This window comes from Cellulomonas sp. NPDC058312 (assembly GCF_042880135.1).
Taxonomy (GTDB): domain Bacteria; phylum Actinomycetota; class Actinomycetes; order Actinomycetales; family Cellulomonadaceae; genus Cellulomonas.
Genome location: NZ_JBHVZE010000003.1, coordinates 111,979 through 169,373, shown reverse-complemented (window position 1 = coordinate 169,373; position 57,395 = coordinate 111,979). Strand labels below are relative to the sequence as shown.

53 protein-coding genes (2 of these 53 only partly in view) are annotated in these 57,395 nt (G+C 74.3%); 42 read left to right on the top strand and 11 right to left on the bottom strand.

The features are described 5' to 3' along the window. Window positions 1-614, top strand: partial view of a 4-hydroxy-3-methylbut-2-enyl diphosphate reductase gene (locus tag ACFVXN_RS09715; protein ID WP_389231009.1) — the 3' portion only. Its footprint begins 427 nt before the window's first position; only the last 614 of its 1,041 coding nucleotides appear in the window; its start codon lies off the left edge, out of view; it ends in the stop codon at window positions 612-614. A 42-nt stretch (window positions 615-656) separates the two neighbouring features. Here the strand turns inward: ACFVXN_RS09715 and ACFVXN_RS09710 are convergent, their stop codons facing one another. Then, window positions 657-2,021, bottom strand: coding sequence for a DNA recombination protein RmuC (locus ACFVXN_RS09710; RefSeq protein ID WP_389231006.1), 1,365 nt, complete (start codon window positions 2,019-2,021; stop codon window positions 657-659). A 51-nt stretch (window positions 2,022-2,072) separates the two neighbouring features. Here ACFVXN_RS09710 and ACFVXN_RS09705 point away from each other — a divergent pair, with 51 nt between their 5' ends. From ACFVXN_RS09705 to ACFVXN_RS09685, 5 genes are read left to right on the top strand one after another with little or no spacing between them, the layout of a single operon-like run. Continuing rightward, window positions 2,073-2,840 (top strand): ABC transporter ATP-binding protein, encoded by a 768-nt coding sequence (locus ACFVXN_RS09705; protein WP_389231003.1) that lies wholly within the window; start codon window positions 2,073-2,075, stop codon window positions 2,838-2,840. Then, window positions 2,816-4,378 (top strand): hypothetical protein, encoded by a 1,563-nt coding sequence (locus ACFVXN_RS09700; protein WP_389231000.1) that lies wholly within the window; start codon window positions 2,816-2,818, stop codon window positions 4,376-4,378. Before ACFVXN_RS09705 ends, ACFVXN_RS09700 begins: the two co-directional genes overlap by 25 nt. A 28-nt stretch (window positions 4,379-4,406) precedes the next feature. Next, window positions 4,407-5,492, top strand: coding sequence for a redox-regulated ATPase YchF (gene ychF, locus ACFVXN_RS09695; RefSeq protein ID WP_389230997.1), 1,086 nt, complete (start codon window positions 4,407-4,409; stop codon window positions 5,490-5,492). A 43-nt stretch (window positions 5,493-5,535) separates the two neighbouring features. After that, window positions 5,536-6,666, top strand: a complete 1,131-nt coding sequence (locus ACFVXN_RS09690; RefSeq protein ID WP_389230994.1) for a class I SAM-dependent methyltransferase — start codon at window positions 5,536-5,538, stop codon at window positions 6,664-6,666. A 56-nt stretch (window positions 6,667-6,722) separates the two neighbouring features. Beyond that, window positions 6,723-7,106, top strand: a complete 384-nt coding sequence (locus tag ACFVXN_RS09685; RefSeq protein ID WP_389230992.1) for a DUF2510 domain-containing protein — start codon at window positions 6,723-6,725, stop codon at window positions 7,104-7,106. Window positions 7,107-7,116: 10 nt separating this feature from the next. On the opposite strand, the gene ACFVXN_RS09680 is transcribed toward ACFVXN_RS09685, so the two are convergent. After that, window positions 7,117-7,569: an iron chaperone gene (locus ACFVXN_RS09680; protein ID WP_389230990.1), complete on the bottom strand. Its 453-nt coding sequence runs from the start codon at window positions 7,567-7,569 to the stop codon at window positions 7,117-7,119. A 446-nt stretch (window positions 7,570-8,015) separates the two neighbouring features. On the opposite strand from ACFVXN_RS09680, the gene ACFVXN_RS09675 reads away from it, so the two are divergent. The 3 genes from ACFVXN_RS09675 (at window position 8,016) to ACFVXN_RS09665 (ending at window position 12,728) form a co-directional block, all read left to right on the top strand. Beyond that, a complete protein-coding gene (locus tag ACFVXN_RS09675) occupies window positions 8,016-9,866 on the top strand; it encodes an ABC transporter family substrate-binding protein (RefSeq protein WP_389230988.1) in 1,851 nt (616 codons plus the stop codon). A gap of 190 nt (window positions 9,867-10,056) precedes the next feature. Continuing rightward, entirely contained in the window at window positions 10,057-11,673 is a 1,617-nt protein-coding gene (locus ACFVXN_RS09670; RefSeq protein WP_389230985.1) for an ABC transporter permease, read from the top strand. Further along, a complete protein-coding gene (locus ACFVXN_RS09665; protein WP_389230982.1) occupies window positions 11,670-12,728 on the top strand; it encodes an ABC transporter permease in 1,059 nt (352 codons plus the stop codon). The genes ACFVXN_RS09670 and ACFVXN_RS09665 overlap by 4 nt, the downstream gene beginning before the upstream one ends. A 4-nt stretch (window positions 12,729-12,732) precedes the next feature. Here the strand turns inward: ACFVXN_RS09665 and ACFVXN_RS09660 are convergent, their stop codons facing one another. Continuing rightward, window positions 12,733-13,347: a PH domain-containing protein gene (locus ACFVXN_RS09660; RefSeq protein WP_389230979.1), complete on the bottom strand. Its 615-nt coding sequence runs from the start codon at window positions 13,345-13,347 to the stop codon at window positions 12,733-12,735. A gap of 94 nt (window positions 13,348-13,441) precedes the next feature. Between ACFVXN_RS09660 and ACFVXN_RS09655 the strand changes: the two genes are divergently transcribed. From ACFVXN_RS09655 to ACFVXN_RS09630, 6 genes are all read left to right on the top strand, one after another. Further along, window positions 13,442-15,343, top strand: coding sequence for a dipeptide ABC transporter ATP-binding protein (locus ACFVXN_RS09655; RefSeq protein ID WP_389230976.1), 1,902 nt, complete (start codon window positions 13,442-13,444; stop codon window positions 15,341-15,343). Between the two features lie 134 nt (window positions 15,344-15,477). Next, window positions 15,478-17,415 (top strand): translational GTPase TypA, encoded by a 1,938-nt coding sequence (gene typA / locus ACFVXN_RS09650; RefSeq protein WP_389230973.1) that lies wholly within the window; start codon window positions 15,478-15,480, stop codon window positions 17,413-17,415. 21 nt (window positions 17,416-17,436) lie between these two features. Next, on the top strand, window positions 17,437-18,498 hold the full coding sequence (locus ACFVXN_RS09645; RefSeq protein ID WP_389230970.1) for a PIG-L family deacetylase: 1,062 nt from the start codon (window positions 17,437-17,439) through the stop codon (window positions 18,496-18,498). Between the two features lie 5 nt (window positions 18,499-18,503). Then, window positions 18,504-18,914, top strand: coding sequence for a hypothetical protein (locus ACFVXN_RS09640; protein ID WP_389230967.1), 411 nt, complete (start codon window positions 18,504-18,506; stop codon window positions 18,912-18,914). Beyond that, complete coding sequence (locus tag ACFVXN_RS09635; protein ID WP_389230964.1) at window positions 18,911-19,405, top strand: flavin reductase family protein; 495 nt, start codon at window positions 18,911-18,913, stop codon at window positions 19,403-19,405. The genes ACFVXN_RS09640 and ACFVXN_RS09635 overlap by 4 nt, the downstream gene beginning before the upstream one ends. Before the next feature lie 212 nt (window positions 19,406-19,617). After that, window positions 19,618-22,923, top strand: a complete 3,306-nt coding sequence (locus tag ACFVXN_RS09630; RefSeq protein WP_389230961.1) for a VanW family protein — start codon at window positions 19,618-19,620, stop codon at window positions 22,921-22,923. Between the two features lie 23 nt (window positions 22,924-22,946). Here the strand turns inward: ACFVXN_RS09630 and ACFVXN_RS09625 are convergent, their stop codons facing one another. Beyond that, complete coding sequence (locus ACFVXN_RS09625) at window positions 22,947-23,204, bottom strand: hypothetical protein (protein ID WP_389230958.1); 258 nt, start codon at window positions 23,202-23,204, stop codon at window positions 22,947-22,949. 122 nt (window positions 23,205-23,326) lie between these two features. Here ACFVXN_RS09625 and fdxA point away from each other — a divergent pair, with 122 nt between their 5' ends. The 5 genes from fdxA (at window position 23,327) to ACFVXN_RS09600 (ending at window position 27,953) form a co-directional block, all read left to right on the top strand. Further along, complete coding sequence (gene fdxA / locus ACFVXN_RS09620; RefSeq protein WP_179688157.1) at window positions 23,327-23,653, top strand: ferredoxin; 327 nt, start codon at window positions 23,327-23,329, stop codon at window positions 23,651-23,653. Window positions 23,654-23,657: 4 nt separating this feature from the next. After that, window positions 23,658-24,815: a succinyldiaminopimelate transaminase gene (dapC, locus tag ACFVXN_RS09615; protein ID WP_389230954.1), complete on the top strand. Its 1,158-nt coding sequence runs from the start codon at window positions 23,658-23,660 to the stop codon at window positions 24,813-24,815. A gap of 210 nt (window positions 24,816-25,025) precedes the next feature. After that, window positions 25,026-26,324, top strand: coding sequence for a citrate synthase (locus ACFVXN_RS09610; protein ID WP_389230951.1), 1,299 nt, complete (start codon window positions 25,026-25,028; stop codon window positions 26,322-26,324). A 91-nt stretch (window positions 26,325-26,415) separates the two neighbouring features. Beyond that, the gene (locus ACFVXN_RS09605) at window positions 26,416-27,054 is read left to right on the top strand and encodes a PAS domain-containing protein (RefSeq protein WP_389230948.1); all 639 of its coding nucleotides are present in this window, start codon (window positions 26,416-26,418) and stop codon (window positions 27,052-27,054) included. A 14-nt stretch (window positions 27,055-27,068) separates the two neighbouring features. Continuing rightward, complete coding sequence (locus ACFVXN_RS09600) at window positions 27,069-27,953, top strand: methyl-accepting chemotaxis protein (protein ID WP_389230946.1); 885 nt, start codon at window positions 27,069-27,071, stop codon at window positions 27,951-27,953. Between the two features lie 190 nt (window positions 27,954-28,143). Here the strand turns inward: ACFVXN_RS09600 and ACFVXN_RS09595 are convergent, their stop codons facing one another. Together ACFVXN_RS09595 and dapD are read right to left on the bottom strand one after the other, a co-directional pair. Next, complete coding sequence (locus ACFVXN_RS09595; protein WP_389230943.1) at window positions 28,144-29,043, bottom strand: hypothetical protein; 900 nt, start codon at window positions 29,041-29,043, stop codon at window positions 28,144-28,146. A 5-nt stretch (window positions 29,044-29,048) separates the two neighbouring features. Then, the gene (dapD, locus tag ACFVXN_RS09590; protein ID WP_389230940.1) at window positions 29,049-30,002 is read right to left on the bottom strand and encodes a 2,3,4,5-tetrahydropyridine-2,6-dicarboxylate N-succinyltransferase; all 954 of its coding nucleotides are present in this window, start codon (window positions 30,000-30,002) and stop codon (window positions 29,049-29,051) included. Between the two features lie 59 nt (window positions 30,003-30,061). Here dapD and dapE point away from each other — a divergent pair, with 59 nt between their 5' ends. The 6 genes from dapE (at window position 30,062) to ACFVXN_RS09560 (ending at window position 36,204) form a co-directional block, all read left to right on the top strand. Continuing rightward, window positions 30,062-31,156: a succinyl-diaminopimelate desuccinylase gene (dapE, locus tag ACFVXN_RS09585; RefSeq protein ID WP_389230937.1), complete on the top strand. Its 1,095-nt coding sequence runs from the start codon at window positions 30,062-30,064 to the stop codon at window positions 31,154-31,156. Between the two features lie 61 nt (window positions 31,157-31,217). Beyond that, window positions 31,218-32,075 (top strand): TIGR00730 family Rossman fold protein, encoded by an 858-nt coding sequence (locus tag ACFVXN_RS09580; protein ID WP_389230934.1) that lies wholly within the window; start codon window positions 31,218-31,220, stop codon window positions 32,073-32,075. Beyond that, window positions 32,065-33,024: a dihydropteroate synthase gene (gene folP / locus ACFVXN_RS09575; protein WP_389230931.1), complete on the top strand. Its 960-nt coding sequence runs from the start codon at window positions 32,065-32,067 to the stop codon at window positions 33,022-33,024. The genes ACFVXN_RS09580 and folP overlap by 11 nt, the downstream gene beginning before the upstream one ends. Next, window positions 33,021-34,229 carry a hypothetical protein gene (locus ACFVXN_RS09570; protein ID WP_389230928.1) on the top strand — a complete coding sequence of 403 codons (1,209 nt, stop codon included), beginning with the start codon at window positions 33,021-33,023 and terminating at the stop codon, window positions 34,227-34,229. Before folP ends, ACFVXN_RS09570 begins: the two co-directional genes overlap by 4 nt. A gap of 179 nt (window positions 34,230-34,408) precedes the next feature. Continuing rightward, a complete protein-coding gene (locus ACFVXN_RS09565; RefSeq protein WP_082812748.1) occupies window positions 34,409-34,576 on the top strand; it encodes a DUF3117 domain-containing protein in 168 nt (55 codons plus the stop codon). Between the two features lie 20 nt (window positions 34,577-34,596). After that, window positions 34,597-36,204 carry a leucyl aminopeptidase family protein gene (locus tag ACFVXN_RS09560; protein ID WP_389230924.1) on the top strand — a complete coding sequence of 536 codons (1,608 nt, stop codon included), beginning with the start codon at window positions 34,597-34,599 and terminating at the stop codon, window positions 36,202-36,204. A 112-nt stretch (window positions 36,205-36,316) separates the two neighbouring features. Here ACFVXN_RS09560 and ACFVXN_RS09555 read toward each other — a convergent pair whose 3' ends face one another. Then, on the bottom strand, window positions 36,317-36,949 hold the full coding sequence (locus ACFVXN_RS09555; RefSeq protein WP_389232565.1) for an O-methyltransferase: 633 nt from the start codon (window positions 36,947-36,949) through the stop codon (window positions 36,317-36,319). 223 nt (window positions 36,950-37,172) lie between these two features. Between ACFVXN_RS09555 and sigE the strand changes: the two genes are divergently transcribed. The 8 genes from sigE to ACFVXN_RS09515 all read left to right on the top strand — a co-directional run bounded on the left by sigE (window position 37,173) and on the right by ACFVXN_RS09515 (window position 44,752). Beyond that, a complete protein-coding gene (sigE, locus tag ACFVXN_RS09550) occupies window positions 37,173-37,781 on the top strand; it encodes an RNA polymerase sigma factor SigE (protein ID WP_389230921.1) in 609 nt (202 codons plus the stop codon). After that, window positions 37,778-38,863: a zf-HC2 domain-containing protein gene (locus tag ACFVXN_RS09545; RefSeq protein WP_389230918.1), complete on the top strand. Its 1,086-nt coding sequence runs from the start codon at window positions 37,778-37,780 to the stop codon at window positions 38,861-38,863. Before sigE ends, ACFVXN_RS09545 begins: the two co-directional genes overlap by 4 nt. Continuing rightward, window positions 38,860-40,302, top strand: a complete 1,443-nt coding sequence (locus ACFVXN_RS09540) for a S1C family serine protease (RefSeq protein WP_389230915.1) — start codon at window positions 38,860-38,862, stop codon at window positions 40,300-40,302. Before ACFVXN_RS09545 ends, ACFVXN_RS09540 begins: the two co-directional genes overlap by 4 nt. 44 nt (window positions 40,303-40,346) lie before the next feature. Next, entirely contained in the window at window positions 40,347-40,751 is a 405-nt protein-coding gene (locus tag ACFVXN_RS09535; RefSeq protein ID WP_389230911.1) for a Sec-independent protein translocase TatB, read from the top strand. A 59-nt stretch (window positions 40,752-40,810) separates the two neighbouring features. Beyond that, window positions 40,811-41,833 (top strand): tryptophan--tRNA ligase, encoded by a 1,023-nt coding sequence (gene trpS, locus ACFVXN_RS09530; RefSeq protein WP_389230908.1) that lies wholly within the window; start codon window positions 40,811-40,813, stop codon window positions 41,831-41,833. Beyond that, on the top strand, window positions 41,830-42,372 hold the full coding sequence (locus ACFVXN_RS09525; protein WP_389230905.1) for a 2'-5' RNA ligase family protein: 543 nt from the start codon (window positions 41,830-41,832) through the stop codon (window positions 42,370-42,372). The genes trpS and ACFVXN_RS09525 overlap by 4 nt, the downstream gene beginning before the upstream one ends. A 62-nt stretch (window positions 42,373-42,434) precedes the next feature. Next, on the top strand, window positions 42,435-43,445 hold the full coding sequence (locus ACFVXN_RS09520; RefSeq protein WP_389230902.1) for a YihY/virulence factor BrkB family protein: 1,011 nt from the start codon (window positions 42,435-42,437) through the stop codon (window positions 43,443-43,445). 599 nt (window positions 43,446-44,044) lie between these two features. Next, the gene (locus ACFVXN_RS09515) at window positions 44,045-44,752 is read left to right on the top strand and encodes a hypothetical protein (RefSeq protein WP_389230899.1); all 708 of its coding nucleotides are present in this window, start codon (window positions 44,045-44,047) and stop codon (window positions 44,750-44,752) included. A gap of 128 nt (window positions 44,753-44,880) precedes the next feature. Here ACFVXN_RS09515 and ACFVXN_RS09510 read toward each other — a convergent pair whose 3' ends face one another. The 4 genes from ACFVXN_RS09510 to sdhC are packed head-to-tail and all read right to left on the bottom strand — an operon-like array spanning window position 44,881 to window position 48,305. Then, window positions 44,881-45,648 carry a succinate dehydrogenase iron-sulfur subunit gene (locus ACFVXN_RS09510; protein ID WP_389230896.1) on the bottom strand — a complete coding sequence of 256 codons (768 nt, stop codon included), beginning with the start codon at window positions 45,646-45,648 and terminating at the stop codon, window positions 44,881-44,883. After that, the gene (sdhA, locus tag ACFVXN_RS09505) at window positions 45,648-47,486 is read right to left on the bottom strand and encodes a succinate dehydrogenase flavoprotein subunit (protein ID WP_389230893.1); all 1,839 of its coding nucleotides are present in this window, start codon (window positions 47,484-47,486) and stop codon (window positions 45,648-45,650) included. Before sdhA ends, ACFVXN_RS09510 begins: the two co-directional genes overlap by 1 nt. Window positions 47,487-47,520: 34 nt before the next feature. Then, entirely contained in the window at window positions 47,521-47,970 is a 450-nt protein-coding gene (gene sdhD, locus ACFVXN_RS09500; RefSeq protein ID WP_389230890.1) for a succinate dehydrogenase, hydrophobic membrane anchor protein, read from the bottom strand. Continuing rightward, window positions 47,970-48,305, bottom strand: a complete 336-nt coding sequence (sdhC, locus tag ACFVXN_RS09495) for a succinate dehydrogenase, cytochrome b556 subunit (protein WP_389232562.1) — start codon at window positions 48,303-48,305, stop codon at window positions 47,970-47,972. Before sdhC ends, sdhD begins: the two co-directional genes overlap by 1 nt. Window positions 48,306-48,618: 313 nt before the next feature. Here sdhC and ACFVXN_RS09490 point away from each other — a divergent pair, with 313 nt between their 5' ends. The 8 genes from ACFVXN_RS09490 to ACFVXN_RS09455 form a co-directional block, all read left to right on the top strand. After that, window positions 48,619-49,776: a mannose-1-phosphate guanylyltransferase gene (locus ACFVXN_RS09490; protein WP_389230887.1), complete on the top strand. Its 1,158-nt coding sequence runs from the start codon at window positions 48,619-48,621 to the stop codon at window positions 49,774-49,776. Window positions 49,777-49,836: 60 nt separating this feature from the next. Further along, complete coding sequence (locus tag ACFVXN_RS09485; RefSeq protein ID WP_389230884.1) at window positions 49,837-51,039, top strand: amidohydrolase; 1,203 nt, start codon at window positions 49,837-49,839, stop codon at window positions 51,037-51,039. Between the two features lie 262 nt (window positions 51,040-51,301). Beyond that, window positions 51,302-52,372 (top strand): BMP family ABC transporter substrate-binding protein, encoded by a 1,071-nt coding sequence (locus tag ACFVXN_RS09480; RefSeq protein ID WP_389230881.1) that lies wholly within the window; start codon window positions 51,302-51,304, stop codon window positions 52,370-52,372. A gap of 157 nt (window positions 52,373-52,529) precedes the next feature. Then, entirely contained in the window at window positions 52,530-54,113 is a 1,584-nt protein-coding gene (locus tag ACFVXN_RS09475) for an ABC transporter ATP-binding protein (protein WP_389230878.1), read from the top strand. Then, the gene (locus ACFVXN_RS09470) at window positions 54,110-55,396 is read left to right on the top strand and encodes an ABC transporter permease (protein WP_389230875.1); all 1,287 of its coding nucleotides are present in this window, start codon (window positions 54,110-54,112) and stop codon (window positions 55,394-55,396) included. The genes ACFVXN_RS09475 and ACFVXN_RS09470 overlap by 4 nt, the downstream gene beginning before the upstream one ends. Beyond that, entirely contained in the window at window positions 55,393-56,682 is a 1,290-nt protein-coding gene (locus ACFVXN_RS09465) for an ABC transporter permease (RefSeq protein WP_389230872.1), read from the top strand. Before ACFVXN_RS09470 ends, ACFVXN_RS09465 begins: the two co-directional genes overlap by 4 nt. An 85-nt stretch (window positions 56,683-56,767) precedes the next feature. Next, window positions 56,768-57,178 (top strand): cytidine deaminase, encoded by a 411-nt coding sequence (locus ACFVXN_RS09460; protein ID WP_389230868.1) that lies wholly within the window; start codon window positions 56,768-56,770, stop codon window positions 57,176-57,178. Then, window positions 57,175-57,395, top strand: partial view of a thymidine phosphorylase gene (locus tag ACFVXN_RS09455; protein ID WP_389230865.1) — the beginning only. It continues 1,069 nt past the right edge of the window; 221 of the gene's 1,290 nt are visible here — the first part of the coding sequence; its start codon is at window positions 57,175-57,177; the stop codon falls past the right edge of the window. Before ACFVXN_RS09460 ends, ACFVXN_RS09455 begins: the two co-directional genes overlap by 4 nt.

Genomic DNA, 57,395 nt, shown 5'->3' with positions numbered 1-57,395 from the left:
CGCAGGGCGAGGCGCCGGACCACGTGCAGGTCGTCGCGTCCCCGGAGGCGGTCGCGGACGTCGTCGTCCGCGACGAGAGCCGGGTCGTGTGGATCTCGCAGACGACGCTGTCGGTGGACGAGACGATGGAGACCGTGCGCCGCCTGCGCGAGCGGTTCCCCCTGCTGCAGGACCCCCCGAGCGACGACATCTGCTACGCCACCCAGAACCGGCAGGTGGCGGTGAAGAAGCTCGCCCCGGAGTGCGACGTGGTCATCACGGTCGGCTCGGCGAACTCGTCGAACTCCGTGCGGCTGGTCGAGGTGGCCCTGGAGGCCGGTGCCCGCGCGTCGTACCGGGTGGACACCGCCGCGGAGGTCGACCCGGCGTGGCTGGTCGGGGCGCGCACCGTCGGGCTGACGTCCGGCGCGTCGGTGCCGGAGATCCTGGTGCGGGACGTCCTGGACGTGCTGGCGGCGCACGGGTTCGGCGAGGTCGAGGAGGTGCGGACCGCGACGGAGGACCTGATGTTCTCGCTGCCGCGCGAGCTGCGCGCCGACCTCAAGGCCGCCGGCGGGGCCGACCCGCGGCCGAGCCGCGAGCAGCGCCGGGACCTGGCGATCCGCCCGGTCTGAGCCGGCGGGGCGCTTGGACCCGGGCGACCGGCGTCGGGCGCGTCAGCCGTCCGTCCGCGGTTCGCCGAGCACCGCGTCGTCCAGCGCCCCCAGCGCGTCCGCCCGCCGTCGCCCGGTCCCCGGCGCACCGGTCCCGTCGGGGTCCAGCCCGACGACCCGCTCCGACTCCCACGCCACCAGCTCGGGCGCGGTGACCACGGACAGCCGCCGCTCGACCGCGGGCGGCGTCGTGAGGTCCCCGTCGACCACCCGCAGGTCGGCGAACTTCCGGGCGCTCACCAGCACCCGCGACTCGAGCGAGGCCACGGACTGGTTGTAGGCCGTGGCGGCCTGGTCGATGGCCCGGCCGACCTTGGAGAGGTGCCCGCCGAGCGTCGCGATCCGGCCGTGCAGCTCCTTGCCGAGGTCGAGCACCGCCTGGGCGTTGCTGGCCAGCGCGTCCTGCCGCCAGGCGTAGGACACCGTGCGCAGCATCGCGAGCAGCGTCATCGGCGTGGCGATGACGACGTTCTGGTCGAAGGCGCGCTCCACGATGCCCGGGTCCACGTCGAGCGCGGCGTGCAGGAACGCCTCCGCCGGCACGAACAGCACGACGAACTCGGGCGCCGGGCTGAACTGCTCCCAGTACCGCTTGGCGGCGAGCTGGTCGACGTGGGTGCGCAGGTGCCGGGCGTGCGCGGCGAGGCGGCGCTCGCGCTCGGCCGGGTCGGTGGCCTCCGCGGCCTCGAGGAACCCGAGGAACGCGACCTTGGCGTCCACGACCACGCGCTTGCCCCCGGCGAGGCGGATCACCATGTCGGGGCGCTGCACGCCGTCGTCGGTGCGCACCTGCGCCTGCTCGGTGAAGTCGACGTGCGGGATCATCCCCGCGGCCTCGACGACGCGGCGCAGCTGGACCTCGCCCCACCGGCCGCGCACCTGCGACGACCGCAGCGACGTCACCAGCTGGGAGGTCTGCTCGCGGAGCCGACCGGCCTCCTCGCGCATCTGCCGGACCTGCTCCCCGAGCGCGGCGTCGCCCTGCAGCCGGCCCTGCTCGGCGGTGCGGAGCTCGGTGCGCACCGCGTCGAGCGTCCGGGCGAGCGGGTCGACCAGCGCCCGCACGGCCTGCTCGCGCTGCGCGAGGTCGCCGGACTGCTCCTGGTGCCGGGCCGCGAGGCTCTGGTGCGCGAGCGCGAGGAACTGCTCGCTGCTCTGGGCCAGCGCGTCGGCGGCGAGCGCGCGGAACCGGTCGGCCTGCCGGTCCTCGTCCGGCGCCCCGCCGAGCTCCGCGGCGGTCCGCCACCGCGCGGCGTCGACCTCGGCGGCGCGCAGCCGCCCGGCCCCGCGCGCGGACGCCCCGAGCCAGCCGAGCACGACGCCCACGAGCAGCGCACCGGCGAGAGCCACGACCTGTCCGAGTTCCATGACCCGCAGATTGCCAGGCGCCACCGACACGCCCGCGCCTATGCTGGATCGATGGAGCGAATGTCCGCTTTGTCCATCCAGGGACTGTGGAAGCGCTTCGGCACGAAGATCGCCGTCGCGGGCGTCGACCTCGAGGTGCCGAGCGGGTCCTTCTACGGCCTGGTGGGTCCCAACGGGGCGGGCAAGACCACGACGCTGTCGATGGCCACCGGCCTGCTGCGCCCCGACTTCGGGCGGGTGCTCGTCCGCGGGCAGGACCTCTGGTCGGACCCCGCGGCGGTGAAGGCGCACCTCGGCGTGCTGCCCGACGGCGTGCGGATGTTCGACCGGCTCACCGGCGCCCAGCTCGTCACGTACGCGGGCCTGCTGCGCGGGCTCGACCGCGACACGGTGCGGGACCGCACCGCCGACCTGCTGCGCACGTTCGACCTCACCGCCGACGCCGACACCCTGGTGGTCGACTACTCGGCGGGCATGACCAAGAAGATCGCGCTGGCCTGCGCCCTGGTGCACGCCCCCCGGGTGCTGGTGCTGGACGAGCCGTTCGAGGCCGTCGACCCGGTGTCCGCGGCGAACATCCGCGACATCCTCGCGTCGTACGTGGCGAGCGGCGGCACGGTCGTCGTGTCCTCGCACGTGATGGACCTCGTGCAGCGGATGTGCGACCACGTCGCGGTGATCGCCGACGGCCACGTGCTCGCGCAGGGCACCGTGGACGACGTCCGCGGGTCGGCGACGCTGGAGGACCGGTTCGTGGAGCTGGTCGGCGGCCGCCGCACGGAGGGGGCGCTCGCGTGGTTGCGCACCTCGTCCGACTGAAGCTGACGCTGCTGCGCAACGGCCTGCGGCGCAGCGTGTGGAAGGTCGTCGGGCTGGCGCTCGGGGTGCTCTACACGCTGTTCCTCCTGCTCCTCGCGGTGGTCGGCCTGGTGCTGCTGGGCCGGCAGGACGACCCGGGGCTGACCCGCACGGTGCTGGTGCTGGCCGGCGCGCTGCTCGTCGTGGGGTGGTGGCTGCTGCCGCTGGTCGCGTTCGGTGTGGACAGCACGCTGGACCCGGACCGGTTCCGGCTGTTCCCGGTGCCGCGGCGGTCGCTGCTCACCGGGTTGGCGCTCGGGGGCCTGGTCGGCCTGCCGGGCGCGGCGACCACCGTGCTGGGGCTGGCCTCGGCGCTGGCGTGGTGGCGCGCACCGGCCGCGGTCGCCGCCGGGGTCGTCGGCGGCGTGCTCGGCGTCGCCCTGTGCGTCGTGGGCTCGCGCGCGGTGACGACGCTGGTGGCGCCGCTGGTCGGGGGCCGCCGGTTCCGTGAGGTCGCGGCGGTGCTCGCGATCGCCCCGCTGATGCTCGCGGGCCCGATCGTGCTCGGCGTGACCGCCGGGCTGTCCGCGGTCGCCGACGGGCTGCCGGGGGTCGGCGTGGTCGTCGGCTGGACCCCGGTCGGCGCGCCCTGGGCGCTGGCGGCGGACGTGGCGGAAGGAGCGTGGCTCGCGGCGCTGGCCCGGCTCGGGATCGCGCTGGGGGCGCTCGCGGTGCTCGTGGTCGTCTGGGACCGGGCGCTGTCGGCGGCGATGGTGCGCCCGGGCGGCGGCGGCCGGGTCGCCCGCAGCGCCGGCCTCGGGTTCTTCGACCGGGTGCCGGCGACGCCGACCGGCGCGGTCGCCGCGCGCTGCCTGACGTACTGGGTGCGCGACTCCCGGTACGCGGCGGCCGTGGCGGTCGTCCCGGTGCTGGTGCTGCTGCTGTGGTTCCTGAGCCGGGGCGGTGCGGTCGTGCTGGGCGCCGGGGTCGTGGTCGCGTTCGTGATGGGCTGGTCGCTGTCCGCGGACGTCGCGTACGACGACACCGCGTTCTGGACCCACGTGGCGGCGCCGGTGGACGGGCGCGTGGACCGGACCGGCCGCGCCGCCGCCGGGCTGGTCGTCGGCGGCGTCGTGGTGCTCGCGACCGACGTCCTCGTGCTCGGGGTCAGCGGCCGGTGGGACGCGACGGTCCCCGTGCTGGGCATGTCGCTGGGCGTCCTGGCCGTCGGGGTCGGCGCGTCCTCCGTGTACTCGGCGCGGGTCGTCTACCCGGTGCCGAAGCCGGGGGACAACCCGTTCTCGACGCCGCAGGGCACGTCGTTCGCCGTGATGCTGACGCAGAGCGTCGGGATGCTCGTGCTGCTCGCGATCTGCCTGCCGACGGTCGGCCTCGGCGTCGCGGCGGTGGTCACGGGCCACCCCGTGCTGCACGTCCTGACGCTGGTGGTCGGCCTGGGCGTCGGGGTCGCGGCGCTGGTCGTGGGCGTGCGGCTCGGCGCCGCCGTGTACGACCGGCGGGCCCCGGAGCTGCTGGCGACCATGCGCTCGTTCGCCTGACCGGACCCGACCCGTAGGATGGTCGCCCGTGGCACTCACCATCGGCATCGTCGGCCTGCCCAACGTCGGCAAGAGCACGCTCTTCAACGCCCTGACGCGGGCGCAGGTCCTCGCGGCGAACTACCCGTTCGCGACGATCGAGCCCAACGTCGGCGTGGTCCCGCTGCCCGACCCGCGGCTCGAGAAGCTCGCGGAGATCTTCGGCAGCGAGAAGATCCTCCCCGCCACGGTGTCGTTCGTCGACATCGCCGGCATCGTCAAGGGCGCCAGCGAGGGCGAGGGGCTCGGCAACAAGTTCCTCGCGAACATCCGCGAGGCCGAGGCGATCTGCCAGGTGACCCGCGCGTTCGCCGACCCCGACGTCGTGCACGTCGACGGCCGCGTGTCGCCCAAGGACGACATCGAGACGATCAACACCGAGCTCGTGCTCGCGGACCTCCAGACGCTGGAGAAGGTCGTCCCGCGCCTGGAGAAGGAGGTCCGGATCAAGAAGTCGGACCCCGCCGAGCTCGCCGCCGCGCAGGCCGCGCAGGCCGTGCTCGAGTCCGGCCAGACCCTGTTCCAGGGCGCGAAGGCCGCGGGCATCGACCTCGCCGACCTCGCGTCGCTCCAGCTGATGACCGCCAAGCCGTTCATCTACGTCTTCAACACCGACGACGCCGGCCTCGCCGACACCGCGATGCAGGACGAGCTGCGTGCGTTCGTCGCCCCCGCCGACGCGATCTTCCTCGACGCGAAGTTCGAGTCCGACCTGGTCGAGCTGGAGCCCGACGAGGCCAAGGAGATGCTCGCGGACAACGGCCAGGACGAGGCGGGCCTCGACCAGCTGGCGCGCGTCGGCTTCCACACGCTCGGCCTGCAGACGTACCTCACGGCCGGCCCGAAGGAGTCCCGCGCCTGGACGATCCACCAGGGCTGGACGGCGCCGCAGGCCGCGGGCGTCATCCACACGGACTTCCAGAAGGGCTTCATCAAGGCGGAGGTCATCAGCTTCGACGACCTCGTCGAGGCCGGCTCGGTCGCCGCGGCGCGCTCGGCGGGCAAGGCCCGCATCGAGGGCAAGGACTACGTGATGGTCGACGGCGACGTGGTGGAGTTCCGCTTCAACGTCTGACGCCCGTCCGAAGCCGGACGCCCGCACCCGCCCCGGAGGCCCCGTGACCCAGGACGTCCTCGCCGCGCTGCGCTGCGACCCCGAGCTGCCGTCACCGGACCTGGCGGCGGTCGACGCGGCCGACCGGCTGGTGCTGGACGAGGCCGCCCCGCTGCTGGCCGACGCGGCGCCGGGGACGGTGGTCGTGGTCGGCGACCGGTACGGCGCCCTCACGCTCGGCGCGGTCGCGCGGTTCGGCCTGCGGGACGTCCGCGCGCACACCGACCGCCTCACCGGCGAGCAGGCCCTGGTGGCGAACGCGGAGCGGCTGGGCCTCGCTGAGGCCGTCCGCGTGGTCGACCGACTGGGCCCGGAGCTGCTGGCCGGCGCGGCGGTGGTGCTGCTCGCGCTGCCGCGCTCCCTGGACGCGCTGGACGAGGTCGCCGGCCTGGTCGCGCGGCACGCCGCTCCCGGCGTCGTCGTCGTCGCGGGTGGTCGGGACAAGCACATGTCCCGGTCGATGAACGAGGTGCTCGCCGCCCACTTCACCGACGTGCACGCGAGCCTCGGGCGGCAGAAGGCCCGGGTGCTGCACGCCGCCGGTCCGCACCCCGGCGCCCCGGAGCCGGTGTGGCCGGCGCGGGTCCGGCACGACGACCTCGGGCTGGTCGTCGCCGCGCACGGTGCGGCGTTCGCGGGTGCGCGGGTCGACATCGGCACCCGGTACCTCGTGGAGCACCTGGGCCGGGCCGTCCCCGACGCGGCGCTGGCGGTCGACCTGGGCTGCGGCACCGGCGTCCTGGCCACCGTGCTCGCCGCGGCGCGTCCCGGGCTCGCCGTCGTCGCCACCGACGAGTCGGCGGCCGCGGTCGCGTCGGCCCGGGCCACGGTCGAGGCGAACGGCGTCGCCGACCGGGTCCGGGTGCAGCGGGCACGCGGCACGACCGGGATCGAGGACGGCAGCGTGGACCTGGTGGTGCTGAACCCGCCGTTCCACGTCGGTGCCGCGGTGCTCGACGGCGTGGCGCTGCAGCTCTTCGCGGAGGCGGCGCGGGTGCTGCGGCCGGGCGGCGAGCTGTGGTGCGTGTGGAACTCCCACCTGCACTACCGGCCCCGGCTGCAGGCCACGGTCGGGCCCACGCGGCAGGTCGCACGCAGCAGCAAGTTCACGGTCACGGCCTCCACGCGCCGCTGACCTCGGTACCCTCGAGCTCGCGCGGCACCGTGCCGGCGGACAGGAGCGTGCGGATCGTGAGCACCGACGGACCCGGCCCCACCAGCACCGGCGAGGCGCCCCCGGCGGGCTGGTACGACGACCCCGACGGCGGGGCCCTGCGCTGGTGGGACGGCTCGGCGTGGACGGGCCACCGCCAGCCGACGGGCTACGTCCCGGTCCGGCCGCGGAACGGGTTCGCGACCGCCGGGCTGGTGGTGGGCATCGTGGCGCTGGTGGGGAACACCTTCGGGCTGGTGTCGGTGGTGGGCATCGTGCTGTCGGCCGTGGGCCTGTCGCGCGCGAGCCGGATGGCCGAGCACGGGTACGCCCCGGTCGGCCGGGGCAAGGCCGTCGCGGGCCTGGTGCTGTCCCTGGTCGCGCTGGTGGCGACGGGGACGCTCAAGGCGTTCCTCTTCTAGCCCTCGGTGCTCAGGCGTCCCCGGCCGCCCGGGCCACGAGGTCGCGGACGCGCGCCTCGACGGCGTCGTCCCAGGCGGTGAGCGCGAACGCCGTCGGCCACATCGCGCCGTCGTCGAGCGCGGCGGTGTCGTTGAACCCGAGCGTGGGGTACCGGGCCTGGAACTTCGCGGCGGCCTGGAAGAAGACCACGACCTTGCCGGCGCGCGCGTAGCCGGGCATCCCGTACCAGGTCTTCGGCGCGAGCCCGGGGGCGACCTCGGTGACGACGGCGTGCACGTGCTCGGCGAGGTCCCGGTCGTCGCCGGTCATCTCGGCGATCTTCGCGAGCACGTCGGCGGTCTGGTCGGCCTTGCCGGACGCGCGCTTCTGCTTCTTGACCTCGGCGGCGCGCTCCTTCATGGCGTCGCGCTCGGCGGCGGTGAACGCGCCGCTGCGCTCGTCGGCGTTCTCGGTGGTGGTCATCGTGGTCGCTCCCCGGGTCGGTCGGTCGGTCGGGTCGTCGCCGACGCTAGAGGTCGGGCGGGGGAGCGCGCTTCTCGGAACCTGATCGATCCGCGCCCCGGTGCCGGTGTGGTCGCGGTCACCCAAGGCTTGGTCTGCTAGCACACCGGGCCCGTTCCGTGCTGAGTCGGAGGGCCCCGCGGTGCCGGTCCGTGGACGGGGGATACCCCTGATGTGCGTGTTTCCGGGACGTTACCGGCGTGTAGCGTCTTGAATGCTGGACACTACTGCTCAGTATCGATCCGGTAACGATGGTCTGCTTCCGGCTGCCGTGTCCGATTTGTCCGTACTGGGGCCACTAGCGTGTCCACATCCACGGCGGGACCATGCGTCAGCCCTGCTCCGGACGACCGGCGGTCGTCCCCGAGCGGCGGCGGAGGCTGGGCGCCACCTTCACAGGAGGAACATTGAAGATCAGGCGAACAAGCGCCGTCCTGGCCGTCGCGGCTGCGGGAGCCCTCGTGCTCACCGCGTGCTCGAGCCCGGCCGAGGAGAGCGAGATCAACGAGGACACGTCGGTCAACGTCGGGTGGAACGAGCCGTTCCGTTCGACCAACAACCTGACGGCCAACGGCAACGCCACGGCGAACGCCAACATCATCTACATGACGACGTCGTTCTTCAACTACTACGACGGCGACCTGAACCTCGTGAAGAACGAGGACTTCGGTTCCTACGAGGTCGTGTCCGAGGACCCGTTCACGGTCAAGTACACGGTCAACGAGGGCGTCACCTGGTCCGACGGCACCGCCGTCGACGCCGCCGACATGATCCTGTACTGGGGCGCCCAGAACGACATGTTCGACACCGTCGCCTCCTCCGACGTCGAGGTGGACGAGGACGGCAACTCGCAGGTCGCCGAGGGCGAGGTCTACTTCGACTCCTCCTCGCCCGCGCTGAACCAGGTCACCACGTTCCCGGAGATCGGTGACGACGGCCGCTCGGTCACGTTCGTCTACGACTCCCCGCGCTCCGACTGGGAGCTGGCGATGAACCAGCCCAGCCCCGTCGCCGCGCACGTGGTCGGCAAGCTGGCCCTCGGCATCGAGGACCCGGCCGAGGCCAAGAAGGCCGTCGAGGACGCGTTCGAGAACAACGACGCCGAGGCGCTCGTGAAGATCGCGGACACCTGGACGAACGGCTTCAACTTCACCTCGCTGCCGGACGACCCGGACCTGTACCTCTCGTACGGCCCGTTCGTCATCTCGGACTACGTCGAGAACCAGTACCTCACGCTGACGCGCAACGAGTCCTTCGACTGGGGCCCCGAGCCCAAGGTCGACTCGATCACCGTCCGCTACACCGAGGACCCGCTGGCCTCGGTCACCGCGCTCCAGAACGGTGAGGTCGACCTCATCGCCCCGCAGTCGTCCGTCGACGTCATCGCGACGCTCGAGGGCATCGACGGCGTGAGCTACGCGACGGCGCCCGAGGGCACCTACGAGCACGTCGACCTGACCTTCGACAACGGCGGTCCGTTCGACCCCGCCGCCTACGGTGGCGACGCCGAGAAGGCCCGCAAGGTCCGCGAGGCGTTCCTCAAGGTGATCCCGCGTCAGGAGATCATCGAGAAGCTCATCCAGCCGCTGCAGGAGGACGCCACCACGCGTGACTCGTTCCTGTACGTGCCGGGCTCGCCGAACTACGACACGGTCGTGGGCTCGAACGGCTCCGACGCGTGGGCCGAGGTCGACGTCGCGGGCGCCCAGGCGCTGCTCGCCGAGGCCGGCGTCACCACCCCGGTGGACGTGCGCTTCCTCTACGGCAAGTCGAACGTCCGTCGTGCGAACGAGTTCCAGCTGATCGCGGCCTCCGCCGCGCAGGCCGGCTTCAACGTCATCGACAACGGCGACGACACCTGGGGCTCGATCCTGGGCAACGGCTCGTACGACGCCTCGCTGTTCGGCTGGCAGTCCACCAACACGTTCATCCTGAACGCCGAGGCGAACTACGTCACCGGCGGCCAGAACAACTACGGCGGCTACTCCAACCCCGAGGTCGACGCCCTCTGGGCCGAGGTCGCCACGAACACGGACTCCGACCGCGAGGCCGAGCTGGCCGCCGAGATCGAGACCAAGCTCAACCAGGACGCCTTCGGCGTCAACATCTTCCAGTTCCCCGGTGTGGTCGCGAACCGCGACGTCCTCAAGGGCGTCTCGACCATCGCGCTCTCGCCGACCATCTTCTGGAACTTCTGGGAGTGGGAGATCAGCGCCGCTGACAGCCTGGACGCGCCCAGCGCGACCGAGACTGAGTGACCTGACGCTCGTCTGAGCACGCCGGCACGGGGGTACCGCGTCCACGTACGCGGTGCCCCCGTTGCCGTGCCCCCTGTACCACAGCCAGATCGGGACTCTCGGCCCACCTAGGCCCGAGGCGCAGCACCCCTACCGGGAGTGCCTACACTTGCGCTTTGCGAGTACCCCCTTCCTTTCAGGCAAGGACCCCATGGCCACCTCTGTGACGACCCGTGCCTCCGGCGCGCGCTCCGCGCCCGACGCACCGGTCCCGGCCCGACGTTCCTGGTTCCGGAACGCCGCGCCGACCCTGACCTTCCTCGGTCGACGCCTCCTGTCGTCGGCGATCGTGCTGCTCGGAGCGACGTTCATCGTCTACATGCTCCTGTCGTTCGCGCTGGACCCCCTCGAGGACCTGCGCACCAGCACGGCGCCCAACAAGGAGGCGCTGATCGAGGCCCGCGTCCGCGCGCTCGACCTCGACACGCCGCCGGTGATCCGCTACTTCAAGTGGCTGGGGGCGCTGTTCACCGGCGACCTCGGCTCGAGCTGGGTGAGCGGCGCCCGCGTCACCGCCATGCTCGGCAGCGCGATCCCGAGCACCGTGCAGCTGATCGCCGCCTCGACCCTGCTGGCCATCGGCCTGGGCGTCCTGGTCGGCATCGTGTCGGCGCTGCGCCAGTACACGCGGTTCGACTACTCCGTGACGTTCCTGTCCTTCGTGCTGTACTCGCTGCCCTCGTTCTGGGTCGCCGTGCTGCTGAAGCTGTGGGGCGCCATCGGGTTCAACGACTTCCTCGCGGACCCGCACGTCCCGCCGCTGTGGGTCGCGATCATCTCGGTGGTCTCCGGCGTGCTCTGGTCCGCCGTCATCGGCGGGTCGACGCGCACCCGGTGGATCTCGTTCGGCGCGGGCGTCGTCGCCACGGCCGCGGTGCTGCTGTTCGTCTCCGGCACCGGCTGGCTGCTCGACCCGAGCCTCGGGATCATCGGCGTCACCGCCATCGGCGCGGGCATCGCGTTCGGGATCGTCGCGCTCACCGCGGGCCTGGGCAACCGCCGCGCGCTGTACGCCTCGCTGACCACGGTCGCGATCGGCGCGGCGCTGTACTACCCGCTGAAGTACGTCTTCCCGTACGCCACCACCTGGCTGATCATCGGCCTGGGTGTGCTGGCGGTCGTCGTCGGCCTCGTCGTCGGGTTCCTGTTCGGCGGGTACGACCGCGTCGTCTCGATGCGCGCCGCCGCCGTGACCGCGCTCGGCGTCGGCCTGCTGATCTACGTCGACCGCGTGATGAGCGTCTGGAAGATCTACTCCAACGCCTCGCAGATCAACGGTCGGCCGATCGCGACGATCGGCTCCCAGACGCCGGGCCTGACCGGCAGCTACTGGGTCGAGTCGCTCGACAAGTTCACGCACCTGCTGCTGCCGACGATCGCCCTGATCCTCATCTCGTTCGCGAGCTACACCCGGTACTCCCGGGCGAGCCTGCTCGAGGTCATGAACCAGGACTACATCCGCACCGCGCGTGCCAAGGGCCTCTCGGAGCGCGTCGTCACGACGCGGCACGCGTTCCGCAACGCCCTGATCCCGCTCGCCACCGTGGTCCCGCTGGACATCGCGGCCCTGTTCGGCGGCGCGATCATCACCGAGCGCATCTTCGCCTGGAGCGGCATGGGCGCGCTGTTCATCAAGGGGCTGTCCGGTCGCGACGCCGACCCGGTGATGGGGTACTTCCTCGTCACGGGCACCCTCCTCGTCCTCGCCAACATCGTGGTCGACTTCGTCTACGCGGCGCTCGACCCCCGGATCCGGGTGAACTCATGAGCATCACACCGCCCCTGGAGCCCCACGAGGGCATCGTCGACCCGGCGGAGAACGTCGAGAACGCCATCGAGCTCAAGGAGGTCGAGGGCCTGTCGCAGGGCCGCATCGTCCTGCGCCGGTTCCTCCGGCACCGCGGCGCGATGATCTCCGCGATCGTCCTCACCGCCGTGGTCCTGCTCGTCACCACGTCCATCGGCTGGGGCCCGATCCCCGGCTGGTGGCAGTACGGGTACAAGGACCTCAACCCGATCGTGAACGCCGGTGGCGCCCCCACGATGGGCTTCGACGGCGGGTTCACGATCGGCGAGCACCCGTTCGGTCAGGACAACGTCGGCCACGACGGGTTCGCGCTCGTGATGCGCGGCACCCAGCAGTCGCTGACCGTCATGGTCGTGATCGGCCTGCTGTCCACCACGATCGGCGTCGTCGTCGGCGCGCTGGCGGGCTTCTTCCGCGGCCGCCTCGACGACCTGCTCATGCGGTTCACCGACATGATCATCACCATCCCGGTCATCATGATCGGCGCGATCCTCGGTGTGCTGGTCGGCGGCGCGAGCCCCTGGTCGCTGGCCGTCGCGCTCTCGCTGGTCTCCTGGACCAACATGGCGCGTCTGGTGCGCGGGCAGTTCCTCACCCTGCGCGAGCGGGAGTTCGTGGACGCGGCCCGCGTGGCCGGCGCCTCGAACGGCCGGATCATGTTCAAGCACATCCTGCCGAACGCCGTCGGCGTGATCATCGTCAACGCGACGCTGCTCATGGCCTCGGCGATCCTGCTCGAGACCGCGCTGTCCTACCTGGGCTTCGGGATCAACAGCCCCGAGGTCTCCCTCGGGCAGCTGATCAACGAGTACCAGACGGCCTTCGCCACGCGGCCCTGGCTGTTCTGGTGGCCGGGTCTGTTCATCGTGACGATCGCGCTGTGCGTGAACTTCATCGGTGACGGCCTGCGCGACGCGTTCGACCCGCGTCAGCGCCGGATCCCGACCGCCCGCGCCCTCGCCAAGGCCGACGCCCGCAAGGCCCGCGCCCAGGCCCGGACCACCGCGAGCGCCTGAGTTGTCAGAGCGCCACGGTCAGCACGCTGGCCGCGATCAGCACGACGATCGCGGCCAGCGTGCGGACGTGCCAGCGGACCCGCGGACGGGCGCGCTCCACGCGCGGGTCGTCCAGGACGCCGGCGTCGCGCAGCTCCTCCCAGCGGGCCCGCACGATCGCCGCGGCCTGGCCGGAGGCGCTCGACGCGAGGTCGCCGGGACGCACCGAGCCGCCGGGGCCGTACGTCGAGCCGGGCAGGTGCGCGACGTCGTCCGCGCGGGACGCGGTCACGCGGGCCCGGCTCGGCGCGGGTGCGGCCCACGCCGCGTAGTCGCCGTAGGCGGTGTGCAGCGTGAGCGCGTACTTCGTGTCGACGCGCTCGATCGTCGGCCAGGGCAGCTCGACCGTCCGGGTCACGTTCCGCAGCTCGACGCCCGCGGGGCTCACCAGCACGGCGGGACGCCAGTAGGCGGCCCACACCCACGCCACCACCAGCAGCACCGGGGCGACGTAGGGCAGCGTGACGTCGGCGTCGGCCACCAGGCCGGTCGCGAGACCACCGAGGCCCAGCACCGCCACGACCACCGCAAGAACCCGGCCGAAGGCCGGTCTGTACTCCACCACGTCAGCCGAGACCATGCGGCCATCGTCCCAGACCACCGGACGTGCCCCGCCCCTCTCGACGTCGTGCGGCCCGCACACCTGGGTTCGCCCCACGGAAGGATCTCGCCCCGTGACCACTGACTACGCTCCCGCGCCGGGTACGCCCGGATTCGACGCGAAGACCCCGATCCTCGAGGTCCGCGACCTCACGGTCGAGTTCTTCGTCGACGGCGAGTGGTTCCCGGCCGCCGTCGACGTCGCGTACGACGTGCGCCCCGGTGAGGTGCTCGCGATCGTCGGCGAGTCCGGCTCCGGCAAGACGCAGTCGTCGATGTCGCTGATCGGCCTGCTGCCCCCGAACGGCCGCGCGTCGGGCTCGGCGCGCCTCGCCGGCCGTGAGCTGCTCGGCCTGAACCACAAGCAGCTGAGCAAGGTCCGCGGCAAGGACGTCTCGGTGATCTTCCAGGAGCCGATGACGGCCCTGAACCCCGTGTACACGGTGGGCTTCCAGATCGTCGAGACGCTGCGCGTGCACTTCGAGATGACCCCGAAGGAGGCCCGCGCCCGCGCCATCGAGCTGCTGCGCATGGTCGACATGCCGGAGCCCGAGAAGGCCGTCGACAAGTACCCGCACCAGCTGTCCGGCGGCCAGCGCCAGCGCGCGATGATCGCCCAGGCCCTCGCCTGCGAGCCGAAGCTGCTCATCGCCGACGAGCCGACCACGGCCCTCGACGTCACGGTCCAGGCCGAGATCCTCAAGCTCATGCGCGACCTGCGGCACCGCGTCGACGCCGGCATCATCCTCATCACCCACGACATGGGCGTGGTCGCGGACCTGTCCGACCGCGTCATGGTGATGAAGAACGGCCGCGTCGTGGAGTCCGGCACCGCCGACGAGGTGTTCAACCGCCCGCAGCACTCCTACACCCGGCAGCTGCTCGACGCGGTCCCGCACCTGGGCTCCGAGGCGCTCGCCGCCCAGGGCCTGCAGGGCGAGCACCCGGTCGCGCAGGCCGAGGGCACGCTGCACGTCTCCGAGCGGCCCCGCGACCAGTTCGCCGCCCCCGCCCCCACCGAGTACGCGCTCGAGGCCAAGGGCCTGGTCATCGAGTACCCCGGCCGTGGCCGCGTGCCCGCGTTCCGGGCGATCAACGGCATCGACCTGGCGATCGGCAAGGGCGAGGTCGTCGGCCTGGTCGGCGAGTCCGGCTCCGGCAAGACCACCGTCGGCCGCGCCGCCGTGGGCCTGCTGCCCGTCGCCGGCGGGTCGCTCGAGGTCAACGGCGTCGAGCTCGCAGGCATCAAGCCCAAGGACCTGCGGGCCGTCCGCCAGGACGTCTCGATCGTGTTCCAGGACCCGGGCTCCTCGCTGAACCCGCGGCTGCCGATCGGCGAGTCCATCGGCGAGCCGCTCAAGCTGCACAAGGTCGCGTCGGGCGCCGACCTCGACCGCCGCGTCGAGAGCCTGCTGGACCGGGTGCACCTGCCCCGCGCCATGCGCAACCGGTACCCGCACGAGCTGTCCGGCGGCCAGCGCCAGCGCGTCGGCATCGCCCGCGCCCTGGCCCTGTCGCCCAAGCTACTGATCGCCGACGAGCCCACCTCGGCGCTCGACGTCTCGGTGCAGGCCCGGGTGCTCGAGCTCTTCCAGGAGCTGCAGCGCGAGTACGGGTTCGCCTGCCTGTTCATCAGCCACGACCTCGCGGTCGTGGAGATCCTGTCCAACCGGATCGCCGTGATGAGCAAGGGCGACCTCGTCGAGGTCGGCCCGCGGGCGCAGATCCTCGGCGCGCCCCAGCAGGACTACACCAAGCGGCTGCTCGCCGCGGTGCCCGTGCCGAACCCCGCGGAGCAGAAGCTGCGCCGCGAGGAGCGGGACCGGCTGCTGGAGCAGGCCGCGGGGAAGACCGCCGCCGAGGCGCGCGTCGCCGACGGCCAGCGCGTGCAGGCGTTCGAGGACGCCGAGAGCGAGGCCAAGGGCCGCTACGAGGGCAACATCCGCCCGCGCGGCGGTGCGGACGGATCCGTCTGACCAGCACCTGCACCACCCATGCGGGCCCCGGCACGACCCCTCCTCGTGCCGGGGCCCGCGTGCGCGTACAATCGATCGGCGCTCGACGTCGTCGCGCCCTCTGATCTCCCACCCCTCGCGGAATGAGTCCTGATATGTCTGTGCCCTCGACGCCCACGGGAACCCGTGTGCGCGGCGATCTGCGCAACGTCGCGATCGTCGCCCACGTCGACCACGGCAAGACCACCCTGGTGGACGCCATGCTCCACCAGTCCGGTGCCTTCGGCGCGCACGCGCACGTCGACGAGCGCGCCATGGACTCCGGCGACCTCGAGCGCGAGAAGGGCATCACCATCCTCGCGAAGAACACCGCGGTCCGGTACGCCGGCCCCGCGGCGGCCGCGGTGGGCGAGCCCGGTGGCATCACCATCAACGTCATCGACACCCCGGGTCACGCCGACTTCGGCGGCGAGGTCGAGCGCGGCCTGTCGATGGTCGACGGCGTCGTCCTGCTCGTCGACGCGTCCGAGGGCCCGCTGCCCCAGACGCGGTTCGTGCTCCGCAAGGCCCTCGCCGCGAAGCTCCCCGTGATCCTCGTGGTGAACAAGGTCGACCGCCCGGACTCCCGGATCACCGAGGTCGTCGCCGAGGCGACCGACCTGCTGCTGGGCCTCGCGTCCGACCTGCACGACGAGGTCGAGGACCTGGACCTCGACGCGATCCTCGACGTCCCGGTCGTGTACGCCGCCGCGAAGGCCGGCCGCGCGTCGCTGACCCAGCCCGCCGACGGCGGCCTGCTGGACGCCGAGGACCTGGAGCCGCTGTTCCGGACCATCCTCGAGAAGATCCCCGCCCCGACCTACACCGAGGGCGCGCCGCTGCAGGCGCACGTCACCAACCTCGACGCGTCGCCGTTCCTCGGCCGCCTCGCGCTGCTGCGCATCTTCAACGGCGAGCTGGTCAAGGGCCAGACCGTCGCGTGGGCCCGCGCCGACGGCACGATGCAGAACGTCCGCATCACCGAGCTGCTCGAGACCAAGGCGCTCGACCGCGTCCCGACCGAGAAGGCGGGCCCCGGCGACATCGTCGCCGTCGCGGGCATCGCCGACATCACCATCGGCGAGACCCTGACCGACCCCGACGACCCGCGGCCGCTGCCGCTGATCACGGTCGACGACCCCGCGATCTCGATGACCATCGGCATCAACACGTCCCCGCTGGCCGGCAAGGGCGGCAAGGGCCACAAGGTCACCGCCCGCCAGGTCAAGGACCGGCTCGACTCGGAGCTCATCGGCAACGTGTCGCTGCGCGTCGTCCCGACCGACCGCCCCGACGCGTGGGAGGTCCAGGGCCGTGGCGAGCTCGCGCTGGCGATCCTCGTCGAGCAGATGCGCCGCGAGGGCTTCGAGCTCACCGTCGGCAAGCCGCAGGTCGTCACCAAGAAGATCGACGGCAAGGTCCACGAGCCCGTCGAGCGCATGACCATCGACGTCCCCGAGGAGTACCTCGGCGCGGTCACCCAGCTGCTCGCGCAGCGCAAGGGCCGCATGGAGACCATGTCGAACCACGGCACCGGCTGGGTCCGCATGGAGTTCCTGGTCCCCGCCCGTGGCCTCATCGGCTTCCGCACCCGGTTCCTCACGGACACCCGCGGCACCGGCATCGCGTCCTCGCTCGCCGAGGGCTACGAGCCGTGGGCCGGCCCGATCGAGACCCGTGTCGCCGGCTCGCTCGTCGCGGACCGCGCGGGCGTCGTGACGCCGTTCGCCATGATCAACCTGCAGGAGCGCGGCTCGTTCTTCGTCGACCCCACGCAGGAGGTCTACGAGGGCATGATCGTCGGCGAGAACTCCCGCCAGGAGGACATGGACGTCAACATCACCAAGGAGAAGAAGCTCACCAACATGCGCTCGGCGACGGCCGACAACTTCGAGAACCTGGTGCCGCCGCGGCACCTGACCCTCGAGGAGTCGCTGGAGTTCGCGCGTGAGGACGAGTGCGTCGAGGTGACCCCCGAGGTCGTCCGCATCCGCAAGGTGATCCTGGACCAGACGGAGCGCGCCCGGGCCGTGGCCCGCACCAAGCGCTCCTGACCCGGTCCTGAGCACGACCGCATGAGCACCACCGCGAGCACGTCCCCCGTCACGGGTGGCGTGCTCGCGGTGCACGCGCACCCGGACGACGAGACGCTCGCGACCGGCGCGCTGCTCGCGACCTGGGCCGCGGCGGGGCTGCCGGCGCTCGTCGTGACCTGCACCCGCGGGGAGCGCGGCGAGGTGATCGGCGCGGCCCTCGCCCACCTCGAGGGGGACGGCGCGGGTCTCGCGGCGCACCGGGAGCGCGAGGTCGCGGCCGCCACGGCAGCCCTCGGCGTCGAGCAGGTGTTCCTGGACACGCTGCCTCCTGGCACGCGGGGCGCGGCCGCGGTGGGCCCTGCGGCGTCGGCGCCGCGGTACGAGGACTCGGGGATGGCGTGGCTCGGCACCGGGCGCGCCGGGTCCGCGGGCTCCGCGCCGCCGCGCGCGTTCGTGTCCGTCCCGCTCGACGAGGCGGCGGGACGGCTCGCCGCGCTGCTGCGCGAGCGGCGGCCCGACCTCGTCGTGACCTACGAACCCGGCGGGGGCTACGGGCACCCCGACCACGTGCGCGCCCACGAGGTCACGACCCGGGCCGTGCAGCTCGCCGGTGACGTCCCGGGCTGGTCGCCCGCGGTGGCGTGGGCCGTCGCCCCGGCGGCCGACCTGCGCGCCGGGTACGCCGCGCTCGCGCAGGACCCGGACGTCCGCGACCTGCTCGCCGCCCACGCCGACGACCGGCGCGGCACCCGCGAGTCGCCGCTCGCCCTCCCGGACCCCGCCGGGCCGCTGCCGTCCGTGGCGGTCGACGGCGCCGCGGACCTGCTGGTCGACGTCGCCCCGGTCCGCGACCGGGTGCTGGCCGCCCTGCGCGCGCACGCCACCCAGGTGCAGGCCGTGCACCCGCTCGACCAGCCCGCCGCCTGCGCGTGCCTCGCGCTGTCCAACCTCGTGCTCGCGCCGGTGCTGCCGGTCGAGTCCTACCGCTGGGCGCCCGGCGGCGGGCCGTCGGACGCGGTCGTGCTGCCGCCCGGTGCCCGGCGCGCCACCCACGGCGGGTCCGCCGGGCGTGACGACGCCTCGGCGGGCGACGTAGCCTGACGCCCGTGCCGACGATCACCCCCCGCTCCGTCCTGCGTGCCCTGGGCTTCCTGCTGCTCGGCGTGCTCGTCGGCGCCGTCGGCACCGTGACGCACCGCTCGGTCCGGCCCTGGGGCGTCGTCGTGTGCCTGCTGCTGGTGCTCGCCGCGTCCGTCACCGCGCGGGCCGCCGCGGGCTGGGTCGCGTCCCTCGGGCTGCTGGTCGGCCTGTTCGCCGCCGTCCAGGTGCTGTCCACCCGCGGGCCGGGCGGCGACGTGCTCGTCCCCGCGGACGGCGCGATCGGCTGGGTGTGGGCGCTCGGGTCGCTCGCGGTCGCGCTGGCGGTGGCCGTCGCGCCCCGCGCGTGGTTCTCCGACACCCCGCTGCGCCGCAGGCGCGCGCCCGAGCCGCTGCTGCCCGCCGCCGACGCGCCGTGACGACCCCCGACGCGGGCGACGTCTTCCGGTCCGCGATCGGCCGGCTGCCCGCGGGCGTCGTGGTCGTCGCCGTGCACTGGCGCGGCACCGACCACGCGACCACCGCGAGCACCGCGACGTCCGTCTCGCTCGACCCGCCGATGCTGCTCATCTCCCTGCACCAGGACTCCCGGGTCCGCGAGGCGCTCGACGACGTCGCCACCTGGACCGTCAGCGTCCTCGCCGACGACCAGGCACCCGTCGCGGACTGGCTCGCCTCGCCCGGGCGGCCCGCGGTGGGTCAGCTCGACCGGGTGCCGCACGAGCGCGCCCCGCTGTCCGGCGCGGTGCGGGTCGTCGGAGCCGCCGCGTGGTTCGAGTGCCGCACCGCGCAGGTCGTCCCCGCGGGCGACCACGACGTCGTGCTCGCGGAGGTGCTGGCCGCGCACGAGGGGACGCCCGACGCCGGCGGGCTGGTGCACCTGCGCGGCCGGCTCCGCGGGGTGCGCTGAGCGGGCGGTCCGGGCGGCGGGCGCCCGCGTGACCGGGACCTGACCCGGCGCTGACCGGCGGCAGACCCGGAGCGGTGGTCGTTGCGAACTCGTGACCTGAGTGGGGCCGTCCACGGGCCCTCCGCCGCGCGGACCGCGCAGGTCGCGCCCGTAGAATCGCCGCTGCGGCCCCCGGGGCACCGGGGCCGTCGTCGTGCGAGGGGGAAGACTGGATGAGCAAGGGCAACGCGGACGGCAACCCGCCCGTCGCGCAGGACGTCGACCCCACCACCGGGGACGCCGCGCCCGACCCCAGCCCCACCCCGGCGCGGAGCGCGGACAGCGCCTCGGCCGCGCCCGCCGCGACTCCGCCCGCCGCGACCCCGTCCGCCGCGACTCCGCCCGCGACCGGCGGGCCGCTGCCCGCCGTCGGCGTCGGGATGCTCCCGCCGGTCGACGTCGACCGGATCTCCGCGCTGCTCGGGCGGATCGTGCCGTCGGCGGCTCCGGCGGCTCCGGCGGCTCCGGCGGCTCCGGCGGCTCCGGCGGCTCCGGCGGCTCCGGCTGCTCCCGCGGAGGCCGCGGCCGCGCCCGGAGCCACGGGGGAGCAGGTCGGCGGCGGGACGTCCGACACCGGGACCCAGGGCGAGCACGGCGCGGACGGCGAGGCGCCCGCCGGTGCCGAGGCGTCCGAGACGGGTGCCGTGGACGCTGAGGCACCCGCCGACGCCGACGCGCCCGAGACGGATGCCGAGGTCGCTGAGGCGTCCGCCGGTGCCGACGCGTCCGAGACGGGTGCCGTGGACGCTGAGGCACCCGCCGACGCCGACGCGCCCGAGACGGATGCCGAGGCCGCCGTGGACGACGCGACGCCCGCCGATGCCGAGGCCGCCGCCGACGCCGCTCCTGCAGGCGTGCAGGCGCAGGACCAGACCACCGTCGCCGGAACCACCTCCGACGAACCCGCCGCCGAGGCCGCGACCCCCGTGGCGTCCGACGACGAGGTCAGGACGGGCACCGACGTCGAGGCGGAGCCTGAGACCGACGCCGTCGTCGCCGCCCCGTCCGCACCGGTCGCGGGTGCTGCCGACGACGCCCCCGCCCGCCCCGGTGCCGGGGTGACGACCGACGCCGCTGCGCCCGCGGCTACGTCGGCCGCCGCCGGGCCTGTCGTGTCGGACGACCCCGTCGAGGCGGATGCCGCGCCCGCGACGGCGTCCGACGCTGCGACGGCGTCCGACGCCGCGTCGGCTCCGGACGCCGTGGCTCCTGCCGCCGCGCCGGCTCCGGACACCGTGGCTCCTGCCGCCGTGCCGGCTCTGGACGCCGTGCAGCCTCCTGCCGCCGCGTCGGTGCCCGAGCCGGCCGCCGGACCCGACGTCGACGCCGTCGCGCCCGCACCGCCGGTGGCGTCCGCGCCGGTCCCTGCGCCGCCCACGGCCGAGACCGCCGCCACGCCCACGGCCGCCGCTCCCGCCCCCGTCGAGCCCGTTCGCGCTGCCGACGCCTCCGAGACGCCCGCCGCGGGCATCCCGGCGCCGGTCGAGCGGGTCCCGGCCGCCGTCGCCGGAGCCGCAGCCGGAACCGCCGCTGCGGCCGCCGCCCCGGTCACGGCCGAGACGACCGTGCTCCCCGCCACGGCGCACGACGCGCCCCCCGAGCGGACCAGCACCCGACCCGAGGCCACCCGCCCCGCGGCCGAGCAGCCCCGCACCACCCCCGCCGCCGCCACCCCGGCAGTCGCCGCCACCCCGGCAGTCGCAGACCCGTCCCCGGGCTCCGACGGCGACGACGCGGGTTCCGACGACACGTGGTCGCCGCTGTCGGAGTTCGACGAGGACCGGCCGAAGCGCCGCTGGCTGCGTGCGACGCTGGTCGTCGCGGGCATCGTCGTCGTCCTCGGCGGCGCCTACGTCGGCGCGGCCTACGCCCTGGCCGACCGGGTGCCGCGCGGCACGACCGTCGCGGGCGTCGAGGTCGGTGGCCTGGCCGCCGCGGACGCCGAGGAGGCGCTCACCTCCGGTCTGGGCGACCTGCCGACGGAGCCGGTGCCGGTCACGGCGGAGGACATCACGGGCTCGGTGGACCCGGCGGTCGCGGGTCTGAGCCTCGACGTCGACGCGACGGTGCAGCGGCTGACCGGCGTCGACCTGCGCCCGCAGCGCCTGTGGGAGCACATCGCCGGCGCGGGCGCGGCGGAGCCGGTCACGGTGGTCGACGAGGCCGCCCTGGACGACGCGATGGCGGGCCTCGCGGAGACGCTGTCGCTCGCGCCGGTGGACGGGTCCATCGTGTTCGCTGACGGTGCGCCGCACGCGGTCGACGCCGTCGACGGCTGGTCGCTCGACACGGACGCCGCCCGGGACACGCTCACCCGGACCTGGTTGACCGCAGCCCGCCCGATCGCGCTGACCACCGAGGTCGTCGTCCCGGACATCACGCAGGAGGAGACCGACCGGGTGCTGCAGGACGTGGCCTCGAAGGTCGGTGCGGGGCCGGTCGTCGTGCAGGTCGCCGGGCAGAACGTCGAGCTGCCGGGTGACGTCCTGGTGTCCGCGGCGTCGTTCGTGCCCGCCGACTCCGACCTGGCGCTGCAGATGGACGGGCCCGTGCTCGTCGACGCGGTGATCGCCCGCACCACCGACCTGCTCACGACCGCGTCCGACGCGCGGTTCGAGTTCCAGGGCGGCGCCCCGGTGATCGTCCCGGGCACGCCCGGCACCACGCTCGACCCCGCCACGCTGGCGACCGCCGTCGCGGGTGCGGTCACCGCGCAGGCGCGCACCGCGGCGGTCGAGCTCGTGGAGTCCGACCCGTCGCAGACGACCGCCGCGCTCGAGGCGCTCGGCATCACGTCGGTCGTCGCGGAGTTCTCGACGCCCCTGACCAGCGAGCCGCGCCGCACCCAGAACATCGCGGCAGGCGCCGCGGCGATCAACGGCACGCTCGTCCGGCCGGGGGAGACGTTCAGCCTCACGGACGCGCTCGGACCGATCGACGCCGCGCACGGCTTCACCACCGCCGGCGCGATCGTCAACGGCCAGCACACCGACGCGTGGGGCGGCGGGCTGTCGCAGCTGTCGACCACGACCTTCAACGCCGCGTACCTGGCCGGCATGGAGGACATCGAGCACAAGCCGCACTCCGAGTGGTTCAGCCGCTACCCGGCGGGCCGCGAGGCGACGCTCTTCACCGGCACGCTCGACATGCAGTGGAAGAACAACACCCCCTACGGCGCGCTCGTCCAGGCGTACGTCGAGGGCGGCCAGACGGTCGTGCGGCTCTGGGGCACCCCGTACTGGGAGGTCATCGCCGAGTCGGGTCCGAAGACGAACGTGGTGCAGCCGACCACGGTCTACTCGCAGTCGCCCACGTGCGAGGCGCAGTCGCCGGGCAACCCCGGCTTCCGCATCACGGTGACCCGCACGGTGAAGCTCAACGGCGAGGTCGTCGCCACCGAGCCGTTCTCCTGGACCTACCGGCCGCAGAACCGCGTGGTCTGCGGCCCGGACCCGGCCGCGGCGCCGCCCGCGGGCTGACGAGCGGCCCGCCGGCCGCGGCCTCAGCGCCGCGGCCGGCGCTCCGGTGCCGGGGGCACGACCTTGCCCAGGGCGATCTCCGCTCCCGGCACCCGCACGTCCCCGGCGCGCCGGGTCCGGACCGTGACGCCCTCGTCGTCCACCGCGAGCAGATCGCCGAGCACGTCGGTGTAGGGCTGCGGCGACCCCGTCGGGAGCCGCCGGCGGACGACGACGCGCTGGCCGGGCCGCCAGTCCCGCCAGGGGCCGGCGGGTCCGGCGGCGGCCGGGGACTCGGACATGTGTGGGGTTCCTCTCGCCGCTGCGCCGGGAGTGCGCAGGTGAGCGATACTAGGAGCCGCCAGCCCGACCCGAACCCGGACCGCGCCCGACACCGTCCCCGGACGGGCGCGTGGAGGACACCGTGACCTATGTGATCGCCCAGCCCTGCGTGGACGTCAAGGACAAGGCGTGCATCGAGGAGTGCCCGGTCGACTGCATCTACGAGGGCAAGCGGTCGCTCTACATCCACCCCGACGAGTGCGTGGACTGCGGCGCCTGCGAGCCGGTCTGCCCCGTCGAGGCCATCTACTACGAGGACGACGTCCCGGAGCAGTGGAGCGAGTACTACAAGGCGAACGTCGAGTTCTTCGACGACCTGGGCTCCCCGGGCGGCGCCGCGAAGATGGGGATGATCGCCAAGGACCACCCCGTCATCGCCACGCTCCCGCTGCAGGTCCACGGCGACTGAGCGCGTGGGTCTGCTGACCGGCGCGCTGCCGGACTTCCCCTGGGACACGCTGACCCCGTACGGCGACCGGGCGCGCGCGCACCCCGGCGGCATCGTCGACCTGTCGGTCGGCACCCCGGTCGACCCGACGCCGGCCGTGGTCCGCCGCGCGCTGGCCGAGGCCGCCGACGCGCCCGGCTACCCGCAGACCTGGGGCACGCCCGCGCTGCGCGAGGCGGTCGTCGCGTGGTTCGACCGGCGCCGCGGCGTCCCTGGGCTCGACCCGGCGGGCGTGCTGCCCACGGTCGGCTCCAAGGAGCTGGTGGCGCTGCTGCCGTCCCTGCTCGGCCTGGGCGCCGGCGACCTGGTGGCGCACCCGGCGGCCGCCTACCCGACCTACGACGTGGGCGCGCGGCTCGCGGGCGCGGAGCCGGTCCCGACCGACGACCCCGTGGCCCTGCTGACCGGTCCCGACGCGGACCGGGTCCGGCTGGTGTGGCTGAACAGCCCCGGCAACCCCGACGGGCGGGTCCTCGGTGTGCCCGAGCTGCGCGCCGTCGTGGACGCGGCCCGGGCGGTGGGCGCCCGGACCGGCCGGCCCGTCGTGGTCGCGTCCGACGAGTGCTACGCCGAGCTGCCCTGGGACGAGCCGTGGGCGAGCGAGGGCGTGCCCAGCGTCCTGGACGAGCGGGTGCGCGGCGACGACGTCACCGGGCTGCTCGCGCTGTACTCGCTGTCGAAGCAGTCGAACCTCGCGGGGTACCGTGCCGCGTTCGCCGCGGGCGACCCCGCGCTGGTCGCGGACCTGCTCGCCACCCGCAAGCACCTCGGGATGATCGTGCCCGCGCCCGTCCAGGCGGCGATGACGGTCGCCCTCGCGGACGACGCGCACGTCGCCGAGCAGCGCGAGCGGTACCGCGCGCGCCGGTCGGTGCTGCTGACGGCGCTCGCCGGCGCGGGCCTGGTCGTCGACCGCTCCGCCGCCGGGCTGTACCTGTGGGCGCGGCCCGCCGACGGGGAGGACGACTGCTGGGCCACGGTCGGTCGGCTGGCCGACCTCGGCATCCTCGTGGCACCCGGCGCGTTCTACGGCGCGCCCCGGCACGTCCGGGTGGCGCTCACCGGCACCGACGAGCGGATCGCCGCCGCCGCGGCGCGGCTCGAGGGTGTCGCCGCACGCTGACGCCGCTCGACCTGTGACCCGAGTCACACGGCCCGCGGTCGCCTCCGGGATGGTCGACCCCCCGGACGGGAAGTAGCGTCAGGGCAGGCCGGTGCCACCCCCGTGGCGCGCGCCCGCACCGTAGCGGCCCCCCGGCAGCGCTGGACCCCGCACGACCTCGCGGACCGGACCCGAGGTCCGCATCCCGCACACCGCCCGAGGAGGAGCGCCATGTCCGACGTCGCCACCGAGCCCGTCCAGCTGGTCGTCAACGGCAACCCCCACGACCTGCCCGTCGTCCGCGCCACCGAGGGGAACGACGGCGTCGTCGTGTCCTCGCTGCTGCGCGAGACGGGCCTCGTCACCGTCGACCCCGGCTTCATGAACACCGCGTCCTGCGAGTCGCAGATCACGTACATCGACGGCGACGCGGGCATCCTGCGCTACCGCGGGTACCCGATCGACCAGCTGGCGGAGAAGTCCTCGTTCCTCGAGGTCGCGTACCTGCTGATCCACGGCGAGCTGCCGACGTCCTCGGAGCTGGACGCGTTCGTCGAGCGGGTCAACCGGCACACGTTCGTGCACGAGAACTTCCGCACCTTCATGGGCACGTTCCCGTCGGGCGCGCACCCGATGGCCGTCATGTCCTCGGCGATCAACGCCCTGGCGACGTTCTACCCCGAGTCGCTGGACCCGTTCGACCCGGAGACGGTCGAGCTCGCCACGGTGCTGATCCTCGCCAAGACCCGGACCATCACGTCGTACCTGCACCGGACCTCGCGCGGCGAGCCGCTGCTGTACCCCGACTACTCCCGCGGGTACATCGAGGACTTCCTGCGGATGACGTTCGCGGTGCCGTACCAGCAGTACGACGTCGACCCGACGGTCGTGAAGGCGCTCGACAAGCTGCTGATCCTGCACGCCGACCACGAGCAGAACTGCTCCACCTCGACGGTCCGGATCGTCGGCTCCAGCCACGCGAACCTGTACGCGTCGGTCGCCGCGGGGATCAACGCCCTGTCGGGCCCGCTGCACGGCGGCGCGAACGAGGCCGTCCTGCGGATGCTCGCGGAGATCCAGTCCAACGGCGGCGACGCCAGCGAGTTCATGACCCGCGTGAAGAACAAGGAGCAGGGCGTCCGCCTGATGGGCTTCGGCCACCGGGTCTACAAGAACTACGACCCGCGCGCGGCCATCGTCAAGGAGAGCGCCGACGCCGTCCTCGCGGCCCTGGGCCAGAACAACGAGCTGCTCGACATCGCCCGCAGCCTCGAGGAGATCGCGCTGTCCGACGAGTACTTCATCTCGCGCAAGCTCTACCCGAACGTCGACTTCTACACCGGCCTGATCTACAAGGCGATGGGCTTCGACGACCGCATGTTCACGCCCCTGTTCGCGCTCGGCCGGATGCCCGGCTGGATCGCGCAGTGGCGCGAGATGATGACCGACCCGCAGACCAAGATCGGCCGCCCGCGCCAGGTGTACTCGGGCTCGCCGGAGCGCGACTACCGCGCCGTCGCCGACCGCTGAGCCGTCCGGGTGAATCCCCTGCGGGGGATTCACCCGGATCGGTCCGGACGAACCGGTCAGAACGCCGCAGTCCGGACCGATCCAGTGGGGCATGTCGCCCACCGCGGCCGTGCAGACGCACGGCACCGGCCGGCGGCCCGGACCCGTGCGTGGGCGACGCGCGGCGGGGCCGACCGGCATCGAACGAGCCTTCGGGCCCGAGGAGATCATCGTCTCGAAGACCGACCCCCGCGGGGTCGTGACGTACGCCAACGACGTGTTCCTGCGCGTCAGCGGCTACGCCGAGCCGGAGATCCTGGGCAGCCCGCACAACCTGATCCGGCACCCGGACATGCCGCGCGCGGTGTTCCGGCTGATGTGGGACGTGATCCCCACCGGCCGCGAGCTGTTCGCGTACGTGCTCAACCTCGCCGCGGACGGCGGGCACTACTGGGTGCTCGCGCACGTCACGGCGACCCTCGGCGCCGACGGGTCGGTCGTCGGTTACCACTCGAACCGCCGCTGGGTCCCGCCGGGCACCCGACGTACGGTCGCCGACCTGTACGCGCGGGTCCGGGCCGCGGAGGCGGCGCACACCCGGACGCCCGACCAGCTCGCCGCGGGTGCCGCGGCGCTCGACGGGGCGCTGGCCGACCTCGGCACGACCTACGACGAGCTGGTGTGGTCCCTCGCCGGCGGCGACGACGCGGTGGACCCGTCCCGGGTCGGGACAGCCGGGGGTGCCCGGTGAGCCGGGGGAGGACCGTGGTCGACGAGCCCGGGCTCGACCCCGCCACGCGGGAGTCGCTGGACCTCGTCGCGGCGTTCTGCGACCGCCTCGCCGCCGGTGACCTCGAGGACCGGCTCCCGGCCCTCGACGGCGACCCGGCGGTGCAGCGTGCCCGCGACGCCCTCAACCGGGTCGCCGACCTGGTCGACGCGTACGTGCGGGAGTCCCAGGCGTCGCTGGCCGCGGCGGAGGAGGGGCGGTTCCACCGGCGGTTCCTGCGCCGCGGGATGCCGGGCGCGTTCCGGGCCGGCGCGGTGCGGATCGACGCCGCGCGGGCCGGGCTCGAGCGGGCGGCCCTGCGGACGTCCCGGGACCAGGCGGAGCGGGACGACCTCGCCGACCGGCTCGTCGGGGTCGCCGCGCGGGTGGCCGACTCGGCGCAGGGCCTGGCGGCGTCGGCGGCCGCACTGACAGCGGCGTCCGCGTCCGCGACCGACGCGGCGCGCGACTCGCGGTCCACCGTCCAGGAGCTCACCGACACCTCCGCGCAGATCGAGGCCGCCGCCGGGCTGGTGAAGTCGATCGCGAGCCGCACCCGGCTGCTGGCCCTGAACGCCACCATCGAGGCCGCGCGTGCCGGCGAGGCGGGTCGCGGGTTCGCGGTCGTCGCGTCCGAGGTGCGTTCGCTCGCGGACGACTCCGCGGGCCGGTCGGACGACATCGCCCGGCAGGTGGTGGCCGCCCAGGCCGCGGCCGACGAGGCCGGCCGGGCGATCGGCCGGATCGACGACATCATCGCGGGCATGTCCGACCAGGTCGACGCCGTGGCGGGGGCCGCCGGGCGCGGGGACGGCACGGGTCTCGCGGAGCTCGCCGACGCCCTGCGGGAGGAGATCGCGGCGTTCGCCGCCCTGCGCTGACCCCGGGCGTGACGCCGGCGGTTCGGCGGTCGGGCGGCTCGGTGCGCGGGTGCGTCGGCGCGTCGGCGGCTCGGTGCGTCGCCGAGACAGGTCCGCCGCGCCGAGACAGGACCCCCGACGGCCCTGTCTCGGCGCGCAGGTCCTGTCTCGGCGGAGGGCACCCGGGGCGACGGGCACCCGGGGGCGTCGGTCAGGGGGCCAGGGTGATCGCGACCGTACCCGGCGCGGGGGTCGGGGCGTCCGCGGGGGCGGGTGCCCAGCCGGCGCCGCCGCGCTCCCACCGGCCGCCGGCCACGTCGACCGCCACCGCGTCCAGGGCCTCCGCCGCGGCGACCGCCCACTGCGCGACGGCCCAGCCGGAGCGGGCGGGGTCGCCGCCGGACACCGCCGTCAGCCCGGCGGCGTCCAGCTGGAGCACCACGCCGGTCGCGGGGTCGGCGGAGGCGTCCACGGCGGCCGACACGGTCCCGCCGAGGTCGCGCTGCACCCGGGCCAGCGCCGCGTCGGTGTCGGCGGTGCCCTCGACCGGGTCGAGGTCGCAGTGCAGCACGCCCGTCGACCAGCCGGTGAGCGCCGACGCCCACGCCCGGGACCGGCCCTCGTGCTGCGCGTACGCGTCCGGGAACCCCGAGCGCTGCACGGCCTGCGCCGCCTCGGTGACCGGCAGCTCGGTGTACCCCGGGACCCCGACCAGCCCGTCGTAGAACTTCCCGGTCGAGTACACCGGGTCCATGATCTGCTCGACGGTCCCCCAGCCCTGGGACGGCCGCTGCTGGAACAGCCCGACCGAGTCGCGGTCGCCGTAGTCGATGTTGATCAGGCGCGACTCCTGCAGGGCGGTCGCCAGCCCGATGGTGGCGGCGCGCGCGGGCAGGCCCCGGTAGGTCGCGGTGAGCGCGATCAGCGCGGCGTTGTCCGCCTGGTCCGCGGAGAGCGCCCACGCGGTGCCGTCGAGCGTGGCCGTGCACTGCCGCGACGCGAGGGCCGGGCTGCGGTCGTCGAGGAACCAGACCACCCCACCGACCGCCGCGACCAGGACGACCAGCGCGGCGAGCGCCGCGCAGCCGAGGCGGGACAGCCTGTGGGCCACGCGGGTCAGTTCGCGTGCAGCGCGGCGTTGAGCGTGATGCCGGTGCCCGTGCGCGCGACCGCCTCGACCCCGCCGGTCAGCGAGTTGCGGCGGAACAGGATGCCGTCGGAGCCGGACAGCTCGCGGGCCTTCACCACGCGCGGGGCGCCGTCGGGACCGGTCTCGCCGACCAGCGTGACCTTGGTGCCGGCCGTGACGTAGAGGCCGGACTCGACGATGCAGTCGTCGCCGAGGGAGACACCCAGGCCGGCGTTGGCGCCGAGCAGGGACCGCTCGCCGATGGACACGCGCTCGCGCCCGCCGCCGGACAGGGTCCCCATGATCGACGCGCCGCCGCCGATGTCGCTGCCCTCGCCGACGACGACGCCCTGGGAGATCCGGCCCTCGACCATCGACGTGCCGAGCGTGCCGGCGTTGAAGTTCACGAAGCCCTCGTGCATGACGGTCGTCCCCGCCGCGAGGTGCGCGCCGAGCCGCACGCGGTCGGCGTCCGCGACCCGCACGCCGTCGGGCAGCACGTAGTCGACCATCCGCGGGAACTTGTCGACGCCGTAGACCGTGACGGGGCGACCGGACTCGGCGCGGAGCCGAGCGCGGGTCGTCTCGAAGCCCTCGACGGCGCAGGGCCCCCGGTCGGTCCAGACGACGTTCGGCAGCACGCCGAACACGCCGTCCAGGTTGATCGTGTTCGGCGCCGCGAGCCGGTGCGACAGCACGTGCAGGCGCAGGTACGCGTCCGCGGTGTCGACGGGCTCGCCGTCGAGGTCCACGACGGTCAGCACGGTCTCGGTGCGCACCCCGCGCGGCTCGTCGGTGCCGACCAGGGCGGCGAGCTCCTCGGGGCACTGCGCGGCCTCGGGGACGTCGCCGAGGGCGGGCTGCGGGTACCAGGTGTCCAGGACGGAGCCAGAGGCGGTCACGGTGGCCAGGCCCCAGCCCCAGGCGGTGCGGTCGCTCATGCGGGCCAGCCTACGGGGGGCCGGAGGCTGAGTGGTGGCGCCCGAGTAGGGTCGCGGGGGTGACGACGACCACGCAGCTGGACCTGACCGCCGACCTGCTCACACTGACCCGGCAGGTCTGCGACATCCCCTCGGTGAGCGGGGACGAGACGGCGCTCGCGGACGCGGTCGTCGCGGCGCTGGGGGCGTACCCGCACCTGGAGGTGCTGCGCGACGGGGACACCGTGGTCGCCCGCACGCACCTCGGCCGGCCCTCCCGGGTGGTGATCGCGGGCCACCTGGACACGGTGCCGGTCGCGGACAACCTGCCGACCCGGCTGGAGGGCGAGGGCGCCGACGCCGTGCTCTGGGGCCGCGGCACCGTGGACATGCTCGGCGGCGTCGCGGTGCAGCTGGCGCTCGCCGCCGCGCTCGACGCGCCGACGCGCGACGTCACCTGGGTGTTCTACGACCACGAGGAGGTCGACGCGTCGCTGAACGGCCTCGGGCGCGTGTCCCGGAACCACCCGGACTGGCTGACCGCGGACTTCGCCGTGCTGTGCGAGCCGACGGACGCGGGCCTGGAGGGCGGCTGCAACGGCACGCTGCGCGCCGAGGTGCGGGTGCCGGGCGTCGCCGCGCACTCCGCGCGGGCCTGGACGGGCGTGAACGCGATCCACGGGGCCGCGCCGGTGCTCGCCCGGCTGGCCGCGTACGAGCCGGCGTCGGTCGAGGTCGACGGCCTGGTCTACCGCGAGGGCCTGAACGCGGTGCTGATCAGCGGCGGGATCGCCACCAACGTCGTGCCCGACTCCTGCGTCGTGACGGTGAACTACCGGTTCGCCCCGTCGCGGTCCGTCGACGAGGCCGCCGCGCACGTCCGCGCCCTGTTCGACGGCTTCGAGGTCGTCGTCACCGACGCGGCGGCGGGCGCGCGCCCCGGGCTGGACGACCCGGCCGCGGCCGAGTTCGCCGCCGCCGTGCTCGGCGTGACCGGCGGCGCGCCCGCGCCCAAGTACGGCTGGACCGACGTGGCACGGTTCTCGGCCCTCGGCATCCCGGCCGTGAACTTCGGCCCGGGCGACCCGCTGCTCGCGCACAAGGACGACGAGCGGCTGCCCGTCGGCCAGCTCGCGCTCTGCCACGACGCCCTGCGGGCGTGGCTGACGGCCTGACCAGGGGTGACCCCGGGAGTTCGCCCGCCCGCACCCGGGTGCGGGCCTTAGAGTCGGCGCCATGAGTGACGACGGCGTTCCGGCACCCGGGTCCGGCTACCGCAAGGGCCCCGTGCTGCTCCGGCGCGGGCAGATCCCCGCGACCACCAGCGACCAGCGCCTGCTGTCCCGCGGCGAGGGCGCGGGCTGGCTGCACGGCGACCCCTGGCGCGTGATGCGGATCCAGTCGGAGTTCGTCGAGGGCTTCGGTGCGCTCGCGGAGCTCGGCCCCGCGGTCAGCGTGTTCGGCTCGGCGCGGACCCTGCCCGAGCACGCGGACTTCGCGATGGGCGAGGCCGTCGGCCGCAAGCTCGCCGAGGCCGGGTACGCGGTCATCACCGGCGGCGGCCCCGGCATCATGTCCGCCGCCAACAAGGGCGCGACCGAGGCGGGCGGCCTGTCCGTCGGGCTCGGCATCGAGCTGCCGTTCGAGCAGGGCATGAACCCGTGGGTCGACCTCGGCGTCAACTTCCGGTACTTCTTCGCCCGCAAGACGATGTTCGTGAAGTACGCCGAGGGGTTCATCGTGCTGCCCGGCGGGTTCGGCACGTTCGACGAGCTGTTCGAGGCGCTGACCCTGGTGCAGACGCACAAGGTCACCGAGTTCCCGATCGTGCTGGTCGGCACCGACTACTGGCAGGGGATGATCGACTGGCTGCGGGGACCGGTGCTCGAGCGCGGCATGATCCGCGAGGCCGACCTCGCCCTGCTGCAGCTCGTCGACGACCCCGAGGACGCCGTCCGGATCGTCCGGGACCGCGGGGCCGAGATCCGGGCCGCCGAGCGCGCGGCCGCCGCGGCCGCCGAGCAGGCGCAGGAGGCCTCCGAGGCGGAGGTGGACGCCGAGGCCGGCGTCGAGGACGGCGCGGGTGGTCGCTGACCCCGGGCCCGGGCCCGGTCCCGCGCCCCAGCCCGTGCCCGCGGCCGGCGCGCCGCTGCTGCTGCGCGGGCGCTGGTTCGGCCCCGGGCAGCCGGTCGTCATGGCGGTGGTCAACCGGACGCCCGACTCGTTCTACGCCGCCGCCCGGTACGACGACGCCGGGGCGGACGCCGCGGTCGCGCGCGCCGAGGAGGAGGGCGCCGACCTCGTCGACCTCGGCGGCGTGCGCGCCGGGCGGGGACCGCGGGTCGACGTCGCGGAGGAGATCGCGCGCGTCGTCCCGCTCGTCGAGCGGGTGCGCCGTCGGCACCCGGACCTGCTGGTCAGCGTCGACACGTGGCGCGCCGAGGTCGCCCGGGCCGCCGCCGACGCCGGCGCCGACCTGCTGAACGACACCTGGGCGGGGCACGACCCGGCGCTGGTCGAGGTGGCCGCCGAGCGGGGCCTCGGTGTGGTCTGCTCGCACACCGGAGGCCTCGCACCGCGCACCGACCCGCTGCGGGTGTCCTACCCGCTGCCCGACGACGCCCCGGCGGACGCCGACCCGCGCGACGGCGTGCTGCACGACGTGCTCGGCACGCTGCGCACCGCCGCGGCCCGTGCCGTCGACCTCGGGGTGCACCCCGCGAGCGTGCTGGTCGACCCGACCCACGACTTCGGCAAGAACACCTGGCACTCGCTGCACCTGGTGCGACGCACGGCCGCGCTGACGGCGCTCGGCCACCCGGTGCTGGTCGCGCTGTCCCGCAAGGACTTCGTGGGGGAGACCCTCGACCTGCCGCCCGAGGAGCGCCTCGAGGGCACGCTGGCGGCGACGTCGGTCGCGGCCTGGCTCGGGGCGCGGGTGTTCCGGGCGCACGACGTCCGGGCCACCCGACGGACCGTCGACGTGGTCGCGGCGCTGCGCGGGGAGGCGCCGCCGGCCCGCGCGGTCCGGGGCCTGGCGTGAGCCGGACCGACCCCCGCACCTGGCCGTGGTGGCTGCAGGCGCTCGCGGTGTACGCGGCGGCCCGGGCGTTCTCGGCGGTCGTGCTGGTGGTGGTCGCGTCGCACCAGGCCGCGACCGGCTGGACCGGCGCCGCCCCCGGGTACGCCGAGTACACCGGGCTGATGTGGGACGCGTCCTGGTACCGGCAGATCGCCGAGGGCGGGTACCCGACGACGCTGCCGGTCGGTGCCGACGGGGTGGTGCAGCAGAACGCGTGGGCGTTCTTCCCGCTCTACCCGGTGCTCGTGGGCGCGCTCATGCACCTGACCGGCGGCTCGTGGGCCGTCGTCGCGCCGACGGTCTCGCTGCTGCTCGGCGCGGGTGCGGTGCTGCTCGTGCACCGCACCGTCGTCGCCGGCGCACCCCGCGCGGTCGCCGCCCGCCCGGGCCTGCCGCTGGCGACGGTGCTGCTGGTCAGCGTCTTCCCGACATCCGTGGTGCTCCAGGTCGGCTACACCGAGTCGCTGGCGCTGCTGCTGGTCGCCGCGTCGCTGCTGGCCGTCGTCACCCGCCGGTACGGCTGGGCGTGCCTGGCGGTGCTGGCGCTCGGGTTCACGCGCGCGGTCGCGCTGCCGATGGCCGTCGTCGTCCTGGTGCACGCCGTCGTGCGGTGGCGCGAGTGGCGCGCCGCGGGGGATCGGCCGCCCGCGCGGGACCTCGTGGGCCTCGGCGCGCTCGCGGTCACCGCCGTGGTCTCCGGGTTCGCGTGGATCGGCGTCGTCGGCTGGGCGACGGGCGTCCCCGACGCCTACCTGCAGACCCAGGAGGCGTGGCGCGGCGAGCGGACCACCGCGCCGTTCGCGGGGTGGGCGTACGTGCCGCAGTTCTGGTTCGGGTCGGCCGCGCCGTGGGTGGTGCTCGCCGCGGCGGCCTTCGTGGCCGTGTGCCTGCTCGCGCCGGCGACCTGGCGCCTGGGCCGGGAGCTGCACGCCTGGTCGGCCGCGTACCTGCTCTACCTGGCGGCGGCGGTCGAGCCCGGCAGCAGCCTCGCGCGGTTCCTGGTGCTCGCGTTCCCGCTGGCGGCGGCCACGGCGGGGGTGGTGGCACGGCCCCGGTGGGCCCGCCGGGCGTGGACCGGTGCGGTGGTCGTCGTCATGCTCGCGCTGCAGGTCGTCTGGGTGTGGCAGATCTGGCGGCTGGTGCCGCCGTCGGGGTGGCCGCCGTGACCGCGGGGGCGCTCCCGCGGCACGGATCCGCAGCGCACGGCCCTGTTCGTCGCCCCGGTGAACTAGACTGACCGTTGGACATCCGGGTGCCGGAGCCCCGTCCGCGCCCGTGCCGCCCCACGCGGTGCGCGCGTGATCAGGACCCGGCCACCCAGCCACGACGCGAAGGAGAGCCCCGCATGGCCGCGATGAAGCCGAGGACTGGTGACGGTCCCCTCGAGGTGACCAAGGAGGGTCGCGGCATCGTCATGCGCGTCCCGCTCGAGGGCGGCGGCCGGCTCGTCGTCGAGCTGAACGCGACCGAGGCCCAGGAGCTGGGCGAGGCGCTCACCTCCGTCGTCTCCTGACGGCACGGACGCGCGCTGACGTGGCTCGTTCCCTGACCACCGCCGCCGTGCGCGTCGGCCGCGAGGTGCCGGCGGTCTCGCTGACCGCCGGCACGCTCGCGTCGTCGGAGCTGCTCACCGCGCCCGACGTCGACGCGGTGGCCGTCCCGGTCGCCCCGGCGGCGCCGGACGACACCGACCTGCAGCCCCGGCGCGGCACGGCGGACGCCGCCGCCCGGTACGGCATCGACCTGGCCGAGCTCGCCGAGCGCGCCGGCCTGACCGGTGCGCCCGGTGAGGCGTGGACGCTGCTGCTGCCCCGCCCCGTCGGCAGCGCCGGCACGGCCCTGCCCTGGTCCGGTCTGCCCCGGCGCCTCGTCCTGGTGGGCGTCGGCGACGGGACGCCCGACGACCTGCGCCGTGCGGGTGCGGCGCTCGCCCGGGCCACGCGCGGTCTGGGCCGCGTGCTCACCACCGTCGGCACGGAGCCCGGCGCCGACGGCCCCCGCTCCGTGCGGGCACTCGTCGAGGGGTACCTGCTGGCCGCCTACCGCGTGCAGCGGATCGGCGCGCCCGCGAGCCCGAAGGACGCCCCGGCGGCCGAGCTCGTCGTCGTCGGCCGTGACGGCGCCCCCGCGCAGGACGCCCTCGCCGACGCCGTCCGCGGCGCCACCGCGACGTGGCTGGTCCGCGACCTGGCGAACACCCCGTCCAGCACCAAGGACCCCGAGTGGATGGCCGACCGCGCCGGCGAGCTCGCCCGCGCCGCCGGCCTGCGCGTCGAGGTGCTCGGACCGCGCGAGCTCGCGGCCCAGGGCTTCGGCGGCATCCTCGCCGTCGGCGGCGGCTCCGCGTCGTCACCGCGCCTGGTCACGGTGACGTACGAGCCCGCGACGGCCTCCGGCTCGCGGCGGCCCCGGCACGTCGTCGTGGTCGGCAAGGGCATCACGTACGACACCGGCGGCATCTCCATCAAGCCGCGCGAGGCGATGGTCCCGATGAAGACCGACATGGCGGGTGCCGCCGTCGCGCTCGCCACGGTGCTGGGCGCCGCGGCCGCCGGGGTCCCGCACCGCGTCACGGCGGTGCTGCCGCTCGCCGAGAACCACTTCGGCGCGTCCTCGTACCGCCCGGGCGACGTCCTGCGGATGTGGGGCGGGCGCACGGTCGAGATCGCGAACACCGACGCAGAGGGCCGTCTGGTCCTCGGCGACGCGCTGGCCTGGGCCGACGCGACGCTCGACCCCGACGTGCTGCTCGACGTCGCGACGCTCACCGGTGCGGCGAGCCTGGGGCTCGGCCGGCAGCACGCCGCGCTGTACGCCACCGACCCGCGGCTGACGGCGGCGCTCGAGGAGGCCGCCGCGGACTCCGGCGAGCCCGTCTGGTCGATGCCGCTGGTGCCCGACTACGCCGACGCGGTGCGGTCCACCGTCGCGGACCTCCGGCACGTCGCGCAGGACCTGAAGTACGGGGGCGGCTCGATCACGGCCGCGCTGTTCCTGCGGGAGTTCGTGGGCAGCCGCACGTGGGCGCACCTCGACATCGCCGGCCCGGCGCGCGCCGCCGCCGACAAGCACGAGGTCACCGAGGGCGCGACGGGTTACGGCGCGCGTCTGCTCCTGCGCTACCTGGCCGCCCTGCGCTGACCCCGCCGGCCCCACGACGCCCGCGTCCCCGTCCCCGGGGTGCGCGGGCGTCGTGCTGCGTGCACGACCGGGGCCCCGGCGGCCGCCGGGCGGTGCGACCTCGGTGCGGGGGTCAGCGGCGGACGGCGACCAGGAGGCCGTCGCCCGCGGTGAGCAGCGCCGGGAGCAGGCGGTCGTCCTCGCGGACCCGCCGACCGGTCTCCCGGACGATCGTCGTGGCCTCGTCGCGCCGCGCGGGGTCGGCGACCCGGTCGTGCCACAGCGCGTCGTCCACGGCGAGCACGCCGCCCGGGCGCAGCAGCCGCACCGCCTGCTCGACGTACGCGGGGTAGCTCTCGACGTCCGCGTCGACGAACACCAGGTCGTACGCGCCGTCGGTCAGCCGCGGCAGCACGTCGAGCGCCCGGCCGGAGATCGTCCGGGTGCGCGCGGGCCGCACGCCCTCCTCGGCGAACGCCGCCTTCGCGGCGCGCTGGTGCTCGACCTCGACGTCGATCGTGGTGAGCACGCCGTCCGACGGCATCCCGCGCAGCAGGTGCAGGCCGCTGACCCCGGCACCGGTGCCGACCTCGACCACCGCGCGCGCACGGGCCGCCGCCGCGAGCACGGTCAGCGCCGCGCCCGTCCCCGCCTGGACCGGCGTGCAGCCGAGCTCGCCGGCGCGGTCGCGGGCCCGCAGCAGCGTCTCGTCCTCCGGGCTGAAGCCCTCGGCGTAGACCCAGCTGGCGGCCTTGTCGGTGGCGATGGTGTCCTCCTGGGACGTGCGTGGTGCGCCGGGCACCGGCGTGCGTGCGGCGCGGGTGCGCGCGTGCGTCAGCCTAGTGCGCGCGCACCCGCGAGCCGGTCGGGGAACTCGGCGGGTCGCGCGCGCGTTCTCCCCTGACCAGGCCGGTTCGCCACCGGACCGCGCGCCTGGGATGATGGACCACCGAGCCGCACCCGCGCGGCCCTCGACGTGAAGGACGTGGATGGCGACCTCGTTGCCCGACCCGGACTGGCAGCCCCCGACGTGGGAGGCGATCGTCCGGGAGCACTCCACGCGTGTCTACCGCCTGGCGTACCGCCTCACCGGCAACCGGCACGACGCCGAGGACCTCACGCAGGAGGTCTTCGTCCGGGTGTTCCGGTCCCTGTCGACGTACACGCCCGGGACCTTCGAGGGGTGGCTGCACCGCATCACGACCAACCTGTTCCTCGACGGCGCGCGACGCCGGCAGCGGATCCGGATGGACGCGATGGGCGAGGACGGCGACCGCTACCCGGCCACCGACGGCGGCCCGGAGCGTGCGTTCGAGCACGACAACCTCGACGTCGACATCCAGCGCGCGCTCGACGAGCTGCCCCCGGAGTACCGCGCCGCCGTGGTGCTCTGCGACATCGAGGGGCTGTCGTACGAGGAGATCGCCGTCACGCTCGGCATCAAGCTCGGCACCGTCCGCTCCCGCATCCACCGGGCCCGGGCCCGCCTGCGGGTCTCCCTCGAGCACCGCGCGCCCGCCGCGGTGCGCGCCGGCCTCGCGGAGCCGGCCGACGCCGACCTCGGCCCCGGGGTGACCGCCACGGCAGGCTCCCGGTGAGCGCCCACCTCGGCGACCGCGTCAGCGCCCTCGTCGACGGCCAGCTCAGCCCGGCCGCCACGGAGCGCGCGCTCGCGCACGTCACCTGCTGCGCCCGGTGCGCCGCCGACCTCGCCTCCGCCCGCGCCGCGCGCCGGGTGCTGTCCGACGCGCACGACGTCCGGCCCGCCGGCGACCTCACCGCGCGCCTGCTCGCGCTCGGCTGCCCGCCGGACCCCCGCGCGGTGCCCGGCACCGACCGGCAGCGCACCGCCGGTGAGACCGCCCGCGCCACCGCCCGGCCGATGGACCCGTTCGTGCCGCCGTCCGGCGCGCGGCCGGTGCAGCACACCGGCGCGTCCGGTGCGCTCGACGGCCTGCTGGCGGGTGGTCGCACCCTGCTCGGCCAGGGGCAGGGCGTCCTCGGCTCGCGCCCCGTGCTGGGCGGCCGCGGTGTCCTCGCCGGCCCTGGCGCCGGCCGCCGGGGCCTGCGCGCCGCCGTCGGCTCCCTCACCGGGCTCGGCGTCGTCGCCGTGGGGCTGTTCCTGCTGGGCGACCGCCCGGAGGTCGCCCCCGCGACCGCCTCCGCGGACGCGCTCCAGGTGCTCGGCAACGGCGGGGCACCCGCGCTCCCCGCGGCCGTCACCGACCCGGTCGCCGAGCCCGCCGAGGGTGCCTCCACCCAGGAGTACCTGGACTGGATGCGCGCTCAGGGCTGGACCTGCCCCGCGGAGGTCCCCGAGGGCTGGTCCGTCACCTCGGTGCGGCTGCGCGACGCCGGCAGCACCCTCGAGCTCGACCTGACCGGACCGACCGGCGGCGAGGTCGTCGTCACCGAGCAGCAGGGCCGCCTCGACGTGTCCGCGCTGACCGCGGCCGACCGCCTCGACCTCGACGGCCGCACGGTCTACCTGCTGTCCACCGCGCCGTGGCACGCCGCCTGGCAGTCGGGGGACACCGTCGTCGAGGTCGTCTCCGCCGGCAGCGGACCGGAGGTCGCGACCGTCGTGCAGCAGTTCCCCGACGGCGGGTTCGACGCCGGGATCCCCGCCCGCCTGACCCGCGGGTGGGATACGTTCACCGCCGCGATGCACCTGCCGTGACGACGCCCGAGCAGCCGCTCCCGCCCGGGCAGCACGACCGCGACGTGCCCGCGCCGCAGGACCGCAACCCGTTCGCGCCGCCGACCCGCCCCGCGACCCCGCCCGCCGACCCGTTCGCCCCGCCGGCCGCCGCGCCCGCGGGCTGGACGGCGCCGCCGGCCGGCTGGGCCGTGCGCCCGGGCACGCACCGCCCGGCGGCGTGGCCCGCCGCGGCGCCGCTGCCCACCGACCCCGGCGCCGCCCCCGCCCCGGCGCCCGGCGCGGGCCCCGTGCCGGGTGCGGGCCCGGGCGTCCTGCCGTACCCCGACCTGGCCCCGCCCACCCGCCCGCGCCGCCGTCGCCGGATCCCGCTCGGCGTCGTCGCCGGTCTCGTCGTCGTCGCGTTCGGCGCCGGCCTGGTCGGCGGGGTCGTCGGCAGCCGCGTCGAGTCCGACGACGCCCGGCTCGTGGATGCCGGTCTGCCCGCGTCCGTCGGCACGGGGGCGGGGGACCGGGCGCCGGACAGCGTCGCCGGGATCGCCGAGCGGGTGCTGCCCTCGGTCGTGTCGATCGAGGTCTCCGCGGCGTCGGGGTCGTCCACCGGCTCGGGGTTCGTGCTCCGGCAGGACGGCTACATCCTCACCAACCACCACGTCGTGGCGGCCGCCACCACCGCCGGTGCGACGGTCGTCGTCCTGCTCGCGGACGGCTCGCAGCTCGACGCGACGGTCGTCGGCAGCACCGCGGAGTACGACCTCGCGGTCCTCAAGGTCGAGGCCGAGGGCCTCACCCCGCTGGTGCTCGGCGTCTCCGAGGACGTGCAGGTCGGCGACCCGGTGGTCGCGGTCGGCGCGCCGCTCGGGCTGGTCGGCACGGTCACGTCGGGCATCGTGAGCGCCCGGAACCGCCCGGTGGCCGCCGGTGACGGCGCCGAGTCCACCGCGTTCATCAACGCGATCCAGACCGACGCGGCGATCAACCCCGGCAACTCCGGCGGTCCGCTGGTGAACGCCGCCGGTGAGGTCGTCGGCATCAACTCCGCCATCGCGCAGCCGCCCGGCACGTCCGCGACCAGCGGCGGCAGCATCGGCCTCGGGTTCGCGATCCCGTCCGACCAGGCGCGCCGCACCGCCGAGCAGCTGATCGAGACCGGCCGCGCCACCTACCCGGTGATCGGCGTCCTGCTCGACTCCGGCTACACCGGTGAGGGCGTGCGGGTCGCCGGCGAGCCGCAGGCCGGCCAGCAGCCGGTCACCCCCGGCGGCCCCGCCGACCGTGCGGGCATCCGGCCCGGGGACGTCGTGCTGTCCATCGACGGGCGCCCCGTGACCGCGTCGGACGAGCTGATCGTCGCGATCCGGGCGCGGACGCCCGGCGAGGCCGTGCTCCTGCGGGTGCGCGACGCCGGCGGCGCCGAGCGGGACGTGCGCGTCGTCCTGGACGAGTCCCCGCGGGGCTGACCAGGGCAGTGTCCGCCGCGGGCCCCGGACGGTAGCCTGGGGCGGTGTTCTTCGACATCAACGGCGGCGAGTTCCTCGTGATCCTGCTCGTCGCCGTGATCGTCGTCGGCCCCAAGCGGCTCCCCGGGTACGCGGAGCAGCTCGCCCGCCTGGTCAAGCAGGGCCGGGGCATGCTCGCCGACGCGCGCCGCCGCGTGGACGACGAGCTCGGCGACGAGGTCAAGGACATCGACTGGGAGGCGCTGGACCCCCGGCGCTACGACCCGCGCCGCATCGTCCGGGACGCCCTGCTGGACACCGACGCCGCCCCCGCGGGCGCGCGCACCGCCGCGTCCGCCGCCGGTGCCGGGGCCGCCGGCCGCGCCGCCCGGGCCGCGGCACCCGCGCCGCCCGCACCCACCCCGCTCGAGCCCGGCGCGCCCGCGCCGTTCGACGACGAGGCCACCTGAGGCGACCCCGTCCCCACCCGTTGTCCGGGCCCCCGCCCCCGAACCGTCAGAATGGACTCATGGTCTCCGCCCGCCCCCGCATCTTCTCCGGGATGCAGCCCACCTCCGACTCCCTCCACCTCGGCAACTACCTGGGCGCCCTGACCCAGTGGGTCGCCCTGCAGGACGCGTACGACGCCCTGTACTGCGTGGTGGACCTGCACGCCCTGACCGTCGCCCCGGACCCCGCGCTGCTGCGGGAGCGGACGCGGCGGACGGCCGCCCAGTACCTGGCGGCGGGCGTGGACCCGGAGCGGTCGATCCTGTTCGTGCAGTCGCACGTCGCGGAGCACGCGGAGCTGTCCTGGCTGCTGTCCTGCGTCACGGGCTTCGGCGAGGCCGGGCGGATGACGCAGTTCAAGGACAAGTCCGCCAAGCACGGTGCCGAGGGCACGACCGTCGGGCTGTTCACCTACCCGATCCTCATGGCGGCGGACATCCTCCTGTACGACACGGCCCTCGTGCCGGTCGGCGAGGACCAGCGCCAGCACCTCGAGCTGACGCGCGACCTGGCGCAGCGGCTGAACTCGCGGTTCGGCGACGACACCGCGGTCGTCCCCGAGGCGCACATCGTCAAGGCGACCGCCAAGATCTACGACCTGCAGGACCCGACCGCGAAGATGAGCAAGTCGGCGTCGAGCCCGAACGGCATCATCGAGCTGCTCGACCCGCCGAAGACGGTGACGAAGCGCATCAAGTCGGCCGTCACCGACGCGATCGGCGAGGTCCGCTACGACCGGGAGCACCAGCCCGGGGTCGCGAACCTGCTGACCATCTTCTCCGCCCTCACCGGCCGGGACGTCGACGCGATCGTCGCCGACTACGCGGGCAAGGGCTACGGCCACCTCAAGGTCGACCTGGCGGAGGTCGTCACCGACTTCCTCACCCCGTTCCAGGAGCGCGTCGACGGCTACCTGTCGGACCCGGCCACGCTGGACGCCGTGCTCGAGGACGGCGCCGAGCGCGCCCGGGACATCGCGCAGCGCACCCTCGACCGGGTCTCCGACCGGTTCGGCCTGCTGCCGCGTCGCCGGACGACATGAACCCCACCGGGCCGTTCGGCGAGGAGGTGCGGATCGGCGTCGCCGTGACCGTGCCCCCGCCGTTCGACGCCCAGCTCCGGGCGGCCCGGGCCCGGGTCGGCGACCCCGCCGCGGACCTGATCCAGCCGCACATCACGCTGCTCGGCCCCACGGTCCTGCCGGTGGCGTCCCTGCTCGCCGTCGAGGAGCACCTCCGGGAGGTCGCCGCCCGGCACGCGCCGTTCGCCGTGCACCTGCGCGGGACGGCGTCGTTCCGGCCGGTGTCGCCGGTGGTGTTCGTCGAGGTCGTCGAGGGCATCGCGTCCTGCGAGCTGCTCGAGATCGACATCCGGACCGGCGTGCTGGAGCAGGACCTGCGGTTCCACTACCACCCGCACGTCACCGTGGCGCACGACGTCCCGAACGACGCGCTCGACCGGGCCTTCGTCGAGATGGCGGACTTCGAGGCGCGCTTCGACGTCGCCGAGATCCACGCGTTCGAGCACGGCGACGACGGCGAGTGGCGCACGATGGGCGCGTTCGCCCTCGGCGGGGCCTGACCTGCACCTCGAGCCGGTGGCTCGGGATGCCGACCCGCGGGCGGCCTCCTAGGGTCGGGCGCATGGGTATCCCGGCCGAACCGCGAGGCGCCGGGCGCGCGCACGCCGACGTGAGCAGCACCGAGGACGTGGCCGCGGGCAACCGCCGGGACATCGGCCGTCGCGCCTACCCGGGCGGGTTCGCGGGCGTCGTCGCCCGGGTGCAGGCCCTGGTCGGGTGGTGGCAGCGGAGCCGCCCGGGGCGCGCCAACGCGCGGTTCGGCGCCGCCGGCGGCGGGGTGCTCACCGGCGGCATCGCGTACGCGACGATCTTCTCGGTGTTCGCCGGGCTGACCATCGGCTACACCGTCTTCATGGCGGTGCTCGGCAACAACGACGGGCTCCGGCAGACCGTCCTCGACACCGTCGACGCGAACCTGCCCGGCCTGGTCAAGACCAGCAGCGAGGACAACGGCGTCATCGACCCGGCCGACCTGGTGCTGAGCACCGGCGTCGGCGTCGCGGGACTGGTCGCCCTCGTCGTGCTGCTGGTGAGCGCCATCTCCGCGATGGCCGCGCTGCGGACCGCGGTGCGGGCGATGTTCCAGGCCGACGGCCCCGGCGGCAACATCGTGGCCGGCAAGCTCCGGGAGCTCGGCGGTTTCGCGGGCATCGGCCTGGCGATCCTGCTGTCCGCGGTGCTGAGCATCGTGACGACGACCGCCGCGGACTGGGCGCTGGCCGCGCTCGGGCTGGAGGACTCGACGGTCGGGTCGATCGTGCTGCGGTGCGCGGGCATCGCCGTGGCGTTCGTGGTCGACGCCGTGACGTTCTGGCTGATCGTCGTGGTGCTCGCCGGGCAGCGGCCGGCGTGGCCGGACCTCCGCCAGGGGATGCTCGTCGCCGGCCTCGGGCTCGGCGTGGTCCGGGTGCTGGGGACGTCGGTCGTCGCCGGCTCCGCCGACAAGAACGCGGTGCTGGCGTCGTTCGCGGTGATCGTGACGCTCCTGATCTGGATCAACCTGATCGCCCGGATCGTGCTGCTCGCCGCCGCCTGGACCGCCGACCCCGAACCCGCCGACCCCACCCCCTGACCCGCCCCGCCCCGCCCGCCCCCCGCCCCGCCCCGCCCCGCCCCGCCCACCCGCCCCGCCCCGCCCCGCCCGCCGGGGTGGATCCATCCCGGGAGGCTCGCCGAGGTGTGTCGACACGAGCGCTCCACCCCAGGACCTGACCGCGCGGAGTGGATCCACCCTGGCTGCGGAGGGGACGACGCACCGGTGCGCGGTGGTGCGCGGTGTGCAGGATCGCCGGGCAGATCTCCGGACCGCGCCCGGGCGACGACGCGGCCCCGAGCCCTCCACAGGTGACTCAGCCGCCCGTCGTCCCCAGGCGGTGGGGAGGCGCAACGGCTCCGGGCCGTGATCGGGTGCAGCGTCGCCGCATGAGAACCCACGACGCACTCCCCGCGGTGCTGACCACGCGTCAGGCCGCTGACCGCGGTGCCCTGGCGCTGCTCAGGAACGGGACGTACCGGCGAGTCGGCCACGGCGTCTACTTAGTCGCCGGCGCGGACCGCTCGGACCCGGACGTACGCACGGCCGTCGCCACCGCCGGTCTGCCGCCCGGCGTGGTGGTCGGAGGCTGGGCAGCGGCGCGAGCCCATGAACGGCGGTCGCTACGGAGAGGCGACGTGGCGCAGTTCGACGGCTGGGACCGCGGTCGACGCGCGCCGCGCGCGGTGCTGCTGCTCGCCGGGCGGAGGACCCGGCTCGTGGACACGCCGTTCCGCCGGCTCCTCCGGAGTCCGGTCGGGCCGGACGAACGGTGCCGCGTCGACGGGCTGGTGGTGACGACCCCGCTCCGCACCGCCTTCGACCTCGCGCGCCTGACAACGGTCGACGAGGGGGTGATCGCCCTGGACAGGTTACGGGCGATCGACGTCATCGACCCGGACGCCCTGGCACGTCTCGTCGCGGAACGCAGCCGTTGGCAGGGCAGCGCGCGGGCTCGCCGGGTCCTCGCGCTCTCGGCCGACGGCGTCGAGTCGCCCCAGGAGTCCGTGCTGCGACTGCTCTGGCAGGAGGCCGGTCTGCCGATGCCCAGGTGCAACGCGTCGGTCTTCGACGGTGCGGGGGCGTTCGTCGCCCGCGTCGACCTCATCGACCCGGCGTTGGGCCTGGTCGGCGAGTACGACGGCGCGGTGCACGCCGCGGCTCAGCGGCGGAGCAGGGACGCCGAGCGGCAGGAGCGGCTCGAGGCGCTGGGGCTGGTCGTCGTGCGCGCCACCGCGACCGACGTCGCCGACGGGGCGGGGCGGGACGACTGGTGCGCCCGCCTGCGTCGTGCGGCCGCCCGGGCTCGCCTCCGTACCGGGCCGATGCCCTGGACCGTGCGCTGATCGAGGTCGGCCGGTCCCGTGGACGATTCGTGTCGACACGCATCGGCGCGCCTACCCGTGTGGATCCACCCTGGACTGGTTCGCGGGGTGGATCCACACGGGGAGAGGCGGGGCGGGACGGGGAGGGGTCAGAACGCGCGGGTGATCATCGCGCGCTTGACCTCCTGGATCGCCTTGGTGACTTCGATGCCGCGGGGGCAGGCCTCGGTGCAGTTGAAGGTGGTCCGGCAGCGCCAGACGCCCTCCTTGTCGTTGAGGATCTCGAGCCGCTGGGCGGCCCCCTCGTCGCGGCTGTCGAAGATGAACCGGTGGGCGTTGACGATCGCCGCGGGGCCGAAGTACTGGCCGTCGGTCCAGAACACCGGGCAGGAGCTCGTGCACGCGGCGCACAGGATGCACTTGGTGGTGTCGTCGAACCGGGCGCGCTCCTCGGCGGACTGCAGCCGCTCGCGGGACGGCTCGGTGCCGGTGGTGATGAGGAACGGCATGATCTCGCGGTAGGAGGCGAAGAACGGCTCCATGTCCACGACGAGGTCCTTGATGACCGGCAGGCCCTTGATGGGCTCGACGGTGATCGGCTTGTCGGGGTTGAGGTCCTTGAGCAGGGCCTTGCACGCGAGCCGGTTGCGGCCGTTGATCCGCATGGCGTCGGAGCCGCAGACGCCGTGCGCGCAGGAGCGGCGGAACGTCAGCGAGCCGTCCATCTCCCACTTGATCTTGTGCAGGGCGTCGAGCAGCCGGTCGGTGCCGTGGGCGGTGACCGTGTGCTCCTCCCAGTACGCCTCGTCGCCGTGCGTCTCGGGGGTGTAGCGGCGGATCTTGAGGGTGACCTCGAACGAGGGGATCTCCCCGGCCTTGGGCTCGGCGGCGGCCGAGCGCTCTGCGACAGCAGTCATCAGTACTTCCGCTCCATCGGCTGGTACACGGTGGTCACGACGGGCTTGGTGCCCAGGAGCACGACCGGGCGGCCCGGCCCGGGCGGCGGGACCTCCTCGCCCTTCGGCGCGGAGCCGGCGGGGGAGTCGACCGGCACGCCGGGGACCCGGCGGTAGGCCATCGTGTGCTCCATGAAGTTCTCGTCGTCGCGGTTCGGGTAGTCCTCGCGGAAGTGCCCGCCGCGGGACTCGCGCCGGTTGAGCGCCCCGACGACGACGGTCTCGGCGATGTCGAGCAGGAACCCGAGCTCGAGCGCCTCGATGAGGTCGGTGTTGAACGCCCGGCCCTTGTCCTGGACGGACACCCGGGAGTAGCGCTCCTGGAGCACCTGGATGTCGGCGAACGCCTGGCGCAGCGACTCGGCGGTCCGGAACACCTGGGCGTTGGTGTCCATCGTCTGCTGCAGCTCGCGGCGGACGTCGGACACGCGCTCGCCCTGGGGTCGTTCGCGCATCTGCTCGAGCTGGGCGACGACCGCGGCCTCCGGTGTGTCGGGCAGGTCGACCCAGGGGGCGGTCGCGGCGTACTCGGCGGCGGAGATGCCCGCGCGCTTGCCGAACACGTTGATGTCGAGCAGGGAGTTGGTGCCGAGCCGGTTCGACCCGTGGACGGACACGCACGCGACCTCGCCGGCGGCGTACAGGCCCTTCACCACGTGGTTCGTGTCCCGGAGCACCTCGGCCTCGACGTTGGTCGGGACCCCGCCCATCGCGTAGTGCGCGGTCGGGTAGACGGGCACGGGCTCGGTGTACGGCTCGATGCCGAGGTAGGTGCGGGCGAACTCGGTGATGTCCGGGAGCTTCGCGTCGATGTGCGCGGGGTCCAGGTGGGTCAGGTCGAGCAGCACGTAGTCCTTGTTCGGGCCCGCGCCGCGGCCCTCGCGCACCTCGTTCGCCATCGCGCGCGCCACGATGTCGCGGGGCGCGAGGTCCTTGATGGTGGGTGCGTACCGCTCCATGAAGCGCTCGCCGTCGGCGTTGCGGAGGATGCCGCCCTCGCCGCGCGCGGCCTCGGACAGCAGGATCCCGAGGCCGGCGAGGCCGGTCGGGTGGAACTGGAAGAACTCCATGTCCTCCAGCGGCAGCCCGCGGCGGTAGGCGAGCGCCATGCCGTCGCCGGTGAGGGTGTGGGCGTTGGAGGTCGTCTTGTAGATCTTGCCGGCGCCGCCGGTCGCGAGGACCACGGACTTGGCGCGGAAGATGTGGATCTCCCCGGTGGCGAGCTCGTAGGCGACGACGCCCGAGACGGCCACGTCCTCGCCGTCCGGCACCTCGCGGCCGGTGAGGTCGTGGGTGAGCAGCAGGTCGAGCACGTAGAACTCGTTGAAGAACGCGACCTCGTTCTTCACGCACTGCTGGTAGAGCGTCTGCAGGATCATGTGCCCGGTGCGGTCCGCCGCGTAGCAGGCCCGGCGCACGGCGGCCTCGCCGTGGTTGCGGGTGTGCCCGCCGAACCGGCGCTGGTCGATCCGGCCCTCGGGGGTGCGGTTGAACGGCAGGCCCATCCGCTCCAGGTCGAGCACGGCGTCGACGGCCTCGTTCGCCATGATCGTCGCCGCGTCCTGGTCGACGAGGTAGTCGCCGCCCTTGACGGTGTCGAAGGTGTGCCACTCGGGGTTGTCGTCCTCGACGTTGCCGAGGGCGGCGCACATGCCTCCCTGGGCGGCGCCGGTGTGCGAGCGGGTCGGGTAGAGCTTCGAGATCACCGCGGTGCGGGTGCGGGCCGAGGACTCGAGCGCGGCACGCATGCCCGCGCCGCCGGCACCGACGATGACGACGTCGAACTGGTGGGTCTGCATCGGGGTCGATGCCTCCAAAGCTGTGCGAGGGGGGTCAGGCGGTGCAGAACGACGGCAGCAGGTCGGCCGGGCTGTTCGGGGGGCACGGGTCGAACGTGAAGATCACGAGGGTGCCGAGCACGACGACGACGGTGAACGCCACGTAGAGGGCGAGCTTGAGCACCAGGCGGGTGCCGTCCTTGCGGGCGTAGTCGTTGATGATCGTCCGCACGCCGTTGGTGCCGTGGATCATCGCGAGCCAGAGCATCAGCAGGTCCCAGATCTGCCAGAACGGGGACGCCCACTTGCCGGCGACGAAGCCGAAGTCGATGGCGGAGATGCCCTCGCCGGCGACCAGGTTGACGAACAGGTGGCCGAAGATCAGCACGAGCAGGACGACGCCGGACGCGCGCATGAACACCCAGCCGTAGAGCTCCCAGTTGCCCCGGGAGGTCCGGCGGCCGGGGCCGGCGGCGCGGGTGCGGGGGGCGGGGATCGTGGTCATCACTCGCCTCCGAAGACGTGCATGAGGTGGCGCGGCAGGAACCCGGCCATCGTGAGGGCGAACAGCCCGAGCACGACCCAGAGCATGACGCGCTGGTACTTCGCGCCCTTGGACCAGAAGTCGACCAGCATGATCCGGATGCCGTTGAAGGCGTGGAACACGATGGCGGCGACGAGGCCGGCCTCGCCGAGCCCCATGACGGGGTTCTTGTAGGTGCCGATCACGGCGTTGTACGCCTCGGGGGAGACCCGCACGAGCGACGTGTCGAGCACGTGCACGAGCAGGAAGAAGAAGATCGCGAAGCCGGTGATGCGGTGGGCGACCCAGGACCACATGCCTTCGCGGCCGCGGTAGAGGGTGCCGCCGGGGCGCGGTGCCGTGGGGGCGGCGTCGTTGCGCGGTTCGGCTGGCGCAGTGGGCACGGGAGGCCTCCTGGCGAGTTCGGGCGGGACTGCAGTGTCCGGTCAGATCACTGTAGTGATGGTGCGACCTGCCGCCCCTCCCGGAAGACTCGAACGCCCCGACTGTGACCAAGCGCACACGTCGATCGGGACCGAGGTCCCAACCGGGCGGCGCGACCGGGAGGCGGCACCCACCCGGGTGACGGCGGCCCGGTTCATCCCGGTCCCTCCCGATACGCTGCCCCGCATGTCCCAGACCCCGGCGACGTCCGCTGCGCCCGCCCAGCCCCAGCCGATCGACGGCTTCCACGCGGTCGTGCCCGCCGGCGGTGCCGGGACCCGGCTCTGGCCCCTGTCCCGCCAGGGCGCGCCCAAGTTCCTGCACGACCTGACCGGCACGGGCCGCACCCTGCTCCAGGGCACCGTCGACCGGCTGCTGCCGCTCACCGGCGCGGCCGGCGTCCTCGTCGTCACCGGCGTCCGGCACGCCGAGGCCGTGTCGGCCCAGCTGCCGGAGCTCGGCGCGGAGCAGGTCGTCGCCGAGCCGTCGCCCCGGGACTCGATGGCCGCGATCGGCCTCGCCGCCGCGATCCTCGCCGAGCGGCACGGGCCCGACGTCGTGCTCGGCTCGTTCGCCGCGGACCAGGTCATCGAGGACCTCCCGCAGTTCTGGTCCGCGGTCACGGAGGGCGTCGCCGCGGCGCGCGCCGGGTACGTGGTGACCATCGGCATCACCGCGACGGCGCCGTCGACGGCCTTCGGGTACGTCCGGTCGTCGGAGCCGCTGGGCGTCGCGGGCGCGGCGAGCGCGCGGCACGTCGCCGGGTTCACCGAGAAGCCCGACTCCGAGACCGCCGCCGCCTACCTCGCCACCGGCGACTACCGCTGGAACGCCGGCATGTTCATCGTGTCCGCCGGCGTGCTGCTGGACCACCTCGCGACCCAGCTGCCGACGCTGGCCGCGGGACTGCGCACGATCGCGGCGGCCTGGGACGACCCGGAGAGCCGGGACGCCGTGCTCGCCGAGGTCTGGCCGGGGCTGACGAAGATCGCCATCGACCACGCCATCGCGGAGCCGGTGGCCGCGACCGGCGGCGTCGCCGTGGTCCCCGGCGACTTCACCTGGGACGACGTGGGCGACTTCGCCTCGCTCGCGACCCTGCTGCCCCCGGTCGACGCGGATGGCGCGCGCACCCTCGGCGACGACGCGCTGGTGCAGCGGATCGACGCCCCGGGCGCGGTCGTGGTGCCCGCGGACGGGCGCACCGTGACGGTGCTCGGCATCCCCGACGCCGTGGTGGTCGACACCCCGGACGCGCTGCTCGTCACCACCCGGGCGCACGCCCAGGCCGTGAAGAGCGCGGTGGACGGCTGGCGGGGCCGCGGGCGCGAGGACCTGGCCTGATCCGTCCGCGGGCCGGGCGCGCACCTGCCGCGACCTGCGCCGCGGACTAGGGTCGGTCGGGTGATCGTCGACCCCACCCGCGTGACCCGGATCGTGACCGCGCTGCACCCCGAGCTGGTGGAGCTGCGGCGGGACGTCCACGCGCACCCCGAGCTCGGCCGTACCGAGCAGCGCACCACGCGGGTGGTCGCCGACCGGCTGCGCGCCGCCGGGCTGTCCCCGCGGCTGCTGCCCGGCACGGGCCTCGTCTGCGACATCGGGCCGAGCACCGTCGACACCGGCCGGCGCCGGATCGCGCTGCGCGCCGACATCGACGCGCTGCCGGTCCAGGAGACGACCGGGCTGCCGTTCGCGTCCACGGTCCACGGGGTCGCGCACGCCTGCGGGCACGACGTGCACACCGCGGCGGTGGTCGGCGCCGGCCTGGCGCTCGCCGAGCTGCACGCCGCGGGGGAGCTGCCCGTCGGGGTGCGCCTGGTGTTCCAGCCCGCCGAGGAGGTGCAGCCCGGCGGCGCCCTGGACGTGATCGCCTCGGGCGCGCTGGACGGCGTCGACCGGATCTTCGCCGTGCACTGCGACCCGAAGGTGGACGTCGGCCGGATCGGCTCGCGGATCGGCCCGATCACCTCGGCCTCCGACGAGGTCACCGTCGTCGTCACCGGGCCGGGCGGCCACACGTCGCGCCCGCACCTGACCGGGGACGTCGTGTACGCGCTCGGCCAGGTCATCACGCAGGTCCCCGCCGTGCTGGGCCGCCGCCTCGACCCGCGCTCCGGGGTGAACCTCACCTGGGGCGCGGTGCAGGCCGGCCAGGCGCACAACGCGATCCCCGCGTCGGGCTCCGTCCGCGGCACGCTGCGCTGCCTCGACGTGCGGGCCTGGGAGCGGGCGTCGCAGGTGTTCCACGAGGCGGTGGACCAGGTCGTCGCGCCGTACGGCGTCGAGGTCGAGGTGCGCCACCAGCGCGGCGTCCCGCCGGTCGAGAACGACGAGCGCGCCGTCGCGGTGCTCGAGGCCGCGGCGCGCGACGTGCTCGGCGAGGAGTCGGTGCTGCTGACCGAGCAGTCGCTCGGCGGCGAGGACTTCGCCTGGTACCTGACCAAGGTGCCCGGCGCGATGGCCCGCCTCGGCACCCGCACGCCCGGCGGCCGGACCTACGACATCCACCAGGGCGACCTCGTGGTGGACGAGCAGGCCATCGCGGTCGGTGCGTCGCTGCTGGCCCGGACGGTGCTGCGCGTCGGGGCGAGCGCGTCCGCCTGAGGCGTCCCGCGCGCGTCCGCCCGAGCGGTCGCCGCCCGCCCGCGGGTGGTCGCGCTGCTCCGGTCGGGTGACCGGGGGCCCCGGCCAATGTTCCAAGTCCGTAACGAAGGCCCTGTGTGACCCCCCGGTAACACTGCGGATACCTGGGCGTGGCTAGGGTTCGTGGCGAACACCGGACGGCCCCGTCCGAAGTCGCGCGCAACGGTGCGCGCGCAACGGCGGCACACCCGGACCGGTCGACGACGAGAAGCAGGAGTGTCGCGTGAAGAAGATCATCCGAGTGGCCGCCCTCACGGGGGCTGTCGCGCTCGCCCTCGCCGCCTGCGGCAGCGCGCCGGAGGAGTCCGAGGGGTCCGCGGGCTCCGAGGGCGGCGCCGACTTCAAGGCCTGCATGGTCTCCGACGAGGGCGGGTTCGACGACAAGTCGTTCAACCAGTCCGGCGCCGAGGGCCTGGACCGTGCCAAGGCCGAGCTGGGCATCGAGGAGGTCAAGGTCGAGTCCTCGGCCCCGACCGACTACACCCCGAACGTCGACTCGCTCGTCGGGCAGGACTGCAACCTGATCATCGGCGTCGGCTTCAACCTGGCCGACGCGCTGACGGCCGCGGCCGAGGCGAACCCGGACGTCGAGTTCGCGCTGATCGACTCCGGCTTCGGCAGCGAGATGGACAACGCCAAGCCGCTGCTGTTCAACACCCAGGAGGCCGCGTACCTGGCCGGCTACGTCGCCGCGGGCACCTCCGCGACCGGCACCGTCGCGACGTTCGGCGGCATCCAGCTGCCGTCCGTGTCGATCTTCATGGACGGGTTCGCCGACGGCGTCACCAAGTACAACGAGGACAACGGCGCCGACGTCAAGGTCCTCGGCTGGGACAAGGAGGCCCAGACGGGCTCCTTCACCGGTGACTTCGAGAACCAGACCAACGGCCAGAACCTGGCCAAGGGCTTCATCGACCAGGGCGCGGACGTCATCATGCCGGTCGCCGGCCCGGTCGGCCTCGGTGCCGCCGCCGCCGCGCAGGAGGCCGGTGACGTCTCGATCGTGGGCGTCGACGCCGACTGGTTCGAGACCTCGCCCGACTACTCGTCGATCGTCCTGACCTCGGTCATGAAGCAGATCGGCCAGGCCGTGTTCGACACCGTGTCGGACGCCGTCGACGGCAACTTCACCTCCGAGCCGTACGTCGGCACGCTGGAGAACGAGGGCATCGGCATCGCGCCGTTCCACGACTTCGACGCCAAGGTCCCGGCCGAGGTCAAGACGGCCGTCGAGGACCTCAAGGCCCAGATCATCTCCGGTGACCTGGTCGTGGAGTCCCCGAGCCAGAACTGACGCACCACGCACCACGCACGCACCACGGTGGCCCGGGCAGCGAGCCTGCCCGGGCCACCGGTGCGTCCACACCCGGCGCGCACGGGTGAGCGGCTGTCCCTGGCCGCCCGAGTTGTCCTAGTGTGCGCACGACGACCGACCGAAGGAGCAGGCCCACGTGAAGCTGGAGCTGCGGGGGATCACCAAGCGTTTCGGCGCCCTGGTGGCGAACGACCACATCGACCTCGTGGTCGAACCCGGCGAGATCCACGCGCTGCTGGGGGAGAACGGCGCGGGCAAGAGCACGCTGATGAACGTGCTGTACGGGTTCTACGACCCCGACGGCGGCGAGATCCGCGTCGACGACCGCGCGGTCACCTTCGCCGGTCCCGGCGACGCGATGGCCGCGGGCATCGGCATGGTGCACCAGCACTTCATGCTGGTCCCGGTGTTCACCGTCGCCGAGAACGTCGTGCTGGGCTACGAGCCCGTCAAGGGCGGCGGCTTGATCGACCTCGCCGAGGCGCGCCGCCGCGTCCGCGAGATCTCCGACCGGTTCGGGTTCGACGTCGACCCCGACGCCCTGGTCGAGGACCTCCCCGTCGGCGCGCAGCAGCGCGTCGAGATCATCAAGGCGCTGTCCCGGGACGCGAAGGTCCTGATCCTCGACGAGCCGACCGCGGTGCTGACGCCGCAGGAGACCGACGAGCTGATCGCGATCATGCGCCAGCTGAAGGCTGCGGGCACGTCGATCGTCTTCATCACCCACAAGCTCCGTGAGGTCCGCGCCGTCGCGGACCGGATCACGGTGATCCGCCGCGGCAAGGTCGTCGGCAGCGCGTGGCCCGACGCCGCCGAGACCGAGCTCGCCTCGCTCATGGTCGGCCGGTCGGTGTCCCTCGGCGTGGACCGCGCCCCCGCGCAGCCGGGCGACGTCGCCCTGCGGGTGCGGAACCTGTCCGTGCTCGACGAGGCCGGCGTCCGCCAGGTCGACGACGTGTCGTTCGACGTCGCGCGCGGTGAGATCGTCGCCGTCGCCGGTGTGCAGGGCAACGGCCAGACCGAGCTCACCGAGGTCATCCTCGGCCTGCAGCAGCCCGTCGCCGGGTCCGTCGTCCTCGACGGCACCGAGCTGGTCGGCCGCACGGTCAAGGAGGTGCTGCTCGCCGGGGTCGGGTTCGTCCCGGAGGACCGCACGGAGGACGGCGTCGTCGCCGACTTCTCGGTCGCCGAGAACCTCATCCTCGACCTGTACGACCAGCCGCCGTTCGCGAAGAACGCGTTCGCGATCGACCCGCGCGCCGTCCGGGAGAACGCCGAGCGCCGCACCGTCGAGTTCGACGTCCGCACCCCCTCGATCGAGGCGCACGCGGGCACCCTGTCCGGCGGCAACCAGCAGAAGGTCGTGCTGGCCCGCGAGATGTCCCGGCCGCTGCGCCTGTTCATCGCCTCCCAGCCCACCCGCGGCCTGGACGTCGGCTCCATCGAGTTCGTGCACAAGCGCGTCGTCGCGGAGCGGGACACCGGCACCCCGGTGATCATCGTGTCCACCGAGCTCGACGAGGTGCTCGCGCTGGCCGACCGGATCGTGGTCATGTACCGCGGCCGGATCGTCGGCATCGTCCCCGGCGGCACCGACCGCGACGTGCTCGGCCTGATGATGGCCGGCGTCCCGCAGGCCGAGGCCCAGCAGCAGGCCGCGACCCACCACACCGTGCTCGGCGAGGCCGACGTCGACGCCTCCGAGGAGGAGAGCAAGTGAGCCAGGCGACCCCCGCCCCCGAGCAGCCGGCCGGGTCCACCGCGCCCGCGCCGCGGCCCGACGACGGGCTCGAGGCCCGCTCCCAGGGCGCGCTGCGCGAGATGCTGGCCAGCAGCTGGCTGGTCACCGTCGCCGCGCTCGTGCTGGCGCTGCTGATCTCCGGCGTGCTGATCGCCGCCGCCGACGCCGACGTGCAGGACGCCGCGGTGTACCTGTTCGCCCGGCCGTCGGACTTCTTCGTCGCCGTGTGGGACGCCGTCTGGGGCGCGTACGTCGCGCTGTTCCAGGGCGCCGTGTTCGACCCGACGGCCTCGACGTTCGTCCGCGCCGTGCGGCCGATCACCGAGACCATGACCGTGTCGGTCCCGCTGATCCTCGCGGGCCTCGGCCTGGGCATCGGCTTCCGCGCCGGCATGTTCAACATCGGCGCGCAGGGCCAGATCATCCTCGGCGCGGTGTTCGCCGGGTACATCGGGTTCTCGTTCGACCTCCCGCCCGTGCTGCACCTGCTGCTCGCCGTCATCGGCGCCGCGGTCGGCGGCGGCCTGTGGGCCGGGATCGCCGGGTTCCTCAAGGCCCGCACCGGCGCCAACGAGGTGATCGTCACGATCATGCTCAACAACATCGCGATCTACCTGGTCGGGTACCTGCTGACCACGTCCGCGTTCAAGCGCGAGGGCAGCAACAACCCGATCTCCCCGCCGATCGGCCCGAACGCGGAGTACCCGCTGCTGCTCGGCTCGCAGTTCCGGCTGCACCTGGGCTTCGTCGTCGCCGTGCTCGCCGCGGTGTTCGTCTGGTGGCTGATGAACCGGTCGACGCTCGGCTTCCAGTTCCGCGCCGTCGGGTCCAACCCGCGCGCCGCCCGGACCGCCGGCATCAACGTCAACCGGGTGTACCTGCTGGTCATGGTCGTCGCGGGCGCCCTCGCGGGCCTCGCCGGCTCCGCGCAGCTGCTCGGCACGGAGAAGGTCCTCACGGCCGGTGTCGCGGCGAGCTTCGGGTTCGACGCGATCACCGTCGCCCTGCTCGGCCGGTCCAAGCCGCTGGGCACGTTCCTCGCGGGCCTGCTGTTCGGCGCGCTGCGCGCCGGCGGGTTCGCCATGCAGGCCCGCACCGGCACGCCGATCGACATCGTGCTGGTCGTGCAGTCCCTGGTCGTGCTGTTCATCGCGGCGCCCCCGCTGGTGCGGGCGGTGTTCCGCCTCCCGTCCCCGGGCGGCCACGGCGGCGCACCCGCCCCTGAGCTGTCCGCCCCCGTCGTCAAGGAGGCCGCCGCGTGAGCGCCGTCACCGCCACCGCGCCGCGCGCGTCCGCCGCGGCCAAGCCGCTGCCGCCCATCAGCTACCGGGCGCCGATCGTCTACGGCGCCGTCGCCGTGGTCGCCCTGCTGCTGTTCGGCATCCTCCCGGCCTCCGGGCGGCGCACCACCTTCACGGTGTCCACCGGCAAGGACTTCTTCCAGATCGAGCCGTTCTCGGTGCCGTCCAAGGTCACCGCGATCGTGCTCTGCCTCATCGCCCTCGGGCTGGCCGCGTGGTCGTTCCAGGCCGCGCGCACCCGCCGCAAGGTGGGCATCTGGCTCCCGGCGGTCTACGCCGTCGCGCTGATCTTCGCGCTGCTGGTCTGGGCGGTCGCCGGCAAGTCGCAGGCGCTGCCGCTCACCAGCCTGCTGCAGGGCTCGCTGTTCCTCGCGGTGCCGCTGGTGTTCGGCGCCCTCGCGGGCCTGCTGTCCGAGCGGTCCGGCATCATCAACATCGCGATCGAGGGCCAGCTGCTCGCCGGTGCGTTCCTCGCCGCGGTGGTCGCGACCGTCACGCAGAGCGCGTACCTCGGCCTGATCGCCGCACCCATCGCCGGCGCGCTGGTCTCGCTGCTGCTCGTCGCGTTCGCGATCAAGTACATCGTCGACCAGATCATCGTCGGCGTGGTGCTCAACGTGCTCGTCGTCGGCATCACGAGCTACCTGTTCTCCACCGTCCTGACGGAGAACCAGAGCGGGCTGAACTCCCCGCCGCGGCTGCCGACCATCGACATCCCCGTGCTGTCGCAGATCCCCGTGCTCGGCCCGGTGCTGTTCCGGCAGACCGTGCTGGTCTACGCGATGTACGTCGTCGTGGTCGTGCTGCAGGTGATGGTGTTCCGCAGCCGGTGGGGCCTGCGCCTGCGCGCGGTCGGCGAGCACCCCAAGGCCGCCGACACCGTCGGCATCAAGGTGAACCGCACCCGCGTGTGGAACACCGTCCTCGGCGGTGCGGTCGCGGGCCTCGGCGGCGCGTTCTTCACCGTCGCCAACGGCCTGGCGTTCGGCAAGGAGATGACCGGCGGGAAGGGCTACATCGCCCTCGCCGCGATGATCCTCGGCCGGTGGAGCCCGAAGGGTGCGCTCGCCGCCGCCCTGCTGTTCGGGTTCGCCGACAACCTGCAGGTGGTGCTCGGCATCATCGGCACGCCGATCCCCAGCCAGATCATGCTGATGACCCCGTACGTGGTGACGATCTTCGCGGTCGCCGGCCTCGTGGGCCGCGTGCGCGCGCCCGCCGCGGAGGGCATCGCCTACGTCAAGTGAGCCACCGGCCGCCGCCCGCGCACCCCGCGCGGGACGGCGGCCGTCGTGGTCGTCGGGCGGTCCGGCCGCCCGGGAAGGAACCGACATGACGACCCCCGAGATCGACTGGGACGCCCTGCGCGCCGCGGCCACCGAGGTCATGCACCGCGCGTACGTCCCGTACTCGAAGTTCCCCGTCGGCGTCGCCGCGCTGGTGGACGACGGCCGCGTGGTCGTCGGCTGCAACGTGGAGAACGCCTCCTACGGCCTGACCCTGTGCGCCGAGTGCGCGCTGGTGTCCGGCCTGCACGTGTCCGGCGGCGGGCGCCTCGTGGCGTTCGCCTGCGTGGACGCGCACGGCAACGCCCTGATGCCGTGCGGCCGCTGCCGTCAGCTCCTCTGGGAGCACGGCGGACCCGACCTGCTCGTCGACACGGTGAGCGGGATCAAGCCCATGACCGAGGTGCTGCCCGACGCGTTCGGGCCGAGCGACCTGGTCGAGAGGAAGTCTTCGTGAGCACCGAGCAGTTCGACGCCGTCGACGTCATCGTCGCCAAGCGCGACAAGAAGCGGCTGAGCGACGCCCAGATCGACTGGGTCATCGACGCCTACACCCGCGGGGTCGTCGCCGAGGAGCAGATGTCCGCCCTCAACATGGCGATCCTGCTCAACGGCATGGACCGCGCGGAGATCTCCCGCTGGACCGCCGCGATGATCGCGTCGGGCGAGCGGAT

Coding starts and splice junctions, on each gene's coding strand:
- ACFVXN_RS09710 (WP_389231006.1), bottom strand. CDS start 2,021: ATGGAACTCGGACAGGTCGTGGCTCTCGCCGGTGCGCTGCTCGTGGGC.
- ACFVXN_RS09705 (WP_389231003.1), top strand. CDS start 2,073: ATGGAGCGAATGTCCGCTTTGTCCATCCAGGGACTGTGGAAGCGCTTC.
- ACFVXN_RS09680 (WP_389230990.1), bottom strand. CDS start 7,569: ATGACCACCACCGAGAACGCCGACGAGCGCAGCGGCGCGTTCACCGCC.
- ACFVXN_RS09670 (WP_389230985.1), top strand. CDS start 10,057: ATGGCCACCTCTGTGACGACCCGTGCCTCCGGCGCGCGCTCCGCGCCC.
- ACFVXN_RS09665 (WP_389230982.1), top strand. CDS start 11,670: ATGAGCATCACACCGCCCCTGGAGCCCCACGAGGGCATCGTCGACCCG.
- ACFVXN_RS09660 (WP_389230979.1), bottom strand. CDS start 13,347: ATGGTCTCGGCTGACGTGGTGGAGTACAGACCGGCCTTCGGCCGGGTT.
- typA (WP_389230973.1), top strand. CDS start 15,478: ATGTCTGTGCCCTCGACGCCCACGGGAACCCGTGTGCGCGGCGATCTG.
- ACFVXN_RS09645 (WP_389230970.1), top strand. CDS start 17,437: ATGAGCACCACCGCGAGCACGTCCCCCGTCACGGGTGGCGTGCTCGCG.
- ACFVXN_RS09630 (WP_389230961.1), top strand. CDS start 19,618: ATGAGCAAGGGCAACGCGGACGGCAACCCGCCCGTCGCGCAGGACGTC.
- ACFVXN_RS09625 (WP_389230958.1), bottom strand. CDS start 23,204: ATGTCCGAGTCCCCGGCCGCCGCCGGACCCGCCGGCCCCTGGCGGGAC.
- ACFVXN_RS09610 (WP_389230951.1), top strand. CDS start 25,026: ATGTCCGACGTCGCCACCGAGCCCGTCCAGCTGGTCGTCAACGGCAAC.
- ACFVXN_RS09605 (WP_389230948.1), top strand. CDS start 26,416: ATGTCGCCCACCGCGGCCGTGCAGACGCACGGCACCGGCCGGCGGCCC.
- dapD (WP_389230940.1), bottom strand. CDS start 30,002: ATGAGCGACCGCACCGCCTGGGGCTGGGGCCTGGCCACCGTGACCGCC.
- ACFVXN_RS09580 (WP_389230934.1), top strand. CDS start 31,218: ATGAGTGACGACGGCGTTCCGGCACCCGGGTCCGGCTACCGCAAGGGC.
- ACFVXN_RS09565 (WP_082812748.1), top strand. CDS start 34,409: ATGGCCGCGATGAAGCCGAGGACTGGTGACGGTCCCCTCGAGGTGACC.
- sigE (WP_389230921.1), top strand. CDS start 37,173: ATGGCGACCTCGTTGCCCGACCCGGACTGGCAGCCCCCGACGTGGGAG.
- trpS (WP_389230908.1), top strand. CDS start 40,811: ATGGTCTCCGCCCGCCCCCGCATCTTCTCCGGGATGCAGCCCACCTCC.
- ACFVXN_RS09525 (WP_389230905.1), top strand. CDS start 41,830: ATGAACCCCACCGGGCCGTTCGGCGAGGAGGTGCGGATCGGCGTCGCC.
- ACFVXN_RS09520 (WP_389230902.1), top strand. CDS start 42,435: ATGGGTATCCCGGCCGAACCGCGAGGCGCCGGGCGCGCGCACGCCGAC.
- ACFVXN_RS09510 (WP_389230896.1), bottom strand. CDS start 45,648: ATGACTGCTGTCGCAGAGCGCTCGGCCGCCGCCGAGCCCAAGGCCGGG.
- sdhA (WP_389230893.1), bottom strand. CDS start 47,486: ATGCAGACCCACCAGTTCGACGTCGTCATCGTCGGTGCCGGCGGCGCG.
- sdhD (WP_389230890.1), bottom strand. CDS start 47,970: ATGACCACGATCCCCGCCCCCCGCACCCGCGCCGCCGGCCCCGGCCGC.
- sdhC (WP_389232562.1), bottom strand. CDS start 48,305: ATGTGGTCCTGGGTCGCCCACCGCATCACCGGCTTCGCGATCTTCTTC.
- ACFVXN_RS09490 (WP_389230887.1), top strand. CDS start 48,619: ATGTCCCAGACCCCGGCGACGTCCGCTGCGCCCGCCCAGCCCCAGCCG.
- ACFVXN_RS09460 (WP_389230868.1), top strand. CDS start 56,768: ATGACGACCCCCGAGATCGACTGGGACGCCCTGCGCGCCGCGGCCACC.